Source organism: Alteromonas sp. 5E99-2, assembly GCF_017368475.1.
In the GTDB taxonomy this organism is placed as follows: domain Bacteria; phylum Pseudomonadota; class Gammaproteobacteria; order Enterobacterales; family Alteromonadaceae; genus Alteromonas_F.
In genome coordinates, this window is record NZ_JAFNJE010000003.1 from 57,672 (window position 1) to 115,342 (window position 57,671).

Here is a 57,671-nt window from a genome sequence, read left to right on the forward strand (position 1 = left end):
ACCTTTACCATGATCGGGATGAAATAACCGTGTGTGTTATTGCTAAGCAATAGCAAATTTACCTATTTTTTTTATGAAAAAATTGTAAAAAATGAAAAAAGGTTACACTTTAATCATTTTTTATTAAGAAAGGGCTGTAAATTTGGGTATAAAATCCTTTATAATCCGCCCGTTTTTTTACACTGAACCAATTAAAAAGTGAACTGATGGCAGACTTATCTCATTATCGTAACATTGGTATCTTCGCCCACGTAGACGCGGGTAAGACAACCACAACAGAACGTATCTTAAAACTTACTGGTAAAATCCATAAAACAGGTGAGGTTCACGATGGTGAATCTACAACCGACTTCATGGAACAGGAAGCTGAGCGTGGTATTACTATTCAATCAGCAGCGGTAAGCTGTTTTTGGAATGACCACCGCTTTAACGTAATCGACACTCCTGGACACGTTGACTTCACAGTTGAAGTTTACCGTTCATTGAAAGTGTTAGATGGTGGTATCGGTGTTTTCTGTGGTTCTGGTGGTGTTGAGCCTCAGTCAGAAACTAACTGGCGTTATGCGAATGACTCAGAAGTTGCACGTATTATCTTCGTTAACAAATTGGACCGTATGGGTGCTGATTTTTATCGCGTTGTAAAACAAACTAAAGACGTATTAGCGGCTAACCCGTTAGTTATGGTTTTACCAATCGGTATCGAAGACGAATTCTGTGGTGTTGTTGACCTTCTTACTCGTAAAGCTTACGTTTGGGATGAAACAGGCCTACCAGAAAACTACACAGTTGAAGATGTTCCTGCGGACATGGTTGACAAAGTAGAAGAATACCGTGAAATGCTAGTTGAAACTGCAGTAGAGCAAGACGACGACCTAATGATGGCGTATATGGAAGGTGAAGAGCCTTCAATTGAAGACATCAAGCGTTGTATCCGTAAAGGAACTCGCACAATGGACTTCTTCCCAACTTATTGTGGTTCAGCATTCAAGAATAAAGGTATTCAATTGATTCTTGATGCCGTTGTTGATTACTTGCCTTCTCCTACTGAAGTAGACCCTCAGCCTCTTACTGATGAAGAAGGTGAGCCTACAGGTAGAGAAGCACTAGTTTCTGCAGACGAAAGCTTTAAAGCACTTGCATTTAAAATTACCGATGACCGTTTCGGTGCATTAACCTTCGTACGTATCTACTCAGGTACCTTGAATAAAGGTGACACTATTCTTAATGCGGCAACAGGTAAAACTGAACGTATTGGTCGTATGTGTGAAATGCAAGCTGATGATCGCAACGAATTAAGCAGTGCGCAAGCGGGTGATATCATCGCGATTGTAGGCATGAAGAGTAATGTGCAAACAGGTCACACTTTGTGTGATCCTAAAGACCCAATTATTCTTGAAGCTATGGTGTTCCCAGAGCCAGTAATCTCTATTTCTGTTAAGCCTTTAGATAAAGGTTCAACTGAAAAAATGGGTATTGCGATTGGTAAAATGGTTGCTGAAGATCCAACATTCCGCGTTGAAACCGACCAAGATTCAGGTGAAACAATCCTATCTGGTATGGGTGAACTTCACTTAGATATTAAAGTAGATATCTTGAAGCGTACTTATGGTGTTGAACTAGAAGTAGGTGAGCCTCAAGTTGCATACCGTGAGACGATCACTCAAGCAGTTGAAGATTCTTATACTCATAAGAAGCAATCTGGTGGTTCTGGTCAGTTTGGTAAAATTGATTACCGCATTAAGCCTGGTGAGCCAAATACTGGTTTCACATTCAACTCTGTTGTTGTGGGTGGTAACGTACCAAAAGAATTCTTCCCAGCTATCGAGAAAGGTTTTGCTGGAATGATGGATGAAGGTGTTCTAGCTGGCTTCCCAGTATTAGACGTTGAAGTTGAATTATTCGACGGTGGATTCCACGCAGTAGATTCATCAGCGGTTGCGTTTGAAATTGCAGCGAAAGGTGCATTCCGTCAATCTATTCCTAAAGCAGCTCCTCAGTTAATTGAGCCTATCATGAAAGTTGATGTGTTCACGCCTGACGACAACGTAGGTGATGTAATTGGTGATTTGAACCGTCGTCGCGGTATGATCAAAGACCAAGAAGCCGGTGCAACTGGTGTACGTATTAAAGCTGATGTGCCTCTTTCAGAAATGTTTGGATACATTGGTCACTTACGTACGATCACTTCAGGTCGTGGTCAGTTCTCAATGGAATTTAGCCACTACAATGCATGTCCGCAAAACGTAGCGGAAAAAGTTATAGAAGAAACGAAAGCGCGTAAAGCAGCTAAGTAATCGTTTTAACTTGTAAATAAAAACCGGCCTTATGGCCGGTTTTTTTATATCTCTTTGTTTAACTTCCTAAAGTGATATTTCATTTTACTCAATATAGATTTTTGGTTTGAGTCTATGTTGTTGGTGTATTGTGATTTGACGAATAACCTTGTAATAACTTTGGCATGATTAAAGGCTTCAATGGATATATAGGGCTCTACTTCGTTTAAATACTGTGTTGGAGAACGTGTGCCTCGAACGCATTGAGAGCTAGCTTCTAATTTATTAACCATTGATAAATATAGGGTTAATGAAGGTTCTCTTTTATTAGAACCCAATTTAGGAGCGAATAGAATGAACAGGAAGAGGGCTATAATTGCTACCACGCTAAGCATAAGGTACATTAATTTTTCAGGAGTGATTTTACCGACAATAGTTTCGAATAAATCACTCTGTTGCTCTTTGTCAAAACCAACAACCCAACGACTCCAAAAATAATCGACTTTATTTAATGTATTTCTCAATGAGCTAAAAAACGAAATATGTTTGAATTTTCTTAACGACAAGGCTTGATTCGCCAAAAATGCGTCTTTGTTTTGTAAAGCGGCTTCTAATCCGAGGGTTAATCTTTCAGGCGCAACGACACCTGTAGGATCAAAACGCACCCAACCCTCATCGTCCATCCAGGCTTCTACCCATGCATGTGCATCGTATTGGTAGATGCTCATCACTTGTTTATCCAGCATTTCTCCACCATGGTACCCTGCGACTATACGAGCAGGAATACCTGCGTGTCGTAATATAAAAGTCATTGCACTGGCATAATGTGAACAAAAACCTTGTTGTTGCTCAAAGAGGAAATCATCGATACTATCGCCTCGCATCAAGGGGGGAGTTAGTGTGTAGCTAAATACTGGGTCAGCAAAGTAATTTAAAACGGTTGCCGCAAAGTCTTTATTATTGGGTATTTGTCGGCGTAATGTTTCAACCCATTCTCGTGTTTTTGGGTTTCCTTTTTTAGGCAATTGCAAGTTGAGTTGCTGATCAAACCTTTTGTTTGTTTGGTTTAATTTCACTGATGGGTATGATTGAACATCATAGGCAATAGCACTTAAAAGGGGTTGTTCTGCTCGAAATGCAAAAGTGTCGGTTTGCCATATTTTACTTTGAGTAGTTTTGTTTGCTGGTATTGGCGCATCGAGTGTAAATAGCCATAACGCACGGGATGCTTCTGCGTACACTTTATAATCTATGGGTTGCCCAATAGGTGTTAAAGAAAACTCTTTCTTATATGCTTTGTTTCGCAATATTTGTTTTGCGCGCTGCTCTGATATGGTCCATTCTTCGCCATCGAAATGCTCTAGAACTAACGCCCTCCAATATCGCTGTGGTGGAGCGGGTACAATGGTTTCAAAATTAGCCCTAAATGCGAGTTCAGATGATTGGCTTAGATTTGCGATATCGCCGGGGCGTATTGTGTCACTGAGTCCTGTTGATGCTGAGTTTTGATCTGACGGCATAATCCACAGAGGTGGCAGCTGGGGAAATACCAAAAAGAGTAGGGCGGCAATAGGCAGTGCTTGTAGTGATAAGATGGTTAACTTCTTAGTTTGATAATAAATCGAAGAGTTAGACCCAAATTGCAATGCTAAACCTACCATCAAACTCATTAGGATAATGCTATAAAGCAAAACGAACAGAACTCCCTGTTCAAAAATAAAGGCCGCTCCTGATAGAAAAAGTAAGCTGAGAAATAACTGTAGTAACTCCTTTTTCGTTCGAATTATCATGAGTTTTAAACTACATGCAGATACAAGAAGGTTTACCATTGATAATAGTAAGCCTTGTTGCCACCCCAACCAAGCTAGGGCAATAACAGTTAATACAGATAAAAGGTTAATAGTTCGGGTTTCAGGGAGTTTAGTGTACCAGCCTAAATACACACTTAGTCGCACGACGACGGCGCATACAGACAATATTATCACCCAGCTCATCAATGGTGCATATAACGCTGCTGTTAAGGCTAAAAACGCAATTGTAAGAATAAATATAGCGTGTGCATTAGCGGAAGATATAGAGTGACTATCTTTCATCATTAGTACCCTCGCTATCCAGCACACTAGGGTAATGCGCAAGCGCGGTTAAACAGATGTTTTTGTGCTTTTCACCTATTGAAGGAGGGATAAACAACTCTTGAAACTTGAAGCCAAAAGGTTTATTGGCTTTATTGAGCGTCAGTATTTGATGAGTCAATTCAGATAATTTTACTTCTAAGTCGGGGCTATCACTGCTTTCAAGTGTTAGAAAGCCTGAGGAGGGCATTGGTTCTTCAAATGTTTTTACTCGCCACTCATTGTTCTTAGCAACGTGTTTCCACGCAACTCTAGTGAGTGAATCGGTATTCTGAAAATTTCGAAGGCTATGAAACTCTTCAAAGCCTTCTCGAAACGTTAATGTGGACGAATTCGATTCACCCTGATGGGCTAATAAATTGACATGGCATGTCTTTGGGGTAGGAAATACAGTAATAGTTTGGTCGAGATCTAAATGAGTCCAACACTTAAAAAGACCCAAGGGGTAATCGCACCTTAATGTGAGCCGACCTAGTCTGTGTTTCCCACGTTGTAACAATAGCATTGGCATAACTAAATGTGTGTATGGCGATTCTATCGGCACTGATATTACCTTAGTATCAGGTTCATTCCACCAAGAAAGGTGAATAACGCCTTCTACAGCTTTACCTTTGTATGATAATTCTACCGGTAAAACAGAAGTTTGAGACGCGTAGATATCGCTACAAGGCAAAGCTTTTATTCGCAACCTAGAAAAATTAATATAACTAGCAAAGAGGTGAAGTAAAAACAAAGACAATAAAAACGTGCACAGCAAACGCATTATGTTGTTTTGATAATTTGTGCCTAAAACAAACAACAACCCACATAAAATTAAGTACCAAGCTCCAAATTTCGACGGAAAAATAAATATTTTTTGGTGACTTAACGTTTGATTATTTTCCGCAGGAATTCTTTTTCTTAGCCATTTCGCAAATCGTTTTGTTATTAATTGGCGCATAGTTAGATTAAACCGATAATGGATCGACAGACTCTATTATTTTTTGGCTCACCGGAGAGCTTCCATGGGAACTGCTTTCTCCCCCATTTAATCTATGTTCGGTCACCGAGCTGAAAACAGCCTGTACATCTTCGGGAACCACATAATCGCGGTTGTGCATATAAGCCCATGCTTTAGATGCTTTTAAAATGGCTTTACTTGCTCTTGGCGACAAAGGCGAGGTTACATAATTAACTGTTCTACTAGTAGTAACGAGTTGTAAAATAAAATTAATTACTTTTTCACTTACAAATACTCTACTTACTTCTTGCTGCATTTCCCTTAGTGTATGTTCTGTAAGCAAGGTTTCGATTGAAGCAGGGTTATCCTCTATTTGCATCAACATATTTTTTTCCGCCTCCACATTAGGGTAACCCAACGAAATTTTCATTAAGAAACGGTCTAGCTGCGATTCGGGTAATGGGTAAGTCCCGGATTGAAATGATGGGTTTTGAGTCGCAATAACGAAAAATGGATTCGGTAAAGGGTACGTCGTGCCGTCTACACTGACTTGATTTTCTTCCATAGATTCGAGTAATGCACTTTGTGTTTTGGGGCTTGCGCGATTGATTTCATCGGCCAGAATGAGTTGATTGAAAATCGGCCCTTTTTTAAATTCAAATTCTTGTACTTTGGCATTAAAGACCGAAACTCCAAGCATATCCGCAGGTAGTAAATCTGAAGTGAATTGTATTCGTGAATAAGTTAAACCGAAAGTTGAGGCTAGCCCGTGAGAAAGGGTTGTTTTCCCCATGCCCGGTAAGTCTTCAATTAATAAATGGCCATTTGCGAGTAAACAAGCAATAGATAGTTTTATTTGTTGTTCTTTTCCAAGAATAACCTTGTTTAACTGGGTAGTTAACGGTAATAACGTTTTATTCATTCGACAATACTCTTTTCTTTTCCTCAGCTTACGGTAATTTAAACATTTATTCTTCTAACTTTTAGGCAAAACTACTATTGATGAAGTTGAAGAGCCTTCCTCCAGTGTAGCAAAGCACAATTAGTATTTACCTATGCGTAACCATACGTTAAGGTTATTTAGATTTTATTTTTCCTACTTTTATAGAACGACAAGGAACTTTTAATGCCTTTACACCCTCAGGCTGGCTTACCCGCTGACTCATCTCAACTAATCAATGTAGCAAGACTCGTTTCTGATTATTATACGTTAACGCCAGATGTAAGCGTTCCTGCTCAAGCTGTAAGTTTTGGTACATCAGGCCACCGTGGAAGTGCAGCGCTTTTGTCTTTCAACGACATGCATATTGCCGCTATCAGCCAAGCATTAGCTGAATACAGAATTGAAAACGGAATTACTGGGGACTGTTTTATTGGTAAGGACACTCATGCGCTCAGCGAACCTGCGCTGACGACTGCGGTGGAAGTACTCGCGGCTAATGGCATAAAAGTTGTGCTACAAACTTCAGACAATGAGAGTAGAGGCTATACACCTACACCCGTTATTTCTCGAACAATCATTAGAAGTAACAAGGATAGTGATGCTTTTTTATGTGATGGTGTGGTTATTACACCGTCGCATAATCCGCCAGAAGATGGCGGGTTTAAATACAATCCGCCTCATGGAGGGCCTGCTGGTTCAGATATTACTAATGTCATTCAGGCTCGAGCGAACGCCCTAATGGCTAGTAATAATGAAGCCGTGAAGCGCATACCTTACAGCGATGCTTTAGCATCAGAGTTTGTTCGCTTCGACGACTTTATGATGCCGTATATCAATGAACTCAATACCGTTATTGATATGGAAGCAATAAAAAATGCAAACCTAAAGTTGGGTACAGACCCATTAGGTGGAGCGGGAATTGGTTACTGGGCTGTTATTGCAAAAGTATGGGGTTTAAATATCTGTGTAGTTAATGATGAGGTTGACGCCCGTTTTGCGTTCATGCACAGAGATAAAGACGGCAAGCTACGTATGGATTGCTCTTCTCCATATGCTATGGCTGGCCTTATAAAAATGCAAGATGAGTTCGATCTAGCATTTGGTAACGACCCGGATTTTGACCGCCATGGAATAGTGTGCAAAGGCACAGGTTTGATGAACCCAAATCACTATTTAGCCACAGTAGTGAACTATTTGTACAGCCACAGAACGGATTGGCCAAATACATTGAATATTGGTAAAACCCTTGTATCGAGTAGCATGATTGACAGAGTCGCGACTAAGGTTGGGCGAGAGATTACAGAAATGCCTGTCGGTTTTAAGTGGTTTGTTGATGGATTAACTGAAAAGACTACTGGGTTTGCCGGAGAAGAGAGCGCTGGCGGAATATTCCTGACTCGCAATGGCAATACGTGGGCTACAGACAAAGATGGTTTTATTTTATGTTTATTAGCAGCTGAAATGCTCGCCGTAACGGGTGATGATCCCGCTACACATTATTCGTCATTAACACGCACTTTTGGCGCGCCATTTTATGTGAGAAACGATGTACCTACAACGCTAGAAATAAAAAAGGCGTTATCATCCATTGATAAGCAATCAGTGTCTGCAACGGAATTAGCGGGTGAACCTATTGTAGACATATTTACCCATGCTTCGGGAAATAATGCGGCAATTGGTGGCATTAAGGTGGTTACCGAAAATGGTTGGTTTGCGGCACGGCCATCTGGTACAGAAGCCGTTTACAAAATATATGCGGAGAGCTTTAAGTCAGAAGAACACTTAAATGAACTTGTTGTAGAAGCACAGCAATTAGTTGACTCAGTTATCAGTTGATACGTTAATTCTTTGTAAAAAGACGTCATAATCTTATGTTATGGCGTTTTTTTTTCGCCTGATTCACACAGATTTAACATAAAAGCGTAAATTGTGCTGCTAATATGATTAATAGTTGTACGACATTGTAGTTATCTTTTATTCTTTTTTCTGCGAGAACAGGTTATGAAAACAACAGTTGAATTTGAAAAATACGACTTCAAGCAAGCGATTATTCGCCACCTTCATTCCACTCTTGGCACGGACGAAAACAAAGCGAATAACCATGCATGGTGGAAAGCAACATGTGCTGCAATTAATGAACATGTATTGGAAGGATTAAGAAAAACGCAGAAAAAGCATTACATTAACGATACCCGAGCTGTTCATTATTTTTCAGCTGAATTTTTAATGGGACGGTTGCTTTCAAATAACATGCAAAATTTTGGCGTATTCGATGATGTTCGAGACGCCCTTAAAGCACTAGGTGTTGAGCTTTCAGATATTATGGAAGAAGAGCCAGATATGGCCCTTGGAAACGGTGGATTAGGGCGACTGGCCGCTTGTTATATAGATTCACTTGCTACTTTGAATTTCCCTGCCATTGGTTATGGTATTCATTATGAGAACGGTCTTTTTCGTCAAGAGATAAGAAACGGCAAGCAAATTGAACGCCCAGATGCATGGCGAGATTATGGGAATCCTTGGGAGATATGTCGTCCAGAATCCATTCAAGAAATCTCCTTGTATGGTTATGTTGAAACTAAATACGGAGAAAATGGACGCATTCAAAAAGAATGGCATCCCGGCTCGATTGTAAAGGGACTTCCTTGGGATATTCCAGTAGTGGGGTATGAAGGAGGAAGTGTTAATGTGTTGCGTTTATGGCAAAGCCAGTCCAGTGATCACTTTAATTGGGATGTATTTAATTCAGGCGGCTATGTGGATGCACAGCGAGAAAATGTGCAAGCTGAAACAATATCGAAAGTTCTCTACCCCAATGATGATACTGAAGCTGGTAAAGAGCTGCGTCTGATTCAACAATACTTTTTCTGTGCTTGTTCATTAAAAGACATCATACGCCGCTATAAGCGAGCCCATGGTGATGATTGGAGCCGTTTTACTGAACAGGTGGTGATCCAATTAAACGATACTCACCCTGCGATTGCCATCCCCGAGTTAATGCGGATTTTAGTGGATAGAGCTGAACTCGATTGGGAAAAAGCATGGGATATTTGTACACATACCTTTGCGTATACGAATCACACCTTATTGCCAGAAGCATTGGAGAAGTGGCCTGCTCGAATGATTCAAAAAATATTACCTCGTCATTTGGAAATTATTTATGAAATAAATCATAGATTTATGCAAGAGGTTGAAGCTAAATGGCCAGGAAATAATGATATAAAAGCCAAGCTTTCTATTATTGAAGAAAGCAGTGAAAAAATGGTGAGAATGGGTAATTTATCGGTTATCGGTAGTTTCGCAGTCAATGGTGTTGCTGAACTTCATTCTAAATTAGTAAAGGAAAACCTTTTCCCAGAGTTTAATGAGTTATATCCCGGGCGACTGATGAACGTCACTAATGGAATTACTCCAAGGCGCTGGCTGAAAACCTGTAACCCAGCTTTGTCTGAGTTAGTTTCGGATAAAATCGGCAAGGATTGGCCCTTGTATTTAGATAAGTTACAAGGCCTTGCTAAATATGCAGAGCAGAAAATATTTCAAAAGCAATTCATGCAAATTAAGCATAAAAACAAAGTTGCATTGGCAAAAGAAATCCAGGCGTTAACAGGAATAAAATTAGATACAAATGCTATTTTTGATATTCAAATAAAGCGTTTACATGAATACAAACGCCAGCATTTGAATTTACTTCATATCATGGCTTTGTATCGTCGTTTATTGGAAAATCCTGATTATGACATGCATCCCCGAGTATTTATTTTTGCTGCGAAGGCGGCGCCGGGTTACAAGTTAGCGAAAGATATTATTCTTGCTATAAATAAGGTGGCTGAAACAATAAATAGTGATCCAAGGGTTAACAAAAAACTAAAAGTTGTTTTCATGCCTAACTACCGTGTCTCTCAAGCTGAAAAATTGATCCCCGCTGCCGATGTTTCTGAACAAATCAGTACTGCTGGAAAAGAAGCATCTGGAACGGGGAATATGAAGTTGGCACTCAATGGCGCGGTCACTATTGGTACATTAGATGGAGCAAATGTAGAAATAGCCGAAGAGGTTGGAGACGAAAATATCTTTATTTTTGGTTTAACCATTGATGATGTATCAACCCTTTGGGATAAAGGGTACAACCCCTACGATATTTACGATAAAAATAAAGAAGTGAAAGCTGTGCTCGATTGGCTTGAAACGGATTATTTTACACCAGGAGAGCCTGGGGCTTTGCTATCAATTAAACATAGTCTACTTGAAGGCGGAGACCCGTATTTAGTGTTAGCTGATTTTGAGTCTTATAGTTCAGCACAAAAAGAAGTGGATTTGGCTTATCGAGATAAGCAAAAGTGGGCAAAAATGGCTATTTTGAACACAGCGAAAGTGGGTAAGTTTACGTCTGATCGTTCAATTAAAGATTATGTCGATAGAATTTGGAAATTAGAACCATGTATAACAGGGCATGACTAAAAAGGTATAATTTGCTGTAACGTTAATTTTACGAGTAGCGTTACACATCGATAGTGAATATTTGAAATTCTCTGTTGTTGTGTAACACTAATAAAAACAATGATTTGATTGCATTAGAGGCCGAGGTACGACCTAAATCATGAATCGCGTTTACCACTCTTTGAATACTATCTCGAATCGATTTATGTTTATCGATTCAATCGAAAAACAAGCAAAAACAAAACCTCATTTTTCTTTGATGTTAGTTGATGTCGTTAGGTTTTCTGATGTAACTACCAGTTTTGGAATGAAAGTTGGTGATCAAATTTTACTAGAAATTGCCAACCGCATACTTGCCTTGTTTAACGGGAAAGTTGAACTTGGTCGTATTAGTGGCGATGCTTTTGGTGTCATTTTTGAAGGAAAACATTCTCGCTCTTGTTTACATAAGTATTATGAGCACTTAATCGAACACTTTAAAACACCAATGCATTATGAAGATCATGCGTTTATTGCTGATTTCAATGTGGGTGCTGTGACTATGACAAATGGTCATTTTGAGTTGGAGCAGTTTGTCGCTAAAGCAGAGGCCGCTCTTAAATATGCTAAAGAAAATAAGTTCGATAATTTTTATGTTTTAGATTTAGCAGAAAAACCTGATACAGGCAGAAGCTTAGCGTTAAAAGCTGATTTGACTCGTGCGTTAAAAAATAACGAGTTAGAGTTATATGTACAACCTAAAGTGAACTCTAAGAGTTTACAAATCGTGGGTGTAGAGTGTTTACTTCGATGGAACCACCCGTTAGATGGTGTCTTGTTTCCCGGCCCATTAATTGAGGCAGCCGAATCTTATAATATGGTTACTGAATTGGCTTATTGGACTCTTGAAGAGGCCTTTAAAATAATGAAGCAATTACAAAGTGAAAATATAGATATAGGTTTATCTGTCAATATTTCACCTACACAGCTGTACGACAACAAGCTGATTTCAACCTTACAAGGCCTTGAGCAAAAGTATCAACTTCCATTGAGCCTATTCGAAGTTGAATTGACAGAAGATATGGTTTTATCTAATTCCTTAATGGTAAAAAAACAGTTAGCTGAGCTTGATACTTTAGGTATTTCTGTTTCTATCGATGATTTTGGTAAAGGGTACAGTAACCTTTCTTATGTTAGAGATATTGCTATTAGTGCGCTTAAAATTGATAAATCCTTTGTAATGGAGTTAGAAAACTCTTCAATAAATGAAGCAATTATTAAAGCTACGCAAGTGATCGCAGAGGGCAAGCAATGTGACGTTGTAGCGGAAGGGGTAGAGACTCCTGCCCAACTTGCTATTTTACGAAAGCTTAATGTTGAGACTGTACAAGGTTTTCTATTCTCAAAAGCAATTCGAGTCTGTGAATTTATAGATTTGTATAAAGACGGGCTAGGTAAAATGGTAAAAACGGAGTTAGATGAAGCTATGTAATATAGCTTCATTTTGTAATCTACTTAACAGCTCCTTACTTAACCAGTATCATGCTAGGCACAATTGAGACCTTTCATGGTAAGTCCTGTACCAAATGCACATTTCTATTTCTAATTTTCTGCAACGCTCTAGAAACTATGACGCTAGCGTCACTTCTAAAACTCACTTTAGGCTAAATAATCAGACTCTTGTCACAGTGCACGGACCCGGTGTAATAGAGTTTGAACCTGTTGGAGGGGGAGATTCATTTATATACTCTTGTGGAATACACGGTAATGAAACCGCACCCATTGAAATTTGTGATGAGTTAGTTCAAGACATATTAAAAGAAGAGCTTTTATTGTGTCATCGGGTATTAGTAATTTTTGGCAACTTAGATGCAATGAACAAGCAAACCCGGTTTATTGATGAAAACTTAAACCGCTTATTTTGTAATACTCATAAAGAGGGAATACAAAATAACGAGCGAAGAAGAGCGGCGTTTTTAGAGCAGTGCGTTGAAGACTTTTATGCCAAAGATAAGGGCGAAGTTAAACGGGTCCATTATGATTTACACACTGCAATTCGAAAGTCCATCAACGACAAGTTTGCGGTTTACCCTTATACCCATGGAAAAGCTTATAGCCTTGAACAGCTAGCCGTCATGTCAGCATGCGGTGTGAATACTATTTTACTTTCACACAGTTCTACAGCAACATTTAGTTACTATTCATCACACTTTTTTAATGCAAACTCGTTTACTGTAGAGCTAGGTAAAGTAATGCCTTTTGGTCAAAATGATATGACTAAATTTGAAAAAGTAAACACAACATTAAGACACCTAATTACGAGTAATGATAACAACCCAGAATTCAACTCAGAGGGTATGGTGTTGTATAGAGTAAATCAAAATATCATTAAAAATCAGGCGGACTTTACGTTACATTTCGGCAGTGATGCGCCTAATTTTACCGGTTTTCAAAAAGGCGAGATTATAGCCAGTGAAACAGGTAAGGAGTATATTGCTGAAAAAGGTGGAGAGGCTATCGTCTTTCCAAATGCTGATGTGCCTATTGGCCAAAGAGCGTTACTTACCGTAGTTCCCATTTCGATAAATGAGCTAGACACAATATAAAAAAGCAAAGCATATAATAAGGAAGATAATCATGATTTTAACTACAACTCCTTCCATTGAAGGAAAAGCCATTTCCGAATATTACGGCATAGTTATTGGGGAAGCAGTAATGGGAGCGAACGTTTTTAAAGACTTATTTGCTTCAATTAGAGATATCGTCGGCGGTCGTTCAGGAAGCTACGAAGAAGAATTCACAAAAGCGCGTCAAATTGCTTTTAATGAACTTAGACAAGAAGCTTTAGGAATGGGGGCGAATGCAGTTATAGGGATTGATCTAGATTATCAAGTAGTTGGTGATACTGGCAGCATGCTTATGGTCAGTATTAGTGGAACTGCGGTAAAAGTAGAAGACTAATTTAACATCTAGTCTTCTTCATCCCACGCGGCGTTGTTGTTACTTTTTGTAGGTGGTAATTTTGCTTTAGCGGATTGCTTCAACAATAAAAGGTTACCTACAATAACGCCGATGACTATCGCAATAATAAGCCAAATACCTAAGGTCATATTAATTCCTGTTTTTTAGTTGATATTGCCTTTGTTTAGCACAAAACGCTCAAATATAGCGTCAAAGTTTGCCAATACAGATTCTTTACCAGAAAACGACAAGTTTTTTAAGAATCGATGATAACGCTGGACAGTAAAAACTTGTTCGAACTCTTGTGATACTGGCTTATAGCTAATATGCCAGGGCTCTTCAGCTATTCCCCCTTCGTACGTAGCATAAGGTCGATAAAAACCGTATTCTTGCAAATTTTCATTCAAAAAATGGTTCAACGAACTACAAGGGCCAGAACCGACATATTCATCAGGAATAAGCTCGAATTGCCAATTTGCTCTGGTCACAGCGTCTTTATCGTAAACATCTATATCCGTCCCCCAATGGTGCCTGCTTGCTCCGGGTAATGCTGACCACGTAAGTATAGTGTTGATTTTTTCGATATCACTCAACGAATCTGGTGATACAACAAGGCCGCTGGAGTCTCGTATGGGAAGCTCCCCTGTCCATTTTCGTTCCCAAATTGAAAGTTGTCGCGTTAAATTACGAAAACTACTTACAATATCGCAATTTAGTCCTTCTTTCGCACAGGCTCGTTGCAAAAGGGTAAATGGCTCTAAAACACGGCTATTTAGTAAAAACTGCCCTGATTCATCAGGGCAAAGATGGGTTTCGGTTATACCAAATAGCGCGTTATCTTCAATCATGTCAGCAAGTTCACCAAAATTTGCTCATAGATATCCGCAAGGGTTTCTAAATCCTTTGTGCTAACACATTCGTCTATTTTATGTATCGTTGCATTAATAGGGCCTAACTCAATGACCTGAGCACCTGTGGGCGCAATAAATCGACCATCAGATGTGCCACCTGCGGTTGATAGCTCGGTTTCTCTACCCGTTACGTCTTTAATCGCTTGTTGAGTTGCTTCTACCAAATTGCCGCTGTCAGTTAAAAAAGGCTGACCGTTAAACGTCCAATGGATATCCACGTCTACATTGTGTTTTTCAAATATAGCTTCAACACGTTCAATGAGGACTTTGTCAGTAACCTCTGTACAGAATCTAAAGTTGAAATTAATCTCGCAAGTTCCAGGAATAACGTTACCAGCACCTGTACCCGCATTAATATTAGACACTTGAAAGCTGGTAGGGGGGAACGAACTATTGCCCTGGTCCCACTGTGTTTTTGATAATTCGGTTAATACAGGTGCAACTGTGTGTATTGGGTTCTTAGCTAGGTGAGGGTAGGCTACATGGCCTTGAACTCCCTTTACCGTTGCAGCACCGGTTAAAGAGCCTCGGCGACCGTTTTTAACTACATCGCCAACAAGCTTAGTACTTGAAGGCTCGCCAACTAAACAGTAAGTCATTTTTTCATTTCTAGCTTCAAGGGTATCAACAACACGGGTTGTGCCGTTGATAAAAGGCCCTTCTTCATCACTGGTAATTAAAAATGCGATACTACCTTTGTGATCTGGGTACTTTTCTACAAATCGTTTTGTTGCCACCATCATTGCAGCCAAGCTGCCTTTCATATCAGCAGCGCCTCGACCGTGAAGCATCCCATCTTTTATCAATCCAGAAAAAGGAGGGTGAGTCCAATGTTCTTCAGGACCACTGGGTACAACGTCAGTATGACCGGCAAAACAAAATACTGGGTTTTCTGTGCCTCTTCTAGACCACAAGTTAGTGGTGTCTTCAAAGATCATAGTTTCATTAGTAAAATCTAAATTACCAAGCCAATCTTTCATTAGATCTTGGCAGCCAGCGTCTTCTGGGGTTACGGATTGCTTTTGAATAAGCGTTTGAGCAACTTTTACGGCATCCATTATGAATTGAGTACCTCTTCGTAAGCTGAAATAGCAAAGCCACAAAGGTATTGCTCATTGTGGCATAGGATAGGGCGTTTGATCATGGCTGGATTATCCAGCATTAATTGAATTGCTTTTGATGCATTCAAATTGTTTTTTGCTTCATCTGGAAGTTGTCGAAATGTCGTGCCTCGTTTATTCAGTAAAACTTCCCAACCCAGCTCTTTCTCGACATGGGTTAACCATGTTGAATCAATGCCATCTTTGCGATAATCATGAAAAGTGAATGCAGTGTTATTTGCATCTAGCCATTTTTTAGCTTTACGAATAGTATCGCAGTTACTGATGCCATACAGTGTAGTCATAACTCAATCCTTAAAATACAATGCCCGTATGGTATATCGAAGCGCGTTAAAGATAAATGCGGATTACTGTGTTTTCCACTGTTACTTTCGTATTTTCCTTTTCACAAACAATGGCATTCACCCCTTTCTTATTTAAAATGGTCATTACACAATAACAATGACCTAATTTCTTCTGTAAAAAAACAGGGTCAATATTACATATGATGTCGCCTTGCTGAATTTTATCATTTACGCGTTTATGTATGCTCAGCCGTTCGCCCAACAAAGATGATGATGTTGGTCCAATTTGAATGCATAGTCTCAAGCCTTCTTTACTTTTAAGTATCCACCGCTGGCTAGCAATATCTAACTTTTCAACTGTTCCATCGAACGGCGATATGCATGCCGTGCCGCGAGTTTTTATCGCAACTCCGGAACCCCAAATTCCCGTTTGTAACGGAATATTGTGTAATGACGTTAGTGAAGTGACGTTTCCTGACATTGTCGCTGATACTAATAGTTCATGCTTGTATTCGCTGGGTACATTCGAGCCTATTTGGTCCTCAGACTGAATCAATTGTTCACCTTTTCAATAGTCATTATTAACTTGTTCACTGTTATCCCCTGAATCTGTGGATAACACTGTGGGTTCCCCATGTGTATCTAGTTAACATTATGTTTTGTAAGGATAATGTTTGTTGTACATATGGTGACCGACGATTAAAACCTGTACTTATTTAATACCAAACTTGTTCATTTTTCAGGTAGTATTAACAAGGTTATGTTTAATTATAAGCGATAATAGATGCCTCCTTTAAATATATTTGCTGGACCTAAAGCTATTCAAAGAATGAAGGTGGAACCTTTTGGTCCTAATTTATTTACACAATTTTTAGGTGCATCTGGTGGCCCTAAATGGTTTGTATTAGCTGGTTTAGATAAGGCTCTATTTGGTGAATTTTTTGTTCGACATTGTGGGCATATGAATATCATTGGCTCATCGGCTGGTGCGTTCAGAGCCGCGTGTTTTGCACAAGCTGATCCAGCGGCTGCAATTGACAGGCTTTCAAGCCGATATGCGAAAACGGTATTTTCCGATCGTGGGTCAAGCTATGAGGTGAGTGAAAAAGCACGAGAATTAGTTTCTTACGTTGTGCCAACTGACGGTGTTTTAGAGATAATGAATAACGACACCTTTACTGTGCATTTTATTACGTCAAGATGCAAAGGCTGGATGGCGAGTAATAACAAGGTGTTTCAAGGTGCCGCTTTATTACTCAGTGCGTCGTTGAATAAGTTAAGCCGCAGAAATTTAAAATATTTTTTTGATAGGGTGGTTTTTTCTCCAAATGAAAACAAATTGCGAATTAGTGACCCTTACGATATACCGACAGAACAAATTAAAATGGGCTATAACACAGTACATCAAGCATTACTCGCGTCGGGTTCAATTCCAATGTTAATGGAGAGCGTGAGAGATGTTGTAGACGCACCAGATGATTTTTACCGCGATGGTGGCATTATTGATTACCATTTTGACTTGGGGTTAGCGCCAGCTAGAGGATTAACGTTATACCCTCATTTTTCTACATCTCCTGTAGCAGGGTGGTTTGATAAAGGAAACCCTAACAGGCGTCCTCATGCTCAAAATTATGATAATGTTGTGATGTTAGTGCCAAGCGACGAGTTTGTGAAATCTCTACCATATGGAAAAATTCCAGATCGAAAAGATTTTAAATCAATGGCAGATAAAGAGCGCATTCATTATTGGCAAAAGGTAATAAGTGAGTCTGAACGCTTGGGAGATTACTTCTTAGAACAGGTAAGTGAACAAAAAATACTCGATGTGGTTAAACCACTCCCTTTTGTTGGTATTTAGTGTAAATTTAGACTTGCGTAACCGAAAAAGCATCGCTACTATACGCGCCTCTCACAAGAGATGCGTCTATAGCTCAGTTGGTTAGAGTGCTACCTTGACATGGTAGAGGTCCCCTGTTCGAGTCAGGGTAGACGCACCACTTCATAGTCCAACCAAATCCAATAAAGTACTTTAAATCCAGTAGAATCAATATCTTGAGCCTGTTATTAGTCCAGCGGTGTCTAAAGGCGCTCAACAAAAGCCAACATGTTTGGTAACATTTATAGTAACACAACGCGATTTTACTAAATTGGTGTTACTAAAATGGCAAGACAGGTTGTTCCACTTACAGATAGCAAGATAGCAAAAGCAAAACCGTTAGCGGACAAAGACACGACGTTGACAGACGGCGAGGGCCTGTTTGTGCGCATAAAACCAAATGGGACGAAGACATGGATCTTCAATTACTATCACCCAATCACCAAAAAGCGTAAAAACATCAGTTTTGGTAAATACCCTGAAGTAACACTGGCGAATGCTCGAAAGAGACGACGTGAGTGTAGGGAGCTACTGGCATCTGATATTGACCCCAAAGCACAGCGGGACGAAATCAAGCAGACAAAAAAGGCGGCGCTTGAGAGCACATTTGAGGTAGTTGCAGAACTGTGGATTACTAAAAAGAAGACTGAGGTTAAAGAGACTACCTCAAAGAAGTCATGGCAATTGATGCAAAAACACGTATTGCCATTTATAGGTGAGATGCCAGTTGACCAACTGAAGCCGAAGCACGCCATTGATATTATTAAGCCCATATCCGTTCGTGGTAATCACGAAACGGTAAAGCGTTTATGCCGTCACATCAACGAAGTCATGAGAGTGGCCCTTGCGTCTGGACTTATCGATACAAACTACTTTGTAGATATTACTAAGCTGTTTCCTGCACCGAAAAAAAAGCATATGCCGACAATTATACCAGAAAGGCTTCCAGAGTTAATGCATAGGCTATCCAACGCGCATATATCAAAGAATACGAGGTATCTGATAGAGTTCCAACTTCATACGATCACAAGGCCGATTGAGGCTGCTAGTGCTAAATGGTCAAACATAAATATCGATGAGGCCTTATGGGTTATTCCAGCTGAGCAAATGAAGATGGGGCGTGACCATGTTATCCCGCTATCTCAGCCAGTTATGACTTTGTTAACTGCATTGCGCGAAATGAATGGACACCGACCTTATGTGTTTCCTGGGCACAGAGAGCCGCTAAATCATTTAAATAGCTCTACTGCAAATGTGGCGTTAAAAAGAATGGGGTTTCATGGCGAGTTGGTTGCTCATGGATTAAGAGCACTTGCAAGCACAACGCTCAATGAGGCTGGCTTTGATCCTGATGTGATTGAGACGGCGCTTGCGCATGTTGACAAGAACTCATCTCGCAGGGCATACAATCGAGCAGAGTATCTAGAGCAGAGGCGGGAGGTGATGGAATGGTGGTCGAATAAAATTGTTGAAGCCTCGAACGTAAATGTCAGCTTAGTTACCCAGTAATTTCGAAAAACGTTAAGAATACTTTTAGGTAAATAAGGCTAATATGTGTAGATAAAGAAGTGAATGCTTTACAACCGTATTAAAATAAACCACACTTAACTTAATTATGTTTTATTTGCACGATTCTTATGCTTGACGCTATCAGCTATGCTCAAAAACAAAGGCTCGCATACATTGATTTTTGCCTGTTATTTAAGGGTTCCATTTATCGTCAGGACTTAATCAATAGATTTGAGGTTGGCCTATCAGCAGCCTCTCGCGATTTTAGTGTTTATAAAGAGCGCGCACCAAACAACATTTTTTACGATTCCACGGAGAAACGTTATTTTCAAACCGCTGATTTCAAGCCAGTATTTGGATACGATGCGAAACGCACTTTAACTAGGCTCGCGAACAATATCTCCGATGGGTTTGATGCTATAGGCGATATATACTTCCCAGTAGAAGCGCCTTCGACCTTAAACGTTCCCGATATTTTCATCGTTGCACGTCTTGTTCAAGCCATTCTCAATAATAAAGCGGTTGGAGTTATCTACACGTCACTCTCTAGCGGTTCAAATGCCATAGAAATCGTTCCTCATTCAATTGTAGACAATGGCCTACGCTGGCACGTTCGTGCTTTTGATCGTAATAGTCGAAGATTTCGAGATTTCGTTTTAACGCGAATTAGCAAAGTATCAATAAAAGACTCGCCGAATGAGGAAGAAAACGCCCAAGCGGATACCGAATGGCAGCGACTAATTGCGCTTCAACTGGTACCGCATCCGAAAAACGTTGAACAACCTACCGCGATAGAAATGGATTACGGAATGGAAAACAAGCAACTGCTTATAAAAGTGCGGGCGGCGATGGCAGGATATCTGTTGAGACGGTGGAATGTTGACTGTACCGAGCGTGGAACACTCAAAGGGGCAGAATACCAGCTTTGGCTTCAAAATCGTTTTACGTTAAACGATGTTCAAAACTTATCTATAGCACCAGGATATTTAAAATAAATCATGTTCACACAAGAACAACTCACCAAACTGGGGTTTAAGTTTGGAAAAAATGGCGCTCATTCTGCGCGCAGCATGATGATAGAGGAGCTTAAGCACCTTCTTTTTTCTCGTGATGAAACTGCTCGGCTTACTGATTACGAAGACGACGTAATTAATTTCAATATATTACATAAGCCAACTGAAAAATCACGTAAATTAACTTTTAGACATTTGAATGATCTTTATGGCTTAGATCCAGCAATTCCTTTATTTAAAGTTTTTCGTGATTGGTGGGAATTACATGAAGACTCTCAAGAAATTCTAGCTTTGCAACTTTCACTTGCTAGAGACCCGTTACTGAGAGCGTCTGCGGAAATTATCATTAATCTAGAAACGGGCGAGCACCTTGCGCGAGAAACAATGGAAGCGTTTTTAGCTAAAGATGATCCTGATAGGTTTAGCGCAGCGTCTCTAAAATCATTCTCTCAAAATATAAATGGTACCTGGACTCAAGCAGGATTTTTAAGCGGAAAAGCGAAAAAATATAGAGAAATACCCAAATGTAGTTACGTAAATGTGGCTTATGCATTATTTCTTGCACATTGCCATGGGCTAAGTGGAATGAGACTTTTTGACAGCTTCTGGTGTCGCGCACTAGTTCAAGATAAAGAAACCTTGTTTGATCTGGCTCACCGAGCATCGATGCGTGGACTGATTAACTTCAAACAAGCGAGTGAAGTGGTAGAAGTAACATTTCCTCAAATTGAATTACCAGAGGTATAACTATGTCAGACCGCTTATCAAAATTACTCTCTAGTTTCGAAAGCCACATAAGCATTCCATGGCCTGCTGCTGTTTCTGCAGATGAGCGAACAATCTTTTTGGTCTATCACAAAGAAGATGAACTTAAGCTAAGAGCTAGAGTACAAGAGTTTGAGTATGCCTGCACTAACCATAGTCACCTATGGATGCTTTTAGACTTAACGCAAAGCTTTGAACTATGGATGGCGGAACAAGACTATAAAGAAACCTACTTTGAAGATCCTGAATACCTTAAAGGTTTATATGGTGACTTCGCCGATGAGCTGGTCACCGACCTGATCTCTAAAGTAGAAAACAATCAAGACAGCAATGGGGTTGTAGCCCTTTTAGGCTGCGGAACATTATTTGGCTTCGCTTCGGTGTCGGGATTAGTAGAGTCCTTGGCAGAAAAAATAACAGGAAGACTAGTCGTCTTTTTCCCAGGCGAAGTATACGAAAACAATTATCAATTATTAGACGCAAAGGACGGCTGGGGCTATCACGCCACCGCCATTTCAGCAAATACGTAAGGAATAACAATGTTAAATAAAGATATCTTTGTTAATAATCCAGTAGAAAGCCGATTGGCCAACAATGGTGTTGCACAAGTTAAGGACGACACATCTCAAGGAGCACTTGAAACACTCGAATATGAATTAAGAACATTCGTCTGTGATGGTGCTTACGCTAAAGGTATGGATAGTATCTTATCCAACTATTTATCAGCGCTAAAAATAAATAGTGAACAACCAGGTGTTTGGATCAGTGGCTTTTTTGGCTCTGGTAAATCTCACCTTGCTAAAATGCTTCGCACACTTTGGACAAACCAAACACTTAATGACGGCTCTCACGCTCGTTCTGCCGCAGAGTTACCTCAAGATATTACTGTTCTTTTTGACGAACTTACTACTCTATCCGTATCTAATGGCGGTCTCCATGCCGCATCAGGAACGCTTGGTGCTGGCGCAGGAGATAAAGTACGCCTTGCGTTTCTAGGTATTATATTTAAATCAGCTGGGTTACCAGAGCAATACCACCTAGCTCGTTTTGTCATGTGGTTAAAATCTGAAGGTGTTTTTGAGCAGGTAAAAGCATTTGTCGAAACTAAAGCCAAAGCCAAAGAAGGCATTGATACGTGGACTAAAGAGCTTAAGAACTTACATGTATCACCTATTATGGCAGACGCCATTCTTCAATCTATCCCTGGTATTGGGGCTGATATAAAAGAAGTTCGAGAAATGCTTCGTGCACAATACAAAATTGTTGATGATGTAACTAACGCTGAAATGGTTACTGCTATTGTGGATGCAATTTCAAATGATGGTGAGCTACCGTTAACGCTAGTCGTACTAGATGAAGTTCAGCAGTATATTGGTGACAATGTTCAAAAAGCTTTCGATGTTCAAGAAGTTGTTGAAACATGTAGTGGTGCTGGCGCACTCAAATCAAAGCTATTATTCGTAGCAACAGGTCAAAGTGCATTATCAGGCATGGCCAATTTGCAGCGTTTAATGGGGCGTTTCCAAGTTCCAGTACAACTTGAAGATACCGATGTAGATTCTGTAATTCGTAAAGTCATCTTACAGAAAAAAGAAACTGCTAAGCCATTAGTCAAAACAGTAGTAGACGACAACCTTGGCGAAATCTCTCGCCATTTACGTGGCAGTACCATCGAGCACAATCAAGATGATGAAAAGTGGATGGTACCTGATTACCCATTATTGCCAGTTCGTCGCAGGTTCTGGGAGCGTATTTTACCAGCCTTAGACAGAACGGGAACGGGCTCTCAGCTACGAAATCAGTTACGCGTTGTTCACGAAGCGTTAAAAACAACAGCGGAAAAAGAGCTTGGCTATGTAGTACCTGCTGACTACTTGTACGATCAAATTTCAACAAACCTACTTCAAACGGGTGTTATTTCAAAAGACATTTATGAAACGATTAGCCGTAAACGTGGTGGTAATGAAGACGAACAATTACAAGGTCGCTTATTGGCGCTTATTCTTTTAATCAGTAAATTACCTGCTGAAATGGAGTATGGCATACATGCAACTGTCGAATCACTATCAGATTTACTTCTAGAAGACTTACAAAACGACAAACATAAGCTTCGTGCACTAGTACCGAAAATGTTAGCGGTGTTAGAAGACGAACATCTGATTATGGCTCGTGACTCAGAAAATGGCCGAGAGTTCAGCTTACAAACAGTTGAAAGCCAAGCGTGGTATGACGAATTTAGACGTCAAGAAAGCGACTTAATGGGGAATCCTCAAATACTTGAGTCTTTCCGCGCAAAAGAAATTCAAAGTTATATCCGTAAACAAGTAGCTCAAGCCAGAATTACTCAAGGTGAAGTGGCAGAACCTAGACCTATTACTGTTTACTTCGAACCAGAGCTACCAGCAGAAGCCAAAAACAGGATTAGTGCCTGGGCACCAGAGCTTACAGAGAAGCAGTTTAACGATCAGTCTCGCGGTGATGCCCCTGACAATGCAACCATCTATATCTACGTTCCTTCTAGCCATAGAAGTGAGTTACAAAAAGCAATAGTAGAATATAAAGCAGCAGAAAATACCTTAGAAGTCCGAGGCAGAGCTACGACTGAGGCTGGTAAAGACGCTATGCAAGCCATGGAAACTCGTTTAAACGAAGCCGAAAGAGCCAGAAAAAATCTACTTAAAGATATTTTCTCTGGCATTCAAGTTCGCTTAGCTGGTGGCCAAGTAGTTGAAGGTGACACGCTTTCCGACCAAATTCAAAACGGTGGCGAGCTAGCCTGCCAACGCCTGTTCCATAAGTTTAAAATGGCAGACAACAGAGGTTGGGCAAAAGTTTATGATGCTGCAAGCCGTATTGCTGATCCCAATGCACTTGAAAAAGTAGAATACAATGGTGAAGCAGACAAGCACCCTGTTTGTGCTGAAGTTCACCGTTATATCGGGGCAATGAAGTTAGGAAAAGACATTCGTGATAACTTTAAAGGCGCACCATACGGTTGGAGTAATGATGTAATAGACGGTGCGCTATACGCAATGCTCGCAGCTGGGGTACTAAAAGCGTCTGATACCCAAGAACGCGCAATAGATGCCAAAAGCTTAGATCGCAGCTCAGTAACACAAACTAAGTTCAGACCTGAAAAGGTTACCTTATCAAAAGTACAGCTTATTAAAGTACGTGGTGTTATTTCTACTTTATTGGAAGATGCGTGTAACTCAGGTGAGGAGGTAACAAAGCTTCCCCTAGCCATCATTAACGCTAAGCAATTAGCTAATCTAGCGGGTGGTAGCGCGCCATTACCAATAGCGCCAAGTACAAAATTGTTATCTGAATTAGAAATGTACTCGGGTAACGACCAGCTACAAAAAGCATTTGAGCATAAGGACCAGTTACTCGCTGATTTTGAAAATTGGAAGCGACTCGCCGACAAAGCCCAACAAAGAAGTAAGCTATGGCAAAAACTGCTAAGCGCAATGGACTACTGTAGAGGCCTAGCGGTATTTAATGACCTAGAAAAAGAGCAAGAAGCTATTCTTTCCAATCGCAGTTTGTTGGACGATCCATGCCCGGTTGAACCATTAATCAAGAAAGCGACCAATGCGTTGAGAGATGGTGTTACCGCTCACAGAGCAAATTACGAAGAAGAATATCAAGCATGTATGTCTGATCTATTAGATGACGAAAACTGGCAACAGCTTGATGAAGCCAAACGTGATTCATTCTTAGCTAATCGCAACCTTGCAGATATCCCAAGTATCAATGTGAGTGAATTAGACGAGGTACTAAATTCGTTAGACGAAATAAGCTTTAACCAATGGAATGACAAAACAGCCGCATTACCTGGAATTTTCAGCCAAGTGTTAAAAGACGCGATCACAGAGCTTCAACCTAAAACGCAATACTGTCGTTTAAATAAGCCAATTATAAAAACAGAACAAGAATTACAAGATTGGCTGAAATATGTGGAGTCAGAACTCCGAACTCAATTGGATAATGGACCTGTAATGCCGTCTTAATATATGGCATTTACAACAACTGGCCACATAATTTTTGCTGGTTAGCGACAGAGATAATAAAAAGTTAGAGACGAAATATGAGACAGCCACTGGATAAAGCGCTGAGAAAGAAGCTTGAAGATACAGTAATTAGAGCCCGAGACATTGTAGAAGCCGCAGTGAAGGAAAACTTGCAGCGTTTGGGTGTAGCTGATAGCCAAGCACCAAGCTATTTAAAAGACAACGAAAAAGTGCTGCGAAATAAACTACGTGCCCATGCTCGTCAACTTGGTGATCGCTTATCAGACGGTAAACAAGAAGTAACGCGTTTGACTAATGAAATGGCATACGAGCATTGGCATCGCATGTTATTTGCTCGATTTTTAGAGCAAAGTAACTTGTTAATGTACGACCCTCAAACGCCGGTTACGTTAGATGAATGTTTTGAGCTTGCCGAAGAGGAAGATGATTGTAAAGACGGCTGGGAACTCGCAGGACGTTTAGCTCAAAAAATGCTGCCGCAAATCTTCCGCGCTGACTCGCCCGTGTTTGAAGTAAAGCTTTCAATGAACCGTGTTGATGAACTAGAAAGTTTAATATCAAAGCTCGATCCACAAACCTACCAAGCACAAGACAGCCTCGGTTGGAGTTACCAATTCTGGCAAACCAAGAAGAAAGAAGAAGTAAATAAATCAGGTGTGAGAATTGGAGCACAAGAGCTAAGTCCTGTTACCCAGTTATTTACAGAACCTTATATGGTGAGTTTTCTGCTCGATAATGCATTAGGTGCTTGGTGGGCTAATGAACGTCTTACTCGAGATGACTTGACTCGTGCTAACAACGAGCAGGAGCTAAGAGAGTTGGCATCTATTCCAGGGGTTTCTCTGGAATACCTTCGCTTTTCTAAAAAAGAAGAGGGTTCAGAGCAATGGCAGCCAGCGGCAGGTACATTTGAAAAATGGCCAGAGCATTTGTCAGAATTAAAAACACTTGATCCTTGTTGTGGTTCAGGTCACTTCCTAGTCGCTATATTCCTAATGTTAGTCCCGATGCGAGTGGAATTAGAAGGGTTAACGGAAAAACAAGCCATAGATGCAGTATTAAGAGATAACATTCATGGCTTAGAACTTGACCAACGCTGCGTTGAATTAGCTGCTTTTGCTCTAGCTTTAGAGGCCTGGCGCTATCCAAATGCTGGCGGTTATCGTCAATTGCCTGAACTTCAATTAGCCTGTTCAGGTATGTCGATTGCTGAAGCACAAAAAGAATGGAAAGACTTAGCAAAAGGTGACGAAGCATTAACAGATGCAATATCATGGATGCAAATGACATTTAAAGAAGCGCAGACCTTAGGCAGTTTAATAGAGCCTGTTAACGCTTTAGAAGAAAACCAAAACCCACCTTGGATGTTATTGGAAAATTCTTTTTTAAAAAGAAATGAGGCTAGTAGTGAAGCCAAAGCTGCAGCGAAAGGGCTAGCTATTGCCGCAGATCTTTTATCTAATAAATATCAATGGGTGCTCACCAACGTTCCTTATTTAGCAAACAATAAGTTTGATGATGAACTAAAAGATTTTTCAAATGAATTTTATCCAAACTCAAAAGCAGATTTGGCGAACATCTTTATTGATAGAATACTAAAACTTTTGACTGATTCAGGTCATAGCCAATTAGTTACACCACAAAATTGGTTATTCTTATCTAGCTTTCGAAAACAACGAGAAGAATTGTTGACGAAGAATACAATTAAATTTTTGGCAAGGTTAGGAACCAGAGCATTTGATACAATTAGTGGTGAAGTAGTAAATGTCATATTGACTGCTATTGATAAGTCTTCTTCCGAGACTGAGTCCAATCTTGTAGGGGTTGATGTCAGTATTGATAAAACGGCAAGTGACAAGGCTAATAGCTTAAGACAGACTCAAATTTTTAAGGTAGAGCATAAAGTATTAATTGAAAGCTCCGGAAGTAAAATTAATTTTGAAAGCCAAAGTGATATTGAAGAACTATCAAACAATGCAACTAGTAACCTGGGAATTTGCTCTGGTGATTATCCTCGCTTCGGCAGAACTTATTGGGAATGCTCCTTTCACGATCAAGCTTGGGCACGTCAGTCCACATCAACTAAACAAACTTCTCATTATGGAGGTGGAAGTAATATATTTCTTTGGGAAAAAGGCAATGGCCAGTTTCTTTCATTTTTAAAGGAAAGACTAGGGGAAGGGGGAATTTATTCTTGGCTAAGAGGTGAAAAAGCTTGGGGTAAAAAAGGCGTAATAGTTAGTGCTACAGGAGCTTTACCAGTTACTCTCTATGGGGGCGAACTGTTTGACAATAATGTTTCAGTTCTTATTCCAAATGATCCGAGCTTAATTCCCGCACTATGGTGTTTTTGTGCAAGTGGAGAGTTTACTACAGAGGTCAGACTCAGAAATCAACAACTTAAGATTACCGATCAGAGCTTTGTTGAAATTCCTTGTGATTTAAATGCCTGGAAAAAAGTTGCAGCTGATAAATACCCCAATGGACTTCCTCTACCATATTCAAATGATTCAACTCAATTGATCTTTCACGGTCATCCATGCGCATCAGTTATTTGGGGTGAAGAATCTAGAACTACCTCAGCAGATAAATTACGCCAGGATGACACTGTTCTTCAAGTGACTGTTGCTCGTTTACTTAGTTATCAATGGCCTGCTGAGCTTGATCCTGAAATGGAACTTGCGCCTGAAATGCGCGAAGTGATGAAGAAGAATGCTGACTTTGCAGATTTAGTTGATGATGACGGTATTGTTTGTATCCCTGCCGTCCGTGGTGAGAAGTCTGCAGCCAAACGGTTAGAAGCCATGTTGTTAAAAGCTTATGGCGATGCTTGGGATAGCTCGGTCGAAACTAGCTTACTTAAAACGGTTAAAGCCAAAGATTTAGAGAGTTGGTTGCGCGATAAATTCTTTGAACAACATTGCAAACTTTTCCAACACCGTCCGTTTATTTGGCACATTTGGGATGGTTTAAAAGATGGCTTCTCGGCTTTAGTTAACTACCACCAGCTCGATCATAAAGGCTTAGAGCGCCTTATTTATACTTATCTAGATGATTGGATAAGTAATCAAAAACGTCAACTAGTCGAAGGTTCTGACGGTGCCGATATCCGTTTAACTGCAGCGGAAAATTTAAAAATACAACTAGAAGCGATATTAGAAGGTGAAGAAGGATTAGATATTTTTGTTCGCTGGAAGTCACTTGAAGAGCAACCTATAGGCTGGAACCCAGATCTAAATGATGGTGTTCGATTGAATATCCGTCCATTTATGCTTTCCAAAGACGTTGGTAAAAAAGGCGCTGGTGTTTTACGAGCAAAACCGAATATTCATTGGAAAAAAGACCGAGGCACAGACGTCGAATCAGCCCCATGGTTTAACTTAGGCCTAGAATACGGCGGTAAACAAGGCGATCGTATTAACGAACATCATTTATCGTTGGCGGTTAAACGAGCGGCAAAAGAAGCTAAGGAATAAACGGATGTCCAAAAATATCACAGGTGCAGAGTACGCTCTTTCAAAGATCTTTAGTTCAGACTTTGACTATGAAATTCCGCCTTATCAACGCCCATATGCATGGACAACAGAACAGGCGGGAGAGTTATTCGATGACCTGTTTGATTTCTACCGCCATGAAGAAGATGAAAGCTACTTTTTAGGAAGCATTGTTTTAGTGAAGGAGGAGAATAAGCCTCATTCACAAGTTATTGATGGTCAGCAACGTCTGACTACTTTAACAATTCTAATAGCCGCACTGACATCTCTAATTGAAGATGACGAAGCACGCAGTGAATGCTTTTCATATATTCAAGAGCCAGGAAAAAAATTTCAGGGAATACCTTCAAAACCTCGCTTAGCGCTACGCCAACGAGATAGAGAGTTTTTTGTAAATACTGTACAAGCTCTTAAATTTGAAAGCCTTACAGAGCTTGATGAAGCAACGCTAGCTAATGAGTCTCAAGTCAATATACGCAGTAATGCGTTATTGTTGCAGAATAAGCTTAGTAAAAGCTTCAATTCAGAAGATTCATTAATTGATTTTGGCGTATTTCTAATGACTCGTTGCTTTCTGGTTGCCGTAACATCTCCAAGCCAGCAATCAGCCTTTCGAGTGTTTTCCGTATTGAATAATCGAGGTTTAGACCTACTCCCTTCTGATTTAATAAAAGCTGACGCCATTGGAAAGATTGCTGAGCAAAAACGTGATCAATTTAATGATAAATGGGAAGAAATTGAAGTAGAAACAGGCAGAGAAGGGTTAAATGATCTTTTAACCTATATTCGAATGATTTATGCGAGAAGCAAATCTAAACGAGCATTGCTCGAAGAGTTTAGAGAGCATGTATTATCCCAAACGCCAGATCCGGAAGTATTAATTAATGAAGTTATCACTCCTTTTGCTGACGCTTATTTAATTGCCAGAGATTGTATTTACCAATCAAGTAATAATGCTGGAGATATTAACCAGACTTTATATTGGTTAAACAGGATAGATAACTCTGACTGGTTACCTGTGGCGATTAGTTATATTGCCAAGTATGGCTCAGATAGTGACGCTGTAATTGATTTTATTGCAAAGCTAGAGCGATTAGCCGCTAAATTACATGTATGTGCAGCAAATATTAATCAAAGAATTGAGCGCTATGCTGAAGTGATACAAGAGATACAACACTTAAACAATTCAGCGATTGATTCCGTTGAATTAAGGAAGAGTGAAATAGAAGACTTTATAAATGCAATTAATGGCAACGTGTATTTGTTGACAGCTCGGAGACGTAATTACCTTATTCTTCGTACAGACTCTTTCTTAACTGATGGTGCCGCTAGATATAACCACTCAGTACTGACTATTGAACATGTTTTACCTCAAACAGTTGAAGAAGGCAGTGAGTGGGAAGCTAATTGGCCAGATGTTGAAGAAAGAAAGGCTTGGACGCATCGATTGGCAAATTTAGTACCCTTAACACAACGCAGAAACTCACAAGCATCTAACTTTGAATTTGAAAGAAAGAAAAACGCTTACTTTGGTGGGAAAAGTGGTGTTTCATCTTACGTACTAACCACTCAAGTACTTAAAGAACCGGTGTGGACACCTGACGTATTACAGCGTCGCCAACAAGAATTAGTAGAGCTTTGTAAAAAGCATTGGGATCTCAATGTTAATTATTAATTACTTAATTGAGCAGCTTAGAAATTCTGCAACCTATAATAAATCAGTACAAGTCGCTCCTGCAGCTATATTGTGGACAGACATTGATAAGCAGTGGCAGTCTGCTATGCCGTTTATCAAACAGCATTTGCCAGAGTTAATTGAACTCGGAGACTATAAACCTGAAGAAAGGATTGGCCCAGCAATTTGGGTGAAGTGTGCTATTGCAGGAAAACTAGATGACTGTATTTTGCCTGAAGATAAAACGCCTATTATTTATTTACCTGGAGTAGGTAGAAAGGAACTAAGGGCAATTGAATCTTGTCCAGACTTTTTAAAGCCGTTAGCTGAACTTCAATATAGAGGATGTTGGTGGGCTTATAATACGGCTGGTAGGGACTGGACAGTTTCTTCTTTTCTGACAAACCCTAAAGTGGGTATTGAACTTGACCTTGCCAAAGATAAGAGTACCCAGCAGGCGATATTGAATGTATTACCTGATCTGCTAGAAACACCTGATGCCAATCTGAAAGGGAAAAAGTTAGAATCTGAAGATTTCATTTCTTTGGTGTTGGATGACCCAACAAAAGATATTTTAGGTTGGTTAAATGATCCAAGCGAGAAGCGCTCTCAATGGCAAGACTCTAAATGGGATATTTTTCTACAGTCATGCCAATCACAATTTTCTTTTACTCCTGATGAAAAAAGTATACCTGCGGCTTTAAAACTTTTATGTGCTGCAGAAGGAGAGTGGCAAGCAGTTTGGCAGCGATTTGAAGATACCGCTGGCAACTTACCATTGTTGGTAGAAAAACTTAAAACCGTTGAAGCAGATGGCTTAGCGGTTGTTAATCCAGAAAATTACTTTTCAGAAAACATTAAAGACGAAGCGGCTATTGAGTCGTATTTTTTTGCTGTTGATGAAAAGCCTCGTGACACTATTAGCCAGGAGTTAGTGGCGCTTTGGACAGAGCAAAAAGGCCGAAAAGATTGGATCTGGTATAACCTTGGGCATTGCGGTTGGTTACAAATTCTTGAATATGTAACTCGTGCTATTGAGCATACTGAAATTGTGTATTCAGGCACTACGCCAGAGATGATGGCAAGTCATTATCAAGAACGTTTTTGGCAGGCTGATCAATGTGTTATTAAGGCGATGTATTTAGCTAAGGATATTCATCAGCAAGAAGTTGTAGCTAAGCTTTTAGGTATAATTTATTCGCCCTGGTTAGAGCAAACGACATTACGCTTTCAGCAATTAGTGGAGCAACATGGTTACCCTGGTAATAAAAACCAAGTTAAAGAGAGCACTGCAAACTACAGTGTCGGTGGGCAGGTAGTATTTTTTGTTGATGGATTGAGATTTGATACGGCAAAAATATTAGAAGAAAAGTTAAATGATAAAGGTGTAACATCAGAATTAAATTCTAAATGGTCAGCCATTCCTTCGCTAACAGCAACAGCAAAAGCTGCGGTAACGCCAGTAGCTAACATGCTTACAGGTATTGAAGAGAATGATGATTTCATTCCGTCCGTTAGTTTGAATAAATCTTCATTTAGTAGCCATCATTTAAAACGATTGCTTGATGAAAAAGGTTGGCAATACCTTGATGGTTTAGAAACAGGTGACCCTAAAGGGTTTGCATGGGTTCAGACCGGTGATTTAGATCATATGGGGCATGAACAACAAAGAAAAATGCCTTTGTTTATAGATCAAATCTTAGATGATGTGGTTGCAAGAGTTGTAAGCCTGTTTGATGCAGGGTGGATGAATATAAAAATAGTGACAGACCACGGCTGGCTCTGGGTTCCTGATGGGCTTCCTAAAGGTGAATTACACAAATCTTTAGGTAAAAACCGCCAGCGTCGGTGTGCTATTTTAAAAGATAATGTTCAACACGATGGCATGGTTATGCCTTGGTATTGGAACCCTTCGGTATCTGTAGCTCTTGCCCCAGGTATATCAGCATTCGTGAAAGGCGACCACTACAATCATGGTGGCCTTTCAATTCAAGAATGCTTGACACCTGAACTACTATTGACGAAAATCTAACGAAAAAGCGTATAAAGGCCGTGTGGTAGAACACGGCCTTTACTGAGCTCAGTAAACAAGTGAGGCTTTAAATGTACGCGCTTTAAAATACCGAATTATTTTTAATTCTCGTTCTTTCTAGACTAACGCTTTGTTTTTCTTGGCTTAGGACTTCTGAATAGTCACCGCGTACATACAACAGTATTACGGTGTTATCTAATTCTACATTGAGTAACTGACTAATCTCATCCATGTCATCCATATCCATTGCTCGTTTGAATGCATTCATTTGACCAGATAGGTTAAACGTGCTGAATATACTAGCCATAACGCGTTTATCCTCTGTTTTTTCACCGCCCCCCGGATTTACAATTTCGTTAAATTGAACAGGCTCACCCTGACGTAATTTTGATGTGAAATATAGGGCCCTTGATTTAGCGCAACTAGCAGTACCATCATCATAGGTAGCACCATTCACCCATTGAGCTTTGATCCAATTTTGGTGTGCTCCTCTTAATGCTCTCCCTTTTTTCCGATAAGGGCCACCATCATGTAGTAATTCTTCCCTTATAAGCGCAATAGCTTCCAAAACGTCTTTTTCAACAGTCCATGCCGAGTAATCAAAATCAGGTACATCTAATTTTCCAGGTACAACGATAAAATTAGAGGTAAGATAAGTCTGGCTATCATCTAGCTTTCTAGAAACATAATGGTTAGGTTCATTGGCGATGGTTGTTCCTCTATCAAAGCCTTTAACATCGTATCTTGTGCAGATTTTTTCAAAGACCTCCTGTAAACCTGAAAAATCATTACCTTCGTCTCTAGATTCAAGGTGATCGAGTAATTCACTATACGCCCTGACAGCATCTAAATTGGTATAGTGTTTAGCCGTTTTGTTATGGTGATAACCACAAGCTCTACCAATATTAGCCTGAACTACAGCGGCAATATTTGCAATGGTACTATCCCAGGTACTTATAAGCGTATCTTTCATATCTTGTCCAAAATTAACGCCTGCTCGAAATCCTGCTACAGTTATGGCTATCAGCTTGTCATCGAAAAGGTTGGCAGTCTCAAATTCATGCTTGAAGTCGTCAAGTGAACAAACTTCGTGCTCCTCTAACCCGCTTAACTTTTGACCTATAACATGTATTTGTGCTTCGTCTATTCCCTTATCTACGAGTAAATCCCTTGCGACTTTTGCTAGACTGCTTGGGACTCTCACTAATGACCAGCCGAACCCTTCATGTTCTTGAAATTGTCTAATGAATCGATTGCGTAAAAGTGATTCTTCACAAAAATCCCTGTGATTTTCATCCAATTTCACAATCTGATTGTTGTGGTGCATTTGCCGGATTCCATGGTACTCAGCACTCTTTTTATGAAAAACTAATGATGTATGGAAATTATGGCGAAGAATAGAACTTTCACCCGCAGCATATAACGCGCTGAAGGGAGTTGCAGATACAAATGCAACTTTACAGTCTTGATTTTCCTTTTCCAGGTAATTGAAAATTCGATCGTATCGGACACTTTCGTTTCCTGAGCCAAAGTGACACTCATCGATAATGATAAGTTTAGGCGATTGATGCTTAAAATAAGCTTTTAATGCTAATTCGTAGTTGGTGAAATTGCTGATGACGACGTTTTTAGCAGCCTCTAGATCTGTTTTTGCTTGGTTCTGGAGCGCCACATCCGCCATCGTCACTAAGTAGAGCGTATCTTTTAAGAGCTTTCTGTTAACAATCTCAATATCAGAAAGTGATTTACGTTGATAACACGCTAAAGCCAACGCAATACCTGATTTTCCAGACTGCATTTCTGCCGCAATTACGACAGCTCGACTACCACCTGCAAATTTAGCATGTGCTTTAGACGCGGCGCTTCTTTGATGATTAAATGTATTGGCATCTAAGATTTCATCAATAATCAACCGGTGTTGTTCTGCGTTAAAACTCATTTTTTAAACCGCTGAAAACTGAGATTCATCACTTAGTGTTCCAGTATCTTCTGGTAATTCATTATGTGCTTTTTTCGCTAAACTTCGTTCGGTGTTATATTCACCACGTTTGTATAAGACGAACATTGTATCGTCCCTTGGTATCCCAAAATGGTCGCACATGTCCCAAACATCATGCTCTGTCATTATAGTTTTAATAACTTTTCGGCGAGAGATATTGTAGACGCTAAACACCGTTGCAGTGACTAATTTGTCTTCAGTCAATTCACCTGAACCAGGCGCTACCACGCGATTAAATTCTACATACTCTCCATTGTCCATTTTGTTAGTCAGCATGATAGTTCTTTCTTTCTGTGGCCCGTCAATACCTGCTTTTTCTGGGTTATCGTAGCTGTCACCATTAACCCATTGAGCCTTTATCCAGTTTTTCTTTTTACCTCTCAATGCTCTGTTTCCCTTTACAGAAGGGGCACCATTCTTAGTGAACTCTTCACGTAAAATAGAAATAGCGGATAGCAATGTTTTGTCGCTGGTATACTCAGTAAAGTCAAGGTCTGGCTCTAATAACTTACCCGGAACAGCGATGTATCCATCGGTTGAATAAGTCTCCACATCGCCAATAGGACGGCGTCTTTTATATTTGATGGTTATACCGACATCTAATCCATTTACGTGATATTCCTGGCAAATATCTTCGAAAAACTCTTTTAATCCATCAAAATCAGATGCTGCATGATCTGAGCATGTTCGCTCTAGATAATCTAATGTAGCTCCATAAGCTTCAGCTGCATTACCATTGGTGAAGTGCAGTGAAGTGTAGTTGCCGTGATAACCACATGCTCGACCGACGTTAGCCTGGACCACTGCAGCAACACTGGCAACCGTGCTATCCCATGTTGATATAAGATTATTTTTCATCATCGCACCGAAGTTAATACCTGCGCGACAGCCTGCAACCGTTATTGCAACAAGTTTATCCCCAAATAGCTGCGCATCTTCAAAGTCTTTTTTGAATCTATCTATGGTTGATAATTGATCTTCGGGAACACCAGAGAGTGAGTTACCCAAAATAAATATGTTGTGCACATCAATTCCCTGAGAGATTAAGAACTGTTTTGCATCCATTGCGGTTCCCGCAGGTACTCGAATGAGAGACCACCCCATGCCTTCATACCGCTTAAATTGTTCCATAAATTTTGAGCGTTGATTTGATTCGACCAAGAAGTTTCTACACTCATCATCCAAGTTGATTAGGCGCCCATTTTTAAGCATTTTTCTTACGCCATAATATTCATCGCTGGTTTTATGGAAAACCAGGCGCGTTCCGAAGTCACGACGAAGTATAGAATCCTTTAGGGCTTTATCAGCGGCTTCGCGAAACTCTTCGAGTAATTCTTCATCGTGTTCTTTTTCTGCTGCCGAGCTTATCTCTATAGCCTCTTCATATTCGGTTTCAGCTCCGTAGAGAGCCCCGAATGGGGTAGCAGATATAAAAACAACTTTGCAGCTATCGTTTTCTTTCTCAAGATAATCGAAAATTCTGCTATAGCGAATACCAGTTATGTTAGAGCCGTAGTGGCACTCATCGATAATAATCAACTTTGGAGGGTTACCCTTAAAGTCGTTTTCAAGCGCTTTTTCAAAATTAACAAAATTACTTACTACAACATTCTTTGCTAATTTCAGATCGTCTTCAGCCTGGTCTCTTAGAGCCGTATCAGGCATTGTGACGAGATAAAGAGTATCTTTCAGTTGTTTACGATCGCAAATGTCGGTGTCAGCAAGGCTTAATCTTTGAAAACAACAAAGCGCAAGCGCTATACCTGATTTACCTGCCTGCATTTCGGCAGTAGTTACAACTGCTCGTATATGGTCACCATCAAAAGCAGAAAAGGTTTTTTGTGCAGCATCGATTTGATGTTTATGAAGAGTGCTGTCTGACAAAATATTAGTGATTAGTTTTCGATGTGTTTCTGGATTGTTCAACTTGATAACTCCCTTATCTAAACAAGCTCTATGAGACAATAAACCTAAAGGTTTGTCTAGAACCATTGAATTTCTAGTTTATCTTGCTTCTACCTTTTCGACTACTCAGTTCTTCAATTCGTCCTCAAACCAGTAAAGGGCTTTCGGCTACCGAATAAACAGGTTTCGGAAGGCTATCCTCCGCCATCTATTTATATTTAGATATCGGATGGGTTATTTTAATAAAAAACTTTTTCGAACAATTTTCATACCTACATCATCGCTATGCAGAGCCCCTTAAAGGCCTGTATTTCTTTTAAAGCGATAAGGAGGCGCAATATGCCAATTACATTTGTTGCTGGTTTCATTACCGGTGTAAGTCTTTTTGAGTTTCTGTCAAAAGGAGTAAGTCAATGACTCCAGTTCCAACAATCAAACCCTGGATTGAGCTTTTTATCACTGGCGTCATAGCTGGTTATAATTGGGCCAAGCGGAGGATACGATAACTTGAAAAAGGGGCCGTGAGGTCCCTTATGCCACATCCCACATTTTTTTGCACCTACATCACCTATTGGCATTAATAACATTAGAGGAAATGAAAATGCCAATTAGCCCAAATATTATCGACACCTATTCCGAAACAGATATTCTGGCCTCTGCTGCCAATATCTTGGAAGAGAAGCTTACTCAGTCACCCGCGTTTAGCTCGATAGCTGAAACCAAGTCTTTTTTGCAGTTCAAGCTCACGTCATTGGGACACGAGACCTTTTGCATCATGCATTTAAATTCTCAGCATCATCTCATTGAGTTTGAAGAGCTTTTTCGGGGAACCATCAATGCTGCAGCGGTTTATCCGCGTGAAGTCGTTAAAACGGTTCTCGTGCACAACAGTGCAGCGGTAATCTTGGTTCACAACCATCCCTCGGGGATCGCTGAGCCTTCCCAATCTGACAAAGACATTACGCACAAACTCAAAGAGGCGCTTGCGCTGATTGATGTGCCAGTGCTTGACCATGTTATTGTAGGTCGTGACTGCGTGTCTTTTGCCGAACGGGGGGTGCTATAGACGATGTCATCAATGTTCCCAATATGGTCTTTTGGGAACATTACATCCCTTTAAAAATAGGGGCTTGATGTGCTGATATGCCATTTAGTTCCCGTTTTATCAATATTTTAAACAAATCGGTACTTAACATGTCTGAAGTTCACGCTATTAAAGATCCTAACACCATTAAATTAATGAGCATATTGTTGTCCAAACGCTATGGACAGCAGATAGCCGACGTGTGGGACGTCGGTGTAAATGTAGCATTAAGAATATCTGATTTACTTTCTATTCGATTCGACGATATCGACGAAGATAAGCTATTGGTACGTGAGTCCAAAACTGGAAAGATTGCTCGAATCGCGCTCAACCAACGAGCGCTAGAGATTGTAAATCGCATTAAAACAACACATCCGACTCATGACTACGTGTTTCAGTCTCATCGTAGTCGCTTCGTAATCAATAAACAGCCCCGTCAATTGTCGCGACGAATTGTGTCCAAAGCGTTTCAGGAAGTAGGGCAGGAGCTGGGTATTGCCCTTGGTACACATTCAATGCGGAAGACCAGAGGTTATCATCTTTACAAGCAAACGAACGATATTGCTCGCGTAATGAAGATGCTTAGGCACTCCTCTCAGGCGCAGACCCTTCGATATATAGGGATTACGCAGCAGGACATAGATGCAGATTTTAGACACCTTGTTTTGTAGTATACTGCCCTGCGTGTCGATTTACGGCTTCATAGTTTCTTGGTATCCGAGAAGACCCAAAGTTTCGGATGCCATCATTACTGGTTTTGGTATTTACCTTCGCAAAATAGCTTAGCCGGAGAAAGAGTTTTCGGTATTCATTTGCGTGCTCACGGTTAAAAGAGTCTAAGCTGTTCCCATCATAACGTTCCAAGCGCGTTTGACCGTTCTTAGTAAATGTAACTAAAGACGGACTAAATACAAACGGCGAGTATAAAAATTTGGTCTCAAGCGCGCTCCGCCACGAATGGACGATTTTGCTAAATAGTGTTTGTTGTTCTGGACAATAGATCCCGAGTCTAGAATAAGCATGGCCATTGAGGAATATACAAAAATGATAATGAGGCTTACCAGGTGAACGGTTATCGCTACCTACCTCTCTCACCCAGATATACTCCATCCCAGGCCAATTGGCATGCTTACTATTACGTAGGGCTTTCGAATACTGATAATTGAGTTTCTCATTTAGCGATTTAAAGAACCGTGTAATGACTTCAGTATCGTTATAGTTATAACTATCAGGAAGATGCAAGATACCTTGGATAGTCAGTACTTTTGCATATCGCTTAGACGTATAGATTAGCAGTTCATTAATACGTTGCAGAATATTGGTGTAACAACCATTGTGGATGTCCATTATTGGTTGAGTCATCCATTTCCTTCCAGTTACAGTTTTTTTATTCATTGTAGTTTCCTGATTTTCACTAGGTTCATACAATGGGTATAAGTCTCGGTTATAAATTACGTATAGATCCCCCTTTACCTGAGGTATTATGGCACTGTTTCACTTAAAAACCGTTGTTAATAAGGCCTTTTTCGTTCCAAAAGTTACTCGAAGATTATTACCAGACGGAAGCATTCAGTGCTCGTTAAGAGAGTCGCTGGAGATCAATATTAAAAACGTATAAATGTTGTAAATAGAAATGAAATACAAACAAAAAGTTGTGAGCGTAGTTGCGCTAATTTCCGAGTTGAAAATTAGCATCAACGAGCTTTTTTCAATGCTTCAGAATGCTGAGCTTTCTTTGGTGCTTAAAGTTCCAAAGTCTTTTTTTGTCTATACATGTTTTGATTATCGATTCCCTTACTCTAAAGAGCTAGATAGTTTTTCGTTCACTGAAAACCATGGTGTTTATTTTCAGCGAATCGATAATGTGAAACTGCTAGAAGTACCAAAAAACATGCTAGATAAAATAGGCTTTCAAGAAAATCAAGATATAACCTCAATCAGTTGTCTTTTTTTTGATTCAGGATGGGAACATGTGCCAATAGCATTTAATAATTCACCCATGTTAAAGAGAGTAACTGCAAAAGACTATAAACTTGAAATCGAGCAAGAGGCCCGAGAGTGTCATATCTTTGGCAGAAAGTATAAAAAGTTTAAACACCTCGTCACCAGCAACGATTATAGAAAAATTGATGTTTTTAAACGTAGGTGTTACGAACAGGGTTTCGGTTCTACACTTAGATTTTGTTTAGTTGATTCTAGAGATGCTAAAAGCTATCAAAAGTTTAACCCTGTAAGGGTTCCGATTACCAGCGATCTTGAAAACTATTACGTTATTCAACAGCAATCAAAAACGCCGGAAAACGCTATAGACAAAATGTTATATGAGAGGCTTTCCTTGTCGAGCGATATTTCAAAGGCTTTTCAAGCACTACTTGATAAATGGAAACAACAAAAGGCTAGCCAACAGGAGCCAATCGACCCACAATGCGAGCAGCAGATATTGCAAGCTCAGTCACTCTTGAAAAAATGTGGGTTAACAGGGGGAAAGGAGAATGCTCAGTATTTTCTAAGACTTGCGAACCCTAAAAAACAATGTCTAAAGTTAACACCTAATTGTCGAAAATGGTTGTGCTTTAGTATCAATATTTTGGAGCTCAATATTCAGGAAAGTGCAATTGAAAGAGTTTTCGAACAGGACCTGCTGCTATTGTTAGTTTTTTTATGCTGCGAAAAAGAATTATTTAAATCTGAATTTGCTGAGGGCGTATTACCCAATGAAGTTTTTGCTGACAATAATAGAACTAATAAACCTATTTTTACTAAAAACATAATGACGCCGGGTTTGAGCAAGGAATACCGAGTTCAACGAATAAGAAAAGTGCTGGTTGAGTCGAAAAAGATGGCATCACATATAGATACCATCATATCTGTAAATTAAGCATTGCCATGTCGTTCAAGAAAAGGCTGAACATTGTATTCATTTAGGAAAACGGTACTCGGTCGTAAGCTTATAAACACAATGCCAAACACAGGTTGAATATATATTTCGCGTCGATTTAACATGTATTCTAGTATTGGATTTAATTTGTCCACCCATCTCAAGCTTTTTGGGCCATATTGTAATAAATAGCTTTTTGACAAAATTGGTTGTCCACAATCAACCTTTTTATTAAACCATTTGCATAAAAGTAGATAGTTCTGTTCAAATTTTGTCGGTGGCACAAAATGTTGGCGATACGAATTGCTATAGAAAAACACCAGGTCTATTGCATCACGAATATTTTGTACGTTAATACTTTGAGCCTCAGGGTTTTCGAAGCGTGCCATACATAATGCAACCTTAAATATGTTATCCCCAAGTTTAGAGGCATGATCATTACAGTTTTCAAAGCGACCGCCAGGACCCATCTCATTTTCGATACTTTGTAGTGTTGATAATGATAATCCTGCTGCATCAGTTGTAAGCTTTACTGTAATCATTTGTGGATTGTTGTAGGAACATAATAGGTTATCTTTAATAAGGCCCTCGTAAAGTTGAATTCCATCACAATTCTCATCTGGTATTACGATTCTCCTTGTACCGGAGAGCTTTGGTGCTTGGTATACGATACACCTTGCTAGAGCACCATTTTCCGTTAGACCCTTTGATGAGAAAAAATGCTTTAATGGGACTGGCTGACAAAGAAGCTTTAAACTGACCTTTGCGTCGTCAAGATATACTTGTCCATTTTGTTTAGTAGAAAAAGAAATTGACTCTCCCGAAAATATTGAATTCAATGTTGCTGTTTTCGATGCTATTTCACTTTTTACAAAGTTTTCTCCTTCAGCAGTACTTATATAAACTGAATTAAACTCCTGTAATTCTTGTACGAGAGCGGCATGGGTTGAATTTTCTATTATGATTTGTGGTAATAAGACAGGGTTTTCTCCGTGTTTTGAATCCTCTTCTTTAGCGCTTTTTTTTATGGAGCCATGAATCTCCTTTCGTGAAGTCTTAAATGGCGACATGCAGATTTTGTCGTGTGCGGACTTTCGCTCTCCAGAGCCAGCAGCAACGGCTATTTGCATACATGCGTTCATTTTAAACTTTTGAGGAGTTTCTATAATAACAAGATTTTGAATACTAGCTGCCATACAACACAGTACATTTGCAGCAACCATTCCCTTTTCAGCTTGGGTCACGTAAGAGATGTCATTTACGATTGTATTAAAATTTGACGCGCCTAATGAAGGGTACCAGCCTGTATCATTTGGCAAACGTGCCGGAGCTATGTATTGCGGAAACACTTTATCGCCCTCCCATATTGGTGTTTTGCTTTTTCTCTAACCAAGCGTTAATTTCAATTTTTGACCAGCCAGTAGCTCTTAATCCTATTCTGATTGGTTTGGGAAACTCAGGATCGAAATATTTAGATGTGGGTTTTAAAAAATTATAAATTGTGGACTTCGATATACCGAGCTTTTGCACGAGTATATGCATTCTCAGAATATCTTTATCCGGATGTGTTGCGTTTTGCTGAACATGTTCGATATCGGTCGGATTAATGATTAATTTGCTCATGAGTAGTTTCCTTTGGGTTTAAATTACAACGATATTTAATATCAGAGTAAGCAGCGCCACAATTCCAAGCTGGTTCCAGAACGCTTCCAAACAAATTGGAAGCTTGGTTCTATTAAACTTTTCTCTTCAATAAACAGAAATACGAAATTGTTGAACCCAAGTGTCGTGGACCAATAGTCAGTGCATTTCTACTAGACCTCGCTAGGCTTTTTCTGCTAATCATTAGATCTATTAGCCTTTTTATGGCCAGACTAAGCTTGCTATGAAGAACAAGGCATTAAATTTTGTGTTCAATTTTTTGATGGTTATGCCGATACTTATTTATTAGCCAAATCATCGAGAGGATCTAGGATGCCATTACCATTACTTGCCGCTGCAGGCTTGGGTGCGGGATTAGTTGCTGCTTACAATTACTTTACTGAAGAGGAAAAATTGGCCCCCGTAAATCAGCAAAAAAAAAACATGGCACAAGAGAAAGAAAAAGAGTTTCATTTCTTACTAAAACTAGCAACTACCGCAGCGTTCGCTGATGGTCAATTATGCGAAGCTGAAAAAAAAGAAATAACAGAGCGTATGAATGAAATAAGAAGTAAATATTCGAATTGTGAGTTTTTAGATGAGCATAGTCTTGATGAGCCTTGTTCGATGCTGGAACTTTCTGAAAGATGGGCGGCGTTAGAAGTCCATGATATTGAATTTTGGAACGACATAATTAAAAATATAGTCAATGCCGATCAGTTTAAAACTGATGGCGAAAAAGCATTTTTGTTTCGATGTAACTTGATGTTTGAAGGCTTACCAGACCAGAAGCTTTTCATGATTCCGAGTGAAGAGAAGACTCCGAGCTCTTTTGCACTTGATTCTGTTCTCGCGTTAGAATACATCGACATTGACAACATACCATCAAATTATATTCTTCACACGCCCGTTATGGACGAATTTCTTGTAGCTCATCCTGCGTTACAAAAACAACAAACCAGAGAGCTAATACCTATCAACAACTTTTTTGATGATTCATTCATTACGAGCCAAGATACGGAGTTAGTCAATGTGGCTAGACTTGCTGGTGCCAAAAGTGTGAAAATCTTTACGGATAGTAAGTTTGAAAGTGCAATATCTGGCGAGTTTGATGCCGATGCAAAACTCGAAACCCAGTTTGTAAGCGCGAGTACTGAATTAGGTAATACAGCCTCGGAATTGCTGGCTAAAATTGATAGGAAAGCAGTAGTGTTTGAATTCAAGGGTGGAACAAACCGTTTTTTTACGAAAGCACTTTCAAAATTTAGATCTCCAGAGAAAGATCTACTCAAGCAATCAAAGTGGCTGCAACATGATGCTGAGTTAGTGGAGTTTGTGAAAGGGTGTTTTGACCAAAGCAATCGGTTAAAATACTTCGAGAGAAAAGTGAGTACTGAAAAGCAGCAAACAATCATTTCGTCCGCAAAATTGGCGGCTAAATTTGATATGGCTAATGTATCCGCTGGAGCTAAAACTTCACTCGCAGAAAAGGAGAAAATCTTTGAAGTATCGAATAAGATATACAAGGTTGCATTTGAATAATGATAACAAAATGCAAAATAAAACCCTCTTTAATTAAGCTCTTTCATTGAGATATACAGACTCGTTGCGTTTGTTAAGGTAGCACGAGCGTCATATCGCTCGTATTGATTCTGATTTTGCTGCTATGCCTTCCCTTATAAGTCCTCAAGAAAGAAGTAACACGAATAGTACTTTCTATTTGTTTAAATAAAAGTTAATTTATATTTATCATGTATTTATTTGATCATTTCGAGTCAGGGTAGACGCACCACTTCTCAAAATTACAAATCAGATAAATTTTTCCCATAAAACCAATACAAACCTTGAATTGAAGACGTAGGAAAAGACGTTGAGTGAGTTGCATCGTTAATCACAACGGATTTGAGTGATAAATTTGGCCAATTTTGGCCTTCAATTTTTTCAGTTAATAACTTAGCGCTGTTGAGCATATCTTGACCTTCTCCATATTTTGGTTGTTCTAAACTTCCTACCGCAACATAAACACCTATTGGTTTTGTGGGCTTAATTGGTTCTATTGCTAGAAGAGAGAAATCATCAAACCAAACCGAAGGGCTGCTTAATATATAGTTGTTGAATAAATCTGGTGATGTCATCAAGGCATATGCGCCGAACAAACCGCCTAATGAATGGCCGATATAGGTACGGTCGTCAGTGATTACTCCATAGTTCCACTATACATTGGGTTTCTTGTTGAGCCCGCAATTAACGGAAAGCTATAGGGAGCGTCGGTGACGTATACAACGGGGTACTTTTTGTTGGGTTTTCTATTGTAAGACTTAGGGAGTTTTATAAAAGCTGGATAAATTCGATGGGATATAGGATCGACTAACTCGATAACATCACTTTGGTACATTGTATAGGGAGCAGGGTTGTTTTGTTTTTCAAACCAAACAACAAGAGGCTTAATCCATGAGTCAATAGGGCGATAGAAGGCGCCGTGTTCTTTGCCTGTGGATAGGGCTATTTCCTTGAATGAAGGAATATTTTTATCACTGCGTTGAATAACCTGTTCACAGGATCCTACGCTGTCAGAGGTTTCATAAATTGATAAAATATTGCCGTACAATACGATTTCCTCATGCTCGCTTAAGCTACTGGTGCAAGTTGCCAGTATTACGTAGTTAATTTCATCGTTGGCCAAAAGGTTAGAGGTGATAGCGGTAATAAACTAACCACGAGAAAAGCCCACTAATGTGATGTTACGGGGTGAAACCCTATTTTTTATGAGTTGTTGAACCTGAGCTTTTAATTTATGAGCATGTGTAAACGGATCTGTATTTGCCGGACGGTGCTCAGTAATAATCGTTGCATTTGGGTCTGCCAGCTTATTCACAATTGCAGGAAAGTCGTACGTTCCCCATCTTGGGTGTACGGGGGTTGGATTTGTGCCTTCGACAATGTATCCGTGTGAATAAAACACATACCGTTCATTGGGATTGATTTTTTTGGGAAGAGTATCGTAGATATTTGAACCATTGGAATACAAAGGTGTGAGTAGTAGAAGCAAAAAAATCAGTAAAGGCTTCATAAGTTGCCGTAAAATATGATTATTATTTGTTTTAAAAATACCACATGATCTTCATGGTAGGCTATTTTTCTAGGTAATTTACTAGGTAAAAAAGCGAGTTCGGGTTTTAAGTTTGCCTGAAAATTAAATTATTAAAACAAAGTTTTCGTTAAAATGGTTATAAAGATTATACTATTTATAACTTATCAAAATTTTTAACCGACTTATTCGGTCTTTCATAACAGCTCTTATAAAAATAATTCTAATTTATAACGTTTACTCAAAGGAACAAACAGATTCATGCAACGCTCATTGCTTTATATTTCTATGGCTTTGTTGGGAATGACATATGATTCTCTTGCCCAAGAACAAACTGCTGACACCAGTGATATTGAAGTGGTTACGGTAACAGGGGTGCAAAGTGCTTCCGACTTCCTAAACCCAAAAAACGCCACAGTCGATGGTCCTTTTGGAAGCGGTAAAGCCCTGTTTGAAATTCCTAGAGCGGGTATTTCTATTAGTGCTGAACAACGGGAAGCATTGAATATAGAAGACTTACAGGACATATTGAAAATTGTTCCTAATAGTTTTGCCTCTTCTGGGTTTGGTAACCCTAGTTTGCCCACGTTACGAGGCCAATTGGGTGAATTGTTCCAAAATGGAATTCGTCGTCAAGCCGGAAATAACGGGTTTGGTATTCCTTTGTCATTTAATAGCGTCGAACAAATCGATATATTTAAAGGCCCATCTCCCACTTTGTTTGGATCTACCCAGCGCAATGGCGGATTTGTTAATCTTCGCAGTAAGCGAGCACCCTTGACGGAAACGGATAACAAAATACAGTTATCCGCTGGACGCTTCGACCAGTACTCTGCGCAAATTGATTTTTCTCATATCATAGAGCCAGGTGAACAAGGCATACGTATTAGCGCTGAGCATCAAGACTTTGGTAGTTTTTTTGATTTTGTTGAAACCGACAGTGACAATATCTTTGTTGCCTATTCGTTTAAACCTGATGACGTTAGTGAGTGGCATATCAGTGCTGAATACTTCAATATTGATTATGTTGATAACGCAGGTTTTAACAGACCTACACAAGATTTAATTGATAACGGCATTTATATTACAGGGCAGGGTACAGCGCCTGACGGAACCCAAATTGCCAGAGCTGGGGGCGTAATTTCACCTACAGGCGAAGTGGTATTACCAAGAAGTACGGTGTTAACTCATCCAGATGATATCAATGGTGCGCAAACGTGGATATTACACAGCGAGTACTCTCGTTTATTGTCAGATACCTTAACATTTAGAAATATTTCTTATTATCAATATTTAAACAGAGAAGAGATTGCCCAAAATAGCTTTGTTGAAATTATTGATGGCGCGACTACTGCGGAAAATCGCAGTGAACTTGATGTTAAATGGTCTGAAAAGCAAAACTCCATTTTTGCCGTCAACGTGCGTTACAACGATGTATTGGGGTTTAGCCAATTTACGACTGAAGCCGACGCACCTATTGATTTAAGTGGTCCTCTTGAAAACCGCGTTATTCCACTAACTGAAGCCCAGCAAAGTCGTTTGGTTGAATTACGTCCAGGATTATTTGTTTCTCCAGGTGGTAACTATGATATTGATGGTGATGGTGTAAATGATTTTAATCAGTCAGATACAACCGACTCCACGGCATGGCAATTGGGGTTAGGTGTTCAACACGACTCTCAGTGGACTGAACGTTTATCAACATCTGTTGGTTTTAGAGCTGACTATTTTGATGTGGAAGCTCGAGATCCTATTGCACCTGAAGGTGTTGTGGCGGGCGAAGATAGCATTTCAGAAACCTTAGTTTCGTATCAAGGAAGTGTTCAATATAAATTTACTGATGGCATTCAAGGCTATGCTACCTATAGTTATAATGAATCTACCTCGAACAGTATGGCTGGCGGTAATGTGCTCAATGGAAATAACGAAATTGATGCACAGAATTTTGCTACTGAAAATACCTTATTTGAAGTTGGCTTAAAATACGCACCTTCAGGTAGTCCGTGGTATGCTGATATTGCGTTATTTGATCAAGAACGAAGTTTACGTAACCTTGATGGCAGCAACAGTGGTGTGTCCACAACCGGATTTGAGACCCAAGCGTATTACATAGAAGATACCTATTGGCTAACGGTTAGTTTCAGCTACTTAGATGCGGAGTTTGATGATTCAGCAGCATTCCAAGAGTCGTTTCAAGTTGCAGATGCTTTTGATAACTCCCGACCTGATATCATTGAAGGCACTGGGGTTGGTTCACCCAACTTTGCGGCCTTTCCTGCATCTAACAGTCGTTTGCAAGGGCTTCCAAGACAAATTGTTACCACCGCAGGTGGCGTCGATTTAACTCAAGATTTAAGCGTCGGGTTTTCTGCCGTTTATACAAAAAGTTATCCGTTAGATTTTTTACAAACCGTGTTTATTCGCGATCAACATACATTAAATGCGAACGCGAGTTATGCGTTTAGTGATGCATTAAAGGTTAGATTAGATATATCTAATTTAACTGATGAAGATAATTTCCGTCCGGTATTTGAAGGCGGTTTCTTCGGCTCTACCTTGGTTTTTCCTGAGTTGCCACGTCATTACAGTGTGACGGCAACCTATCATTTTTAAGGCGTTATAATGAAAAAACTACTCATACTGGCAGTGTTTGTCGGTTTAATTGCATTGTTTTTCGGTTTTGGCTTAAACAGCTATTTCACGTTAGATGGGTTAAAAGGCGGAATGGACAATTTCGTTGTTTGGAAAGAACAAAACCCGGTATTACTGATTGCTGGATTTTTTGCAGTGTATGTTGTTATGGCAGCACTTTCACTGCCTGGTGCAGCAATTATGACATTAGCGTCAGGGGCCATATTTGGCTTGTGGGTGGGCTTATTAATTAGCTCTTTTGCAAGTACGCTGGGAGCTTTGTTTGCGTTTTGGGTTGCGAGATACGTTGCGCGAGATTCACTACAGAAAAAGTTCCCACAAAAGTTAGCATCAATTAATGAAGGTATCGAAAGAGAAGGCGCGTTTTATCTATTTACATTGCGCTTAGTTCCCTTGTTCCCTTTCTTTGTAATTAACATGCTTATGGCACTCACCAGTATTCGTTCTTTTACGTTTTATTGGGTTAGCCAAGTGGGTATGTTAGCAGGCACATTTGTGTTCGTTAATGCAGGGACTCAATTGGCGCAAATTGATAGTCTGTCGGGTATTTTGTCACCTAACCTTCTTATTAGCTTTGTCTTGCTAGGTGTATTCCCGTTAATTGCAAAAGCTATTGTAAACAAAGTGAAAAAGCGCAAGGTCTATAAAGGCTACAAAAAACCAGCGAAATATGACCGCAATCTTATTGTTATTGGTGCGGGTGCAGCTGGGCTTGTCACAAGCTATATAGCGGCAATGGTAAAAGCGAAAGTTACCCTTATTGAAGCCGGAGAAATGGGCGGCGACTGTCTGAATTACGGCTGCGTGCCGAGTAAAGCGCTAATAAAATCGGCAAAAGTTGCAACCTACAGTAAAAATGCTGAAAAATATGGGCTTGAAGCCGGTTCAGTTAAAGTGAACTTTAAAAAGGTAATGGCCCGTGTACACGATGTTATTGCTCAAATTGCGCCTCATGATAGTGTAGAGCGTTACACTAGCTTGGGCGTTGATGTTGTTAAAGGGTATGCGACGTTTATTGACCCTTGGACAGTAGAAATTAAGCACAACGACGGCGAAGTAAGCCGGATGACGGCCCGTCACTTTGTTGTTGCAACGGGAGCGCGTCCCTTTGTTCCACCACTTCCTGGTATTGAAGATTCTGGGTATGTTACAAGTGACACCTTGTGGTCTACTTTTGCAGAATTAGAGTCTACACCTGAGAAAATGGTGGTTTTAGGTGGCGGCCCGATTGGTTGTGAATTAGCACAGAGCTTTTCACGTCTAGGTTCTGATGTGACTCAAGTTGAGATGGCTCCAGCGCTAATGGGAAGAGAAGACACTGAAGTTGCTGATTTTGCTAGACAAACACTAGAAGGTAGTGGTGTCACTGTATTGACTAATCACACGGCCTTACGCTGTGAAAACATTGATGGTCAAAAGGTATTGATTGTTGAGTTTGAGGGCGAAGAAAAAACCTTACCTTATGATCAATTAGTGTGCGCGGTAGGTAGACAAGCGAGATTAACAGGATTTGGACTTGAAAAACTGGGTGTTGAAACGGGTAGAACCTTGACCACAAACCCATTTTTAGAAACTAACTTTCCTCACATTTTAGGGGCAGGTGATGTGGTTGGTCCGTATCAATTTACTCATGTAGCCGCTCATCATGCCTGGTATGCAGCAGTCAACACCTTGTTTGGAACCTTTAAAAAGTTCAAAGTTGACTACCGAGTCATTCCTTGGGCAACATTCTTAGATCCTGAAATTGCTCGTGTTGGTTTGAATGAGCGAGATGCAAAGGAGCAAGGGGTTGAATATCAAGTATTCCGTTATGATATGGAAGAGCTGGATAGAGCAATCACCGAAGGGGCTACTTCTGGTTTTGTTAAAGTACTAGTGAGCCCAGGAAGTGATAAAATCCTAGGAGTAACTATTATTAGTGAAAACGCCGGTGAGCTTTTAGCGGAATTTGTTTTGGCGATGAAACACGGGTTAGGACTAAACAAAATTTTAGGAACCATTCACAGTTACCCTACGTGGGCTGAAAGTAATAAGTACGTTGCTGGCTTATGGAAACAAGCTAATAAACCAGAGAAAATACTGTCTTTACTGGAAAAGTATCACACGTTTAAACGAGGTTAAGCCTTTGAAGCAGCTAATCGCACTGTCTGTATTGTTGATAAGTCATATAGCGTTCGCGGATATTCACGAACCGTGGAATGACTTACTACAACGGCATGTTGTTATTATTAATAATGGTCATACAAGCGCCGTGGATTATGCTGCTTTTCAAAAAGAAAGAACTACGCTGGATAACTATTTAACTAGTTTATCCAGCGTAACTGATGAAGAGTATCAAACATGGTCAAAAGAGGCTCAACTAGCGTTTTTGATTAACGCATATAATGCGTTTACCACGGGCCTTGTTTTGGATGAATATCCTAACTTAACTTCAATTAAAGATTTAGGACGAAGGTTTTCTTCACCTTGGAATCAGAATATTGCAATTTTGCTAGGGGAAGATGTCAGCCTTGATGTGATAAAAAATGAAAAGCTTAGAGAGCAAGGTGTATTTGCTGAGCCTCTTATTCATTTTGCAGTAACTTGTGCCAACGTAGGGTGCCCTGCGTTGCGCAATGAAGCTTACAATGAAACCGATTTATCATCTCAATTGAATGATCAGGTTATCTCGTTTTTAACCGATCGCTCAAAAAATTACGCTGAAGGTAACACACTGTTTTTGTCTTCTTTTTTTCAATGGAATCAAGACGATTTAGGTCTCACTTTCTTTTTACAATACAGCGATGCTTTAGGGTTAAATGAAGAGCAAAAAAATGCGTTAGAGAACAATAAAATGCGAGTGCGATATTTAAACCATGATTGGTCGTTAAATGGTATTGAATAGTTATTTAAAATACGTTTTTTGGGGCTTTCTGGCCCTTTTTTCGTTAACTGCATACTCCCAAAATAATGTAACAACGGTTTATTTCCACGCATGGGGAGGCAGTCCTCAAATCAATCAGTATATAAATTGGGTAGGCGAAGAGGTTGAGCGTAACCATGGAATTAAGTTAAAGCATGTAAAGCTCAGTAACACTAGTGATGCTGTTACCTTAGTATTAACCCAAAAAGCATCAAATAAAACCGCAGGAACTGTAGATCTTATATGGCTAAACGGTGAAAATTTCGCATCTATGGCTGAGCATAAATTGCTTTTAGAAAGCTGGGCTGAAGATTTACCAAACTTCAGGCTGACTAATGCGCTAGATAACGGCGATATTACCTATGATTTTGGCGTTTCGACCTTAGGTAGAGAAAGTCCTTGGGGGAGGGCATCCCTAGTATTTTATTACAACAGTGAACATTTCACTGTTCCTCCAAGCGATATCAACGCCCTTTTGGCTTGGGCTAAGACGGTTCCTTATCGATTTACCTATCCTCATGTGGATGATTTCATCGGGATAAGTTTTGTTAAATATGCACTTTTGGCATTAAATCAAAATGCAGATTATGAATCCGATAAAGAGCTTTTGTTTAAACCTTACGATGAAGAAGCGTTTAATCGAGTTACAAAGCAACTATGGCAGTATTTAGACCAATTGCACTCAGTTATGTGGCGTAAAGGACAATTTTTCGTCAAAGACAGTGGTTGGTTAAAACGTTTATTCGATGATGAAGAAATATTACTGTCTTATACGTTTTCAGCGGGAGAAATACCCTCAGCAGTAGATCGTTTTGAGTTACCCAAAGCCACACGTAGTTATTTTATGGAAGATGGTAGCTTAAGTAATGTGCATTTTGTAACCATTCCATTTAATGCACCTAATGCTGAAGGCGCGAAAATCGTCGCTAATTTCTTGTTATCTCCCGTTGCTCAGGCGAAGAAAAGCCAACCGTCGGTATGGGGAGATGCCACAGTACTTGATTCAACTGTGTTGAATACTCAACAACGAGCTTTGTTTCTTTCTGATGACATACATCCAAGTGCTGCTAGCAATAGCGCAAATACGCGAAAACTAAAAGAGCTTCACCCGACATGGATTGTGCCGCTTAAACAAGCATGGAAGGCACGTTATGACAATTAATAAGTGGCCTGCTGTATTATTGTGTAGTTTGATTATTTTACCTGCACTGGGAGGAAGCATAGCCGTAGTTCTTCCTGCTTTTGGTTATTTGCCCGCGTTAGAACAAACACAATTTACCTTTTCTATTTTTAATCAGTTGTTTTCATCCCAAGGGTTTTACTCCAGTGTACGACTAACAATAATGTCATCGGTTTTTTCGATCTTAATCGCTGTCATAACCTCCCTTATATTTGCAGCTTATTATTATGAGAAGCGCAAACTAGCGTCGTTGAGTACTAGTTTGAGGCCTCTTTTGGTACTGCCTCATGCTGCGGCCGCTATCGCTATTGGCTTTGTGTTAGCGCCAAGCGGAATACTTATACGAATGTTATCGCCCGATGTTACTGGGTTTGTGCTTCCACCTAGCTGGGCTATACCCAATGATGGTTTTGGGTTAGTCATGACACTATCTTTAGCGCTAAAAGAGATTCCGTTTATTATGCTGCTGATGGTGTCAGTGATTTATCAGGTGCAAAGAACAAGCTTGTTTAATCAATATGTAAGTGCAGCGCAGTCCCTTGGTTATTCCGCTTTTTCGTCTTTTATATTGATCCTTTGGCCACAAATCTATCCCTTGATAAGACTACCTATTTTTGCTGTATTAGTTTATACCAGTGCAAGTATTGAAATACCGCTAATACTAGGTCCCAGCTCTCCATCGACAATTGCAATCACCTTATTAACCTCGTTGAACGATGTGGATTTACAGCAAAGGTTGACGGCTTCGGCACTGGCTGTTGTACAAATACTGGTGTCGGTTGTATCGATATTTATTTGGATAGTCATTGAAAAATTGGGCGAAAAATCACGTTTAATGTTAGCTCATCCTAATAAGGCCAATACTATTTTTGCTCCGATAAAGTACATAGTTAGGCTGCTGTTTTTCATTATCGTTGGGTTTATGCTTATAGCTTTTTTCGGTATTTGTTTATTAAGTATTGCAGGACACTGGCCATTTAAATCGGTGTTGCCATTGAATTTTACTCTTCAAAACTGGATGTCCGCAATACATTCTATTCAAACCCCATTATTCAATGGACTTTGGATTGGATTAACGGTCGCTTTGGTTTGTTTGGGGTTATGCGTAACCACGCTTGAGGCCACCTCAAGCTCAATAAAATTAAGGGCTTTGGTTACAAAGTTGATCTATGTCCCGCTTTTGATCCCCATGGTTGTTTTTATGTTTGGGGCATCATTTATTGTTACCTTATATTTTGAGTTTTCGCCTATTTTTAGCGTCTTACTACTGCATTTTGTGGTTGTTGCTCCTTATGTATGGATAGCACTTGTTCAGCAATATGAAGATTTAGACCCTCGATTAATATCCGTTGCTAAAACCCTTGGTGCGAGCCAAATGAAGGTTTTCGTCGAAGTAAAGTTGCCTTTACTAAAACAAACTTTTGCAGTCGCGTTTGCGTTAGGGGCTAGTATTAGTTTTAGCCAGTATCTGCCTACGTTATTAGGAGGAAGTGGCAATATCGATACGATCACCACTGAGGCGGTGGCTTTAGCCAGTGGAGGGAGCCGACGTCTGATATCTGTGTATTCGTTAATTCAAATTATTATGCCCATGGTGGTTTTTTCAATCGCTAATTTAATCAGTGGCCGTGGCTTATTGCGGGGAGGTAACAAGCTTGCTTGAATTGCAAAATGTAAAAATCTATCAAAATGGAAAGGTTATTTTATCTGTGAATGAGCAGGTTGAACCGGGGCAATTTCTAACTATTATGGGGCGTTCTGGCTCAGGTAAGTCGACTTTGCTAAATTGGATAGCTGGGCAGCTATCATCAGACTTTAACGCTAAAGGCTCGCTTATATTAAATGGGAAACGGCTCGATAATGTGGCAACAGAGCGTCGTCAAATTGGTTTGATGTATCAAGATGCATTGCTGTTTCCGCATATGACAGTAGAGCAAAATATTGCCTTTGGTATGAAGCAGCAAATGAATAAGAAACAAATAATACACGACTATTTGCAAAGCGTTGATTTAGAAGGTTTGGGTGAGCGTATGCCTGATTCTCTTTCAGGTGGCCAGCAAAGTCGGGTTTCGCTACTTCGATTAATGGCCAGTGAGCCGAAGGCGATACTTTTGGATGAGCCTTTTAGTAACTTGGATGAAGAGGTTAAAATAACTACTCGCCAATTTGTCTTAGACCAATTAAAACAAACTAGCGTGCCTGTTGTGATGGTGACTCATGACAAAGAGGATGCCAATGCCGTGTCTGGAAAATTAATATCGTTGAACTCATCATGTTAGATAAAATCGTTACACCTGCAGCTCATGCTTTATTGCGCCCCATTATTAACATTCTTGATAAAGCAAATGTTAAGCCTGACCATATTACATTTTGTGGTTTCCTTCTTGGTATGATTAGCGTACCGCTTATTGCGTTTCATTATTATCATTTAGCTTTACTGTTTATTATTCTCAACCGTGTTTTTGATGGTATCGATGGAGAGTTGGCTAGGCGTCAAAACGCGAGTAGTGATGCCGGTGGTTTTTTAGATATTTGCCTGGATTTCACGTTTTATGCCTTTGTACCTTTTGGGTTCGTACTAGCAAATGCCCCGCAAAATGGTATTGCGGGAGCCGCGCTTATTGCTGCTTTTATGGGGACTGGGAGTAGTTTCTTGGCATTTGCGATTATGGCGGAGAAGTACAAAATTACTCGTATGCAGTTTGAAAAGAAGAGTTTTCATTACTTAAATGGGTTAGCAGAAGGAACAGAAACGATATTATTCTTTGTTGGGTTTTGCCTATTTCCTTCACTATTTCCTGAGTTAGCTTGGGCTTTTTTTGGCATTTGTTGTATTACTATAATCACTCGAATTTCAGGTGGATACAAAACGATAAAGCAATATCAAAACTAATTACCACTGCGCCTTTATTAGTCGTACTGAATAGAAAGAGTATTTACCCTTTGTGTTTCAGCTTTAGCTTTAAATTCGAGAGGTGTTCGTTGCGTAGTTATTTGCTTTGGAAAGTGAGTAGAGGGTTTACTCTTGTCTTCTATATATTCATAGCGACTAAACCAATTAAATACTGGTGGAGTGTTTAATTGATTTTTAATTTTATTCACTTAGCTTGCTCCATTTGGCATACATTTCCAGTAACTATGCTGTAAGTTTGTTACAGTTTTGTATGGTGTTGTAATTTCAATACGATAAATTTCGTTGTAAATGTAATTCTCACTCCTATTTTAGAGTTTTTCAGGTAAAAGATGTCGCCTTGTTTCTTTTGGGTTTTAATAAGGTTGTCAGCAGGGGGGATGAAGACGTTTTGTTAGGTTTATTTCATGTGGAATAATAAAACTAATTAGAGATAGTTAGTTTTTAAGTGATATTATTACATTAATGTTCATTTATACGCCTTCAATGGTTTGTAACTTCAACTAAAAACGCTATAATCCTGCGCTAATTTTTCAGTTTAACTTTCGGTTCATAAGCAATTTTTCTTCAATGAGCCATTGTGTAAGGATATTTCATGCCGGTAATTACGCTTCCTGACGGTAGCCAACGTGCGTTCGACAAACCCGTTTCTGTTTTAGATGTAGCAAATGACATAGGCCCGGGCCTAGCTAAAGCAACGATAGCGGGGAAAATTAATGGTGATCTTGTTGATGCTGTTGACGTTATTACCGAAGACGCGTTACTGCAAATTATAACCGCCAGAGATGAAGAAGGCTTAGAAATTATCCGCCATAGTTGTGCCCATTTATTAGGTCACGCTATCAAGCAGCTTTATCCCGATGTGAAAATGGCCATAGGGCCTACTATCGATAATGGCTTCTATTATGATATCGATTTAGAACATTCATTGAATGATGATGACTTAGCGGCATTAGAAAAACGCATGATCCAGTTAGCAAAAACTAACTACGATGTTGTAAAGAAAAAAGTAAGCTGGCAAGAAGCGAGAGACGCATTTGAGTCTCGTGGTGAATCTTATAAAATTGAAATTCTTGATGAAAACATCGAGAAGGATGATCAGCCAGGCCTTTACCACCACGAAGAATATGTTGATATGTGTCGTGGACCTCACGTACCGAATATGCGTTTTTGTCACCATATGAAAATTATGAAAGTGGCAGGAGCTTATTGGCGTGGTGATAGCGATAACAAAATGCTACAGCGCATTTATGGCACAGCTTGGGGCGATAAAAAGCAACTTAAAGCCTACTTGAACCGATTGGAAGAAGCTGAAAAGCGCGACCACAGAAAAATTGGCAAAACCCTAGATTTATTTCACTGGCAAGAAGAAGCGCCAGGTATGGTGTTTTGGCACAACGACGGTTGGACAATTTATACCGAGCTTGAAAAGTTTGTTCGTCAAAAATTAGGTGAGTACGGTTACGACGAAGTGAAAGGCCCATTGATGATGGACCGAAGCTTATGGGAAAAATCGGGCCATTGGGACAAGTACGCTGAAAACATGTTCACAACGGAATCTGAGAAACGTGAATATGCAATAAAGCCAATGAACTGTCCTGGGCATGTTCAAATATTTAATCAAGGCTTAAAATCTTACCGCGACTTGCCCCTTAAAATGGCTGAGTTTGGTTGCTGCCACAGGAATGAGCCATCGGGCGCACTGCACGGTTTAATGCGTGTACGTGGATTCACCCAAGATGATGCCCATGTTTTCTGTACTGAGTCTCAGATATTAGACGAAGTTAGCGACTGTATTAAAATGGTTTATGAAACCTACGAAGCGTTTGGTTTTGAAAAAATTGTCGTGAAATTGTCCACGCGTCCAGAAAAACGCGTAGGTAGTGACGAAATTTGGGATAAATCTGAGCAAGCACTTGCCGAAGCGCTTAAAATCAATGACATTGATTTTGATTATCAGCCGGGTGAAGGTGCGTTTTATGGCCCTAAGATTGAATTTACATTACACGACTGTTTGGACAGAGCGTGGCAGTGTGGAACAATTCAACTCGACTTCTCAATGCCGGGCCGTTTAGGTTCAACTTATGTTGCTGAAGACGGTGAACGTAAAACACCGGTCATGATCCACAGAGCGATTTTGGGCTCTTTAGAACGTTTTATCGGCATATTGACTGAAGAATATGCTGGATTCTTCCCGCTTTGGTTAGCGCCTCAACAAGTCACCGTAATGAATATTACTGACAGTCAGGCTGAATTTGTTCAAAAAATAGTCAAAAAGTTAAAAGAAAGTGGTATTAGAGCCAAGTCAGACTTGAGAAATGAGAAGATAGGCTTTAAAATCCGCGAGCACACGCTTAAGCGTGTACCTTATATGTTGGTTATTGGTGAGAAAGAAAAAGAAGCCGGTACCATAGCTGTTCGTACTCGTAAAGGTGATGACCTTGGCGAAATGTCTGTTGAAGCATTTATTGAACTCGCTCAACAACAAATAACGGATAAGCAGTAATCCAAAATATAGACACAATAGGGTGTATATAATTTTGATTTTTTTAATTGCTGGAGGAAAAGCATATTAAAGGCACTAACAACAAGGCTCAGGGTGCAAAAGACAAAGCCCGAATTAATGAAGAGATAACGGCTACGGAAATCCGTTTAATTGCAAAAGATGGTAGTCAAGCAGGTATCGTTTCTTTAGCCGAAGCATTAGAATCGGCATTTGAAGCAAGTCTTGATTTAGTCGAAATTAGTCCGAACGCTGAGCCACCAGTGTGTAAAGTAATGGATTACGGAAAGTTCTTATTTGAGAAGAGTAAGGCTCAAAAAGAACAAAAGAAAAAACAAAAGCAAATTCAGGTCAAGGAGGTTAAATTCCGCCCTGGCACTGATGAAGGCGATTACCAGGTAAAACTGCGCAACCTGCGTCGCTTTCTCGAAGGGGGTGATAAAGCCAAAGTTACGATCCGTTTCCGCGGACGTGAAATGGCTCACCAAGAGATTGGCATCGAACTACTAAAGCGTGTAAAAGCGGATTTAGAAGAAGTTGCTATTG

At 39.9% G+C, this 57,671-nt stretch carries 45 protein-coding genes and 1 tRNA gene (2 of these 46 cut by a window edge); 30 read left to right on the forward strand and 16 right to left on the reverse strand.

Annotated elements, in window-relative coordinates:
- Both rlmM and fusA read left to right on the forward strand, forming a co-directional pair.
- On the forward strand, positions 1-53 hold the 3' portion of the coding sequence (gene rlmM, locus J3L16_RS04105) for a 23S rRNA (cytidine(2498)-2'-O)-methyltransferase RlmM (RefSeq protein WP_207611630.1). Its footprint begins 1,045 nt before the window's first position; the window shows 53 of its 1,098 coding nt (coding positions 1,046-1,098); its start codon lies beyond the left edge, outside the window; its stop codon occupies positions 51-53.
- A gap of 153 nt (positions 54-206) precedes the next feature.
- Positions 207-2,294, forward strand: a complete 2,088-nt coding sequence (gene fusA / locus J3L16_RS04110) for an elongation factor G (RefSeq protein WP_207611631.1) — start codon at positions 207-209, stop codon at positions 2,292-2,294.
- A 44-nt stretch (positions 2,295-2,338) separates the two neighbouring features.
- On the opposite strand, the gene J3L16_RS04115 is transcribed toward fusA, so the two are convergent.
- The 3 genes from J3L16_RS04115 to J3L16_RS04125 are packed head-to-tail and all read right to left on the reverse strand — an operon-like array spanning position 2,339 to position 6,267.
- Positions 2,339-4,366: a DUF3488 and transglutaminase-like domain-containing protein gene (locus J3L16_RS04115; protein WP_207611632.1), complete on the reverse strand. Its 2,028-nt coding sequence runs from the start codon at positions 4,364-4,366 to the stop codon at positions 2,339-2,341.
- Positions 4,356-5,345 (reverse strand): DUF58 domain-containing protein, encoded by a 990-nt coding sequence (locus tag J3L16_RS04120; protein WP_207611633.1) that lies wholly within the window; start codon positions 5,343-5,345, stop codon positions 4,356-4,358. The genes J3L16_RS04115 and J3L16_RS04120 overlap by 11 nt, the downstream gene beginning before the upstream one ends.
- A 7-nt stretch (positions 5,346-5,352) precedes the next feature.
- Positions 5,353-6,267 (reverse strand): MoxR family ATPase, encoded by a 915-nt coding sequence (locus tag J3L16_RS04125; protein WP_207611634.1) that lies wholly within the window; start codon positions 6,265-6,267, stop codon positions 5,353-5,355.
- A 204-nt stretch (positions 6,268-6,471) separates the two neighbouring features.
- Here J3L16_RS04125 and pgm point away from each other — a divergent pair, with 204 nt between their 5' ends.
- The 5 genes from pgm to J3L16_RS04150 all read left to right on the forward strand — a co-directional run bounded on the left by pgm (position 6,472) and on the right by J3L16_RS04150 (position 13,668).
- Positions 6,472-8,124 carry a phosphoglucomutase (alpha-D-glucose-1,6-bisphosphate-dependent) gene (gene pgm / locus J3L16_RS04130; protein WP_207611635.1) on the forward strand — a complete coding sequence of 551 codons (1,653 nt, stop codon included), beginning with the start codon at positions 6,472-6,474 and terminating at the stop codon, positions 8,122-8,124.
- Between the two features lie 165 nt (positions 8,125-8,289).
- Positions 8,290-10,749 (forward strand): glycogen/starch/alpha-glucan phosphorylase, encoded by a 2,460-nt coding sequence (locus J3L16_RS04135; protein ID WP_207611636.1) that lies wholly within the window; start codon positions 8,290-8,292, stop codon positions 10,747-10,749.
- Between the two features lie 139 nt (positions 10,750-10,888).
- Positions 10,889-12,199 (forward strand): bifunctional diguanylate cyclase/phosphodiesterase, encoded by a 1,311-nt coding sequence (locus J3L16_RS04140; protein ID WP_207611637.1) that lies wholly within the window; start codon positions 10,889-10,891, stop codon positions 12,197-12,199.
- Between the two features lie 94 nt (positions 12,200-12,293).
- Positions 12,294-13,313, forward strand: a complete 1,020-nt coding sequence (gene astE / locus J3L16_RS04145; RefSeq protein WP_207611638.1) for a succinylglutamate desuccinylase — start codon at positions 12,294-12,296, stop codon at positions 13,311-13,313.
- Between the two features lie 31 nt (positions 13,314-13,344).
- On the forward strand, positions 13,345-13,668 hold the full coding sequence (locus tag J3L16_RS04150; RefSeq protein ID WP_207611639.1) for a heavy metal-binding domain-containing protein: 324 nt from the start codon (positions 13,345-13,347) through the stop codon (positions 13,666-13,668).
- Between the two features lie 8 nt (positions 13,669-13,676).
- Here the strand turns inward: J3L16_RS04150 and J3L16_RS04155 are convergent, their stop codons facing one another.
- From J3L16_RS04155 to J3L16_RS04175, 5 genes are read right to left on the reverse strand one after another with little or no spacing between them, the layout of a single operon-like run.
- Positions 13,677-13,817, reverse strand: coding sequence for a DUF2897 family protein (locus J3L16_RS04155; RefSeq protein WP_207611640.1), 141 nt, complete (start codon positions 13,815-13,817; stop codon positions 13,677-13,679).
- 15 nt (positions 13,818-13,832) lie between these two features.
- Positions 13,833-14,516, reverse strand: a complete 684-nt coding sequence (locus J3L16_RS04160) for a M15 family metallopeptidase (protein ID WP_207611641.1) — start codon at positions 14,514-14,516, stop codon at positions 13,833-13,835.
- Positions 14,513-15,637, reverse strand: a complete 1,125-nt coding sequence (gene dapE, locus J3L16_RS04165; protein WP_207611642.1) for a succinyl-diaminopimelate desuccinylase — start codon at positions 15,635-15,637, stop codon at positions 14,513-14,515. The genes J3L16_RS04160 and dapE overlap by 4 nt, the downstream gene beginning before the upstream one ends.
- Positions 15,637-15,984 (reverse strand): ArsC family reductase, encoded by a 348-nt coding sequence (locus J3L16_RS04170; protein ID WP_207611643.1) that lies wholly within the window; start codon positions 15,982-15,984, stop codon positions 15,637-15,639. Before J3L16_RS04170 ends, dapE begins: the two co-directional genes overlap by 1 nt.
- 46 nt (positions 15,985-16,030) lie before the next feature.
- Positions 16,031-16,540 (reverse strand): PTS glucose transporter subunit IIA, encoded by a 510-nt coding sequence (locus J3L16_RS04175; protein WP_207611644.1) that lies wholly within the window; start codon positions 16,538-16,540, stop codon positions 16,031-16,033.
- A 228-nt stretch (positions 16,541-16,768) separates the two neighbouring features.
- Between J3L16_RS04175 and J3L16_RS04180 the strand changes: the two genes are divergently transcribed.
- The 10 genes from J3L16_RS04180 (at position 16,769) to pglZ (ending at position 32,382) form a co-directional block, all read left to right on the forward strand.
- On the forward strand, positions 16,769-17,842 hold the full coding sequence (locus J3L16_RS04180) for a patatin-like phospholipase family protein (RefSeq protein ID WP_207611645.1): 1,074 nt from the start codon (positions 16,769-16,771) through the stop codon (positions 17,840-17,842).
- 62 nt (positions 17,843-17,904) lie between these two features.
- A tRNA-Val gene (locus tag J3L16_RS04185) sits at positions 17,905-17,981 on the forward strand.
- Positions 17,982-18,145: 164 nt separating this feature from the next.
- The gene (locus J3L16_RS04190) at positions 18,146-19,369 is read left to right on the forward strand and encodes an integrase domain-containing protein (protein WP_207611646.1); all 1,224 of its coding nucleotides are present in this window, start codon (positions 18,146-18,148) and stop codon (positions 19,367-19,369) included.
- A 128-nt stretch (positions 19,370-19,497) separates the two neighbouring features.
- Positions 19,498-20,364, forward strand: a complete 867-nt coding sequence (locus J3L16_RS04195; protein WP_207611647.1) for a WYL domain-containing protein — start codon at positions 19,498-19,500, stop codon at positions 20,362-20,364.
- A 3-nt stretch (positions 20,365-20,367) separates the two neighbouring features.
- Positions 20,368-21,129, forward strand: a complete 762-nt coding sequence (locus J3L16_RS04200) for a hypothetical protein (protein WP_207611648.1) — start codon at positions 20,368-20,370, stop codon at positions 21,127-21,129.
- Positions 21,130-21,131: 2 nt separating this feature from the next.
- Positions 21,132-21,677, forward strand: a complete 546-nt coding sequence (locus J3L16_RS04205) for a DUF1788 domain-containing protein (protein ID WP_207611649.1) — start codon at positions 21,132-21,134, stop codon at positions 21,675-21,677.
- A 9-nt stretch (positions 21,678-21,686) separates the two neighbouring features.
- Positions 21,687-25,160 carry a BREX system P-loop protein BrxC gene (brxC, locus tag J3L16_RS04210; RefSeq protein ID WP_207611650.1) on the forward strand — a complete coding sequence of 1,158 codons (3,474 nt, stop codon included), beginning with the start codon at positions 21,687-21,689 and terminating at the stop codon, positions 25,158-25,160.
- A 77-nt stretch (positions 25,161-25,237) separates the two neighbouring features.
- A complete protein-coding gene (locus J3L16_RS04215) occupies positions 25,238-28,657 on the forward strand; it encodes an N-6 DNA methylase (protein ID WP_207611651.1) in 3,420 nt (1,139 codons plus the stop codon).
- 4 nt (positions 28,658-28,661) lie between these two features.
- On the forward strand, positions 28,662-30,350 hold the full coding sequence (locus J3L16_RS04220) for a DUF262 domain-containing protein (protein WP_207611652.1): 1,689 nt from the start codon (positions 28,662-28,664) through the stop codon (positions 30,348-30,350).
- Positions 30,337-32,382 (forward strand): BREX-1 system phosphatase PglZ type B, encoded by a 2,046-nt coding sequence (gene pglZ / locus J3L16_RS04225; RefSeq protein ID WP_207611653.1) that lies wholly within the window; start codon positions 30,337-30,339, stop codon positions 32,380-32,382. The genes J3L16_RS04220 and pglZ overlap by 14 nt, the downstream gene beginning before the upstream one ends.
- A gap of 82 nt (positions 32,383-32,464) precedes the next feature.
- Here pglZ and J3L16_RS04230 read toward each other — a convergent pair whose 3' ends face one another.
- Both J3L16_RS04230 and J3L16_RS04235 read right to left on the reverse strand, forming a co-directional pair.
- Positions 32,465-34,321, reverse strand: a complete 1,857-nt coding sequence (locus J3L16_RS04230) for a DEAD/DEAH box helicase family protein (RefSeq protein ID WP_207611654.1) — start codon at positions 34,319-34,321, stop codon at positions 32,465-32,467.
- Between the two features lie 3 nt (positions 34,322-34,324).
- On the reverse strand, positions 34,325-36,373 hold the full coding sequence (locus J3L16_RS04235) for a DEAD/DEAH box helicase family protein (protein ID WP_242698654.1): 2,049 nt from the start codon (positions 36,371-36,373) through the stop codon (positions 34,325-34,327).
- Between the two features lie 514 nt (positions 36,374-36,887).
- Here J3L16_RS04235 and J3L16_RS04240 point away from each other — a divergent pair.
- Entirely contained in the window at positions 36,888-37,352 is a 465-nt protein-coding gene (locus J3L16_RS04240; RefSeq protein WP_207611655.1) for a JAB domain-containing protein, read from the forward strand.
- Positions 37,353-37,480: 128 nt separating this feature from the next.
- Entirely contained in the window at positions 37,481-38,041 is a 561-nt protein-coding gene (locus J3L16_RS04245; protein WP_207611656.1) for a tyrosine-type recombinase/integrase, read from the forward strand.
- On the opposite strand, the gene J3L16_RS04250 is transcribed toward J3L16_RS04245, so the two are convergent.
- Positions 38,022-38,765: an inovirus Gp2 family protein gene (locus J3L16_RS04250; protein WP_207611657.1), complete on the reverse strand. Its 744-nt coding sequence runs from the start codon at positions 38,763-38,765 to the stop codon at positions 38,022-38,024. The genes J3L16_RS04245 and J3L16_RS04250 overlap by 20 nt on opposite strands.
- A gap of 238 nt (positions 38,766-39,003) precedes the next feature.
- Here J3L16_RS04250 and J3L16_RS04255 point away from each other — a divergent pair, with 238 nt between their 5' ends.
- Complete coding sequence (locus J3L16_RS04255; RefSeq protein WP_207611658.1) at positions 39,004-40,248, forward strand: hypothetical protein; 1,245 nt, start codon at positions 39,004-39,006, stop codon at positions 40,246-40,248.
- Here J3L16_RS04255 and J3L16_RS04260 read toward each other — a convergent pair.
- Positions 40,245-41,597 (reverse strand): DUF3987 domain-containing protein, encoded by a 1,353-nt coding sequence (locus J3L16_RS04260; protein ID WP_207611659.1) that lies wholly within the window; start codon positions 41,595-41,597, stop codon positions 40,245-40,247. The two genes, J3L16_RS04255 and J3L16_RS04260, sit on opposite strands and share 4 nt — an antisense overlap.
- Position 41,598: 1 nt before the next feature.
- The gene (locus tag J3L16_RS04265) at positions 41,599-41,871 is read right to left on the reverse strand and encodes an AlpA family phage regulatory protein (RefSeq protein WP_207611660.1); all 273 of its coding nucleotides are present in this window, start codon (positions 41,869-41,871) and stop codon (positions 41,599-41,601) included.
- A 351-nt stretch (positions 41,872-42,222) separates the two neighbouring features.
- Here J3L16_RS04265 and J3L16_RS04270 point away from each other — a divergent pair, with 351 nt between their 5' ends.
- Positions 42,223-43,431, forward strand: coding sequence for a DUF533 domain-containing protein (locus J3L16_RS04270; protein ID WP_207611661.1), 1,209 nt, complete (start codon positions 42,223-42,225; stop codon positions 43,429-43,431).
- Positions 43,432-43,691: 260 nt separating this feature from the next.
- On the opposite strand, the gene J3L16_RS16195 is transcribed toward J3L16_RS04270, so the two are convergent.
- From J3L16_RS16195 to J3L16_RS16205, 3 genes are all read right to left on the reverse strand, one after another.
- Positions 43,692-44,024 carry a hypothetical protein gene (locus J3L16_RS16195; RefSeq protein WP_242698655.1) on the reverse strand — a complete coding sequence of 111 codons (333 nt, stop codon included), beginning with the start codon at positions 44,022-44,024 and terminating at the stop codon, positions 43,692-43,694.
- A gap of 62 nt (positions 44,025-44,086) precedes the next feature.
- Entirely contained in the window at positions 44,087-44,497 is a 411-nt protein-coding gene (locus J3L16_RS16200; RefSeq protein ID WP_242698656.1) for a hypothetical protein, read from the reverse strand.
- Positions 44,498-44,599: 102 nt separating this feature from the next.
- Positions 44,600-44,959, reverse strand: a complete 360-nt coding sequence (locus tag J3L16_RS16205) for a hypothetical protein (protein ID WP_242698657.1) — start codon at positions 44,957-44,959, stop codon at positions 44,600-44,602.
- Positions 44,960-45,238: 279 nt separating this feature from the next.
- Here J3L16_RS16205 and J3L16_RS04280 point away from each other — a divergent pair, with 279 nt between their 5' ends.
- From J3L16_RS04280 to infC, 9 genes are all read left to right on the forward strand, one after another.
- The gene (locus tag J3L16_RS04280; RefSeq protein WP_207611662.1) at positions 45,239-47,590 is read left to right on the forward strand and encodes a TonB-dependent receptor; all 2,352 of its coding nucleotides are present in this window, start codon (positions 45,239-45,241) and stop codon (positions 47,588-47,590) included.
- A 6-nt stretch (positions 47,591-47,596) separates the two neighbouring features.
- Entirely contained in the window at positions 47,597-49,750 is a 2,154-nt protein-coding gene (locus J3L16_RS04285) for a bifunctional TVP38/TMEM64 family protein/FAD-dependent oxidoreductase (RefSeq protein ID WP_207611858.1), read from the forward strand.
- Between the two features lie 4 nt (positions 49,751-49,754).
- On the forward strand, positions 49,755-50,513 hold the full coding sequence (locus tag J3L16_RS04290) for a DUF547 domain-containing protein (protein WP_242698659.1): 759 nt from the start codon (positions 49,755-49,757) through the stop codon (positions 50,511-50,513).
- A complete protein-coding gene (locus J3L16_RS04295; protein WP_207611663.1) occupies positions 50,500-51,693 on the forward strand; it encodes an ABC transporter substrate-binding protein in 1,194 nt (397 codons plus the stop codon). The genes J3L16_RS04290 and J3L16_RS04295 overlap by 14 nt, the downstream gene beginning before the upstream one ends.
- Positions 51,683-53,374 carry an ABC transporter permease subunit gene (locus tag J3L16_RS04300; protein WP_207611664.1) on the forward strand — a complete coding sequence of 564 codons (1,692 nt, stop codon included), beginning with the start codon at positions 51,683-51,685 and terminating at the stop codon, positions 53,372-53,374. Before J3L16_RS04295 ends, J3L16_RS04300 begins: the two co-directional genes overlap by 11 nt.
- Positions 53,367-53,990 carry an ATP-binding cassette domain-containing protein gene (locus J3L16_RS04305; RefSeq protein ID WP_242698660.1) on the forward strand — a complete coding sequence of 208 codons (624 nt, stop codon included), beginning with the start codon at positions 53,367-53,369 and terminating at the stop codon, positions 53,988-53,990. The genes J3L16_RS04300 and J3L16_RS04305 overlap by 8 nt, the downstream gene beginning before the upstream one ends.
- Positions 53,984-54,604 carry a CDP-alcohol phosphatidyltransferase family protein gene (locus tag J3L16_RS04310; protein WP_207611665.1) on the forward strand — a complete coding sequence of 207 codons (621 nt, stop codon included), beginning with the start codon at positions 53,984-53,986 and terminating at the stop codon, positions 54,602-54,604. Before J3L16_RS04305 ends, J3L16_RS04310 begins: the two co-directional genes overlap by 7 nt.
- 613 nt (positions 54,605-55,217) lie before the next feature.
- Positions 55,218-57,128 (forward strand): threonine--tRNA ligase, encoded by a 1,911-nt coding sequence (gene thrS / locus J3L16_RS04315; protein ID WP_207611666.1) that lies wholly within the window; start codon positions 55,218-55,220, stop codon positions 57,126-57,128.
- A gap of 50 nt (positions 57,129-57,178) precedes the next feature.
- Positions 57,179-57,671: the 5' portion of a translation initiation factor IF-3 gene (gene infC, locus J3L16_RS04320; protein ID WP_207611861.1), read on the forward strand. It continues 71 nt past the right edge of the window; only the first 493 of its 564 coding nucleotides appear in the window; the start codon lies at positions 57,179-57,181; the stop codon falls past the right edge of the window.

Bases quoted from the DNA above. Each gene is read 5' to 3' on its own strand.
- fusA (WP_207611631.1), top strand. From the start codon at position 207: ATGGCAGACTTATCTCATTATCGTAACATTGGTATCTTCGCCCACGTA.
- J3L16_RS04115 (WP_207611632.1), bottom strand. From the start codon at position 4,366: ATGAAAGATAGTCACTCTATATCTTCCGCTAATGCACACGCTATATTT.
- J3L16_RS04120 (WP_207611633.1), bottom strand. From the start codon at position 5,345: ATGCGCCAATTAATAACAAAACGATTTGCGAAATGGCTAAGAAAAAGA.
- J3L16_RS04125 (WP_207611634.1), bottom strand. From the start codon at position 6,267: ATGAATAAAACGTTATTACCGTTAACTACCCAGTTAAACAAGGTTATT.
- pgm (WP_207611635.1), top strand. From the start codon at position 6,472: ATGCCTTTACACCCTCAGGCTGGCTTACCCGCTGACTCATCTCAACTA.
- J3L16_RS04135 (WP_207611636.1), top strand. From the start codon at position 8,290: ATGAAAACAACAGTTGAATTTGAAAAATACGACTTCAAGCAAGCGATT.
- J3L16_RS04140 (WP_207611637.1), top strand. From the start codon at position 10,889: ATGAATCGCGTTTACCACTCTTTGAATACTATCTCGAATCGATTTATG.
- astE (WP_207611638.1), top strand. From the start codon at position 12,294: ATGCACATTTCTATTTCTAATTTTCTGCAACGCTCTAGAAACTATGAC.
- J3L16_RS04150 (WP_207611639.1), top strand. From the start codon at position 13,345: ATGATTTTAACTACAACTCCTTCCATTGAAGGAAAAGCCATTTCCGAA.
- J3L16_RS04155 (WP_207611640.1), bottom strand. From the start codon at position 13,817: ATGACCTTAGGTATTTGGCTTATTATTGCGATAGTCATCGGCGTTATT.
- J3L16_RS04160 (WP_207611641.1), bottom strand. From the start codon at position 14,516: ATGATTGAAGATAACGCGCTATTTGGTATAACCGAAACCCATCTTTGC.
- dapE (WP_207611642.1), bottom strand. From the start codon at position 15,637: ATGGATGCCGTAAAAGTTGCTCAAACGCTTATTCAAAAGCAATCCGTA.
- J3L16_RS04170 (WP_207611643.1), bottom strand. From the start codon at position 15,984: ATGACTACACTGTATGGCATCAGTAACTGCGATACTATTCGTAAAGCT.
- J3L16_RS04180 (WP_207611645.1), top strand. From the start codon at position 16,769: ATGCCTCCTTTAAATATATTTGCTGGACCTAAAGCTATTCAAAGAATG.
- J3L16_RS04190 (WP_207611646.1), top strand. From the start codon at position 18,146: ATGGCAAGACAGGTTGTTCCACTTACAGATAGCAAGATAGCAAAAGCA.
- J3L16_RS04195 (WP_207611647.1), top strand. From the start codon at position 19,498: ATGCTTGACGCTATCAGCTATGCTCAAAAACAAAGGCTCGCATACATT.
- J3L16_RS04200 (WP_207611648.1), top strand. From the start codon at position 20,368: ATGTTCACACAAGAACAACTCACCAAACTGGGGTTTAAGTTTGGAAAA.
- J3L16_RS04205 (WP_207611649.1), top strand. From the start codon at position 21,132: ATGTCAGACCGCTTATCAAAATTACTCTCTAGTTTCGAAAGCCACATA.
- brxC (WP_207611650.1), top strand. From the start codon at position 21,687: ATGTTAAATAAAGATATCTTTGTTAATAATCCAGTAGAAAGCCGATTG.
- J3L16_RS04215 (WP_207611651.1), top strand. From the start codon at position 25,238: ATGAGACAGCCACTGGATAAAGCGCTGAGAAAGAAGCTTGAAGATACA.
- J3L16_RS04220 (WP_207611652.1), top strand. From the start codon at position 28,662: ATGTCCAAAAATATCACAGGTGCAGAGTACGCTCTTTCAAAGATCTTT.
- pglZ (WP_207611653.1), top strand. From the start codon at position 30,337: ATGTTAATTATTAATTACTTAATTGAGCAGCTTAGAAATTCTGCAACC.
- J3L16_RS04230 (WP_207611654.1), bottom strand. From the start codon at position 34,321: ATGAGTTTTAACGCAGAACAACACCGGTTGATTATTGATGAAATCTTA.
- J3L16_RS04235 (WP_242698654.1), bottom strand. From the start codon at position 36,373: ATGGTTCTAGACAAACCTTTAGGTTTATTGTCTCATAGAGCTTGTTTA.
- J3L16_RS04240 (WP_207611655.1), top strand. From the start codon at position 36,888: ATGCCAATTAGCCCAAATATTATCGACACCTATTCCGAAACAGATATT.
- J3L16_RS04245 (WP_207611656.1), top strand. From the start codon at position 37,481: ATGTCTGAAGTTCACGCTATTAAAGATCCTAACACCATTAAATTAATG.
- J3L16_RS04250 (WP_207611657.1), bottom strand. From the start codon at position 38,765: ATGAATAAAAAAACTGTAACTGGAAGGAAATGGATGACTCAACCAATA.
- J3L16_RS04255 (WP_207611658.1), top strand. From the start codon at position 39,004: ATGAAATACAAACAAAAAGTTGTGAGCGTAGTTGCGCTAATTTCCGAG.
- J3L16_RS04265 (WP_207611660.1), bottom strand. From the start codon at position 41,871: ATGAGCAAATTAATCATTAATCCGACCGATATCGAACATGTTCAGCAA.
- J3L16_RS04270 (WP_207611661.1), top strand. From the start codon at position 42,223: ATGCCATTACCATTACTTGCCGCTGCAGGCTTGGGTGCGGGATTAGTT.
- J3L16_RS16195 (WP_242698655.1), bottom strand. From the start codon at position 44,024: ATGACATCACCAGATTTATTCAACAACTATATATTAAGCAGCCCTTCG.
- J3L16_RS16205 (WP_242698657.1), bottom strand. From the start codon at position 44,959: ATGAAGCCTTTACTGATTTTTTTGCTTCTACTACTCACACCTTTGTAT.
- J3L16_RS04280 (WP_207611662.1), top strand. From the start codon at position 45,239: ATGCAACGCTCATTGCTTTATATTTCTATGGCTTTGTTGGGAATGACA.
- J3L16_RS04295 (WP_207611663.1), top strand. From the start codon at position 50,500: ATGGTATTGAATAGTTATTTAAAATACGTTTTTTGGGGCTTTCTGGCC.
- J3L16_RS04300 (WP_207611664.1), top strand. From the start codon at position 51,683: ATGACAATTAATAAGTGGCCTGCTGTATTATTGTGTAGTTTGATTATT.
- J3L16_RS04310 (WP_207611665.1), top strand. From the start codon at position 53,984: ATGTTAGATAAAATCGTTACACCTGCAGCTCATGCTTTATTGCGCCCC.
- thrS (WP_207611666.1), top strand. From the start codon at position 55,218: ATGCCGGTAATTACGCTTCCTGACGGTAGCCAACGTGCGTTCGACAAA.